The organism is Candidatus Endolissoclinum faulkneri L2 (assembly GCF_000319385.1).
Classification (GTDB): domain Bacteria; phylum Pseudomonadota; class Alphaproteobacteria; order Thalassobaculales; family Thalassobaculaceae; genus Thalassobaculum; species Thalassobaculum faulkneri.
In genome coordinates this window covers 403,700-461,370 of the sequence record NC_019566.1, presented here as the reverse complement: position 1 = coordinate 461,370, position 57,671 = coordinate 403,700, and the positions used below count along the sequence as shown (strand labels likewise).

Here is a 57,671-nt window from a genome sequence, read left to right as displayed (position 1 = left end):
AGTTAAGTATCAATAATTTAATATTATATTCCTCATAAGGCATTTGATATCGATAAAATTTTAATCTGCCAAAACAACCAAGCAAAAAAGATATCATGTTAACAAAACGCATCATGCAATTTGTTAGTATTTTAGAACAAAATCATAACAAAAACATTAATGCAAAATAATTTTCTTAGATTATGCTTAGTACTAAAAGCTAATACTTATAACTAAACAAGAAAATTTGATTTTATATTAAAAGTCAAAAATATGAACAATTCAGACTATTGCTAAACATCTCTCCATAACTCTTTGTTTTCATTATTTTCGCTAACCATATCGCGTATCTTTTGTGGCAAACGCACTGGTCGCCCTCGTTCGTTTACTCCAGCAATAACGAGATCTATCACCACAAGCGGTTTACTTTCTCCATGTCTAACCACTTCTTGCACCGCTTTCAAAACTGCACCACGCGCAAATGTGAAACGAGTAAGTACTTCAAGTGCATCATCTAAAAGTGCTGGAGCACGATAATCAACAGTGCAACGGCGAACCATAAATGCAAAATTCTCTGCTTCCCTCATCACGCGTTGTTCGATGCCATTAGTACGCAAAAACTCCGTGCGTGCCCGTTCTGCGTAATGCAAATAAGTTGCATGATAGACTACTCCACCTGCATCAGTGTCTTCGTAGTATACACGAACAGAAAATCGAAATGATTCAGACATCGTCTCTGCGCCCCCCTCACGCAGATATAGTTGAGCATCTATAATTTTTACGAATTATATATACAATACCATCATTCCAATATAAACTTGATGTAAGCTGATCGCTCTAGGAGAGATAACAATGCCCTCAACAAGAATCGATAGTCTTTTCGATCATATTATTTTCTGCGAGTAGTATAGCCTTCCGTGATCACTAAAAGCAGCACTATAAAAGTTTATGCTGATGTGTTAAAGCGAGCAGAATCAACGTTAACATTTATATATACCAACCCGCTCACCATAACCTCAAACTTAGCCTACTAAAGGCTGTATACGTATCTCATTACTATTCAAAAATCTCAAAGATCTCTTAAGATCCGCTTTGGTTAATTTCGCTTATTCTGCTATTTGCTACTAGCTAAGATGCAATTCGACAATTTACACGAAAGTTCCACATTTTAGCTAATAGCCAAATTAATAGTATTTTAATAGAAAAATTAGTCCTAGAACACTTCACAACAAAATATGAAGGAAATAAACGAAAATCTTTTTTTTGGAAAAAATAATATTGAATATGAATTAATCTAAATTAATGTAACACCGATTGTAGCTAAATATTAAGTAGATTATGTGAAACTATATAAATTTGTGTACTACCTTCCTCTTTGACAATATTTGCCAATAGTCAATTTTCTATAAAATAATATTTTAAGAATATAATTTGCTCGACATTTCCACCAGCTTCTTAGCTTAGAAAGCACCAATTAAAAACTGCTTGAATTGGAGTATTCATATCGTATTTATAATTTAACGTCATGAATTTTTTTATCAAAAATTAGCTAATATTTATCTTTATCATACGATCTTAAATTTTTCCTTAACTCAACAAAAGTTCCAAAAATATAAATCCGTTAATCACTTTCACGATTATTGCTGTATTAGTACCTCTAGCATAGAAAAGTATAAATAGCTCAACTTTTAATTATAATAAAAACTAAATATCTATTATACTAAAACAATTGCATGAATTTATAATGCAAAATAGTCTTAATAAGATTGCTTATTAATATAATAAAATTTCTTCTAAATAATTCAAACTATCTATAGTAATATTAATACATTTTATTGTCGCTAGTCATGATACTGTGGTATTTAAAAAATAACATTACTATCGTCTACTCTACTGCTGCTACCTTAGCATATCTGAAGCTATTATTCAAAATTACGAAATTCACTGCAGAAAGCAGAACATAAAGCAAACGTATCTGTCAGACTTCCATTGCCGTATTGGATAAGACAAGCAGGTCTTTAGCGTTGCATTAATGGAATAAAACAGACATAAATAGCTTTATCTACTGATGTTTTATTGAAATAATTTTAATAATTAGCATTTATAGTATAATGCACGCAGTATAGGTTATAGTCGCTATAATAATCTTCATTATTTTTTTGATAATTCTAATGCTGAAAATAAAGATGCTAGCAGCAACAATAAAAACCTACTTGTATAGTATATTATGTAAACCTTTGTCTAATATATCTGGATATGACAATGTCAACTTACATAGTTTAAGTGCATTGTAAATTAGTACAATGTTTGATTAAACAGTGATTAGCGAAAAGCTTTAATACGATAATTTTAATAATTTCGATTAAACATTTTTTACAAACCTACTAACAAAGAAATGCAAATTACTAACTAAACAATGAAAGTACTTTCTACTATGCGCGAGCTAACTAAATTCTAATACGAAAATCTCACTAAATAGTACAATCTTAGCCAAGATTAACATTGCATCTTCTAAAAATTATCGTAAAACTGCATTTTTCTTTAAATCATCTTTTGTTATAAAAGATAATATTGTATAGTACGTAATAACAAAATAATAGTTTTTTTAAAATCGAATAAAATCTTCAGAAAGAAATTAATTATAGGAACCAAATACACTGAAAGTTTTTTCTTCTCAAAAAGGGAGGATAATACCAGCAAACAGTTTAGCTAATAAAACGAATTTAGAGTAAAACAAATTATAATTAAGTTGCTTGCGAAGGACAACAGCCCGTATTTTAAAATAGTAAAACTTCTTAAATCAACTCCTAGTAGACAAGATCGTGTTTGATACTCCAAGTCTAAAGTTAAGAGATTACATAACTAAATTAGTGTCAAAGTTTGCAGCAAGTTGCTGTACATGATTATTGCTTTTTAAAAGCTTGCACAATTTAATCAGATTAACAGCATGTTCATCATTCACAACCAATGTGTTTAACGGCTTCCAGGCTAAGCCTGCTGACTGTGGTTTACCGAGCATGCCTTTTAAAGCTTCAAGTACGATATTAAATTTCTCAACATCACAAGCAATCTCGTGCGAAACTTTTGAGCTTTCAGCATTTTCCGCACCAGCATTAATAGCTGCTTCTAGCACATCGCTAGCAGTACCGATATTTGCAGGATAGACAATCCGGCCAACTCGATTAAACATAAAAGAAACTGAATTAGTTTCACCTAATTTACCGCCAAATTTACTAAAAGCAGCACGTACTTCCGAAGCAGTACGATTACGATTATCAGTCAATGCATCAATAATTAAAGCAACTCCACCGGGTCCATAACCCTCGTAGCAAACATTCTCCCAATTTACATTTTCGCCACCATAAAAACCATTTTTAATGGCGCGCTCAATATTATCCTTAGGCATATTTTCTTTACGAGCTGACATGATCGCGCTGCGAAGAGCTGGATTTGAATATGGATCGTCACCACCAGCTTTAATTGCAACCTGAATATCGCATGCAAGGCGAGCGAAAATCTTGCCGCGCTTTTTGTCTTGAGCTCCCTTGCGATACATAATGTTTTTAAACTGAGAATGACCAGCCATTTTAGATTCTCCAGTTGCCTCTCTGTCTACAACAATTAGGCGATTATTATCAAATAGTAAGAAGATAGTAGGCAAGATTTTACAATCATGTTACTCATTATTATAATATGTACAACACATCTATCGCTTCTTCTGTAATTGTTAAAATTATTTTTTAACATTAACAGTAAAATACAATAAACGTTATGCTCTCACTGGCATTATCTCCGTAAGCAAACCGCCAACACGCAACGGCTCAATTCTAATCGCCAAGCCAGTACGATCATTAGTAACAACAAAAATACCACAAATAGTAGCTTCACCTTCGGCAGCCTCCAATCGTGGAGTAGGAAGTTTTGTAACAAAACGTTTAATTGGATATTCTTTTTTCATCCCTATCACGCTATCATAATCGCCGCACATACCGACATCGCTCTGGTAGCCTGTTCCGTTGGCCAACACCATTAAATCAGCTGTTGGTACATGTGTGTGAGTACCAACTACTAAAGAAACTCGTCCGTCGAATGCATGTCCAAGAGCCATTTTTTCACTTGTCGCTTCACCATGTACATCAATCAAAATAAAATCTACTTCTCCTCCTAGAGAAATGCTATCAATCGCCTTTTCCACAGCAATAAATGGATCATCAAGGGGATCCATAAAAAGCCTGCACATAACATTAATCACCAAAACCCTGTGCCCATTGCAGCTTTCTATAATAACTGCTCCTTTGCCAGGAGTTCCGGGAGGAAAGTTAATTGGGCGCACTAATCGATCATCGTCTGCAATAAAATTAATAATCTCACGCTGATCCCATACGTGATTGCCTGTGGTAATAACGTCAACTCCAGCATCATAAAGCTCAGTGCAAATTTTGCGAGTAATTCCAAATCCATGCGCAGAATTTTCACCATTGACTACAACGAAATCAATTTCGAGAAATTTTATTAAATTAGGCAAATGATGAATTACCGCTTCGCGCCCGGCTCTTCCAACAATATCACCTAAAAACAATACACGCACTATCTTACTCCAAAATTTTAATAAAACCGTTCTCGGTTAAAAAACCGTTAAGCATAACGTCATGAGCACCTACAGGAACACAGTTAACCTCTTGGCCTGCATATCCTACCCCAATAGCCCGGATAGCATGGCGTTCATGCAGGCTCACCAGTGTGCGATCATAATAGCCTCCGCCATAACCAAGACGATTCCCAGATCGATCAAAGGCCACTAGAGGTACCAACAGCAAAGTAGGATAAACTACCTCCGCATCAGGCCTTGGCTCAAAAGTACCATATAAACCTTTAACCAGTTGATCGCCTGGTGACCAAGCACGGAAGATCAATGCATGTTTATCCTCAAGTATAACAGGCAAAGCGGTACGGCAGCCGTAAGACAATAGTGCACTTAGGCACGGGAGCACATTAATCTCCTTGCGCATTGGCCAATATCCAGATACCACCATTCCTGAGCATAGAGAGAGTGCTCCAAAAAGATTGATAGCTAGCCTATGATCAGCGCCAACTGCTTGATCTGACAACCTCTTCAGTTGACGGAAAATTCGCTTACGCATATTGATTTTATCAATAATCAAATCGTTTTGATTAACGAATGTATGGGTTGTGATCACTACAAGCACCTAAAAATAATTATTGTGTATGTAAATAGCTAAATTTAAATTCAGTCAATATTATTGCAGAATATGGCTTACGCATGATTGTTTATTATTCAAAAGAATATTTTTCTTTGTTTGATTTTATGGCATACACTAATAAAAATTAATATTTCAATTAATCTCAAATTAAGCTACGCATTCTGCGTAATCTGAGGATAAAAAAAATTTGCTGACTTTCTGCTTCGTAATATTTCCACTTTAAAAAAAATTTATTAAGTTAGCGATATTTAACTTTAAAATATCTAATAGTAGCATAGGTTTATAATTATCACTTCTTTATTAATGAATAATGTGAAAATTTTAAAGAAAACAACTTGTGATTTATCGCTTAATTATTTTTTAGATAAAAACACGAGAATATACATAATATCAAAATCGAGCAGTAAAAAACGAACCTTACTAACCTTCTTAAACAGTATTTCGGAATCATTGAGTTTTAGTGAAAGTAAAAAAATCTTGCGCTAAAATTAACCGCCTCCGACAATGCAACAATTTAATATTTGTAATTTGGCAACAAAGATCAGGCAAGTTATATATTCGACAAGCATGAATACCGCTGACATGTAACATTTACTATCCTAAAATAAGTGACATTATGACATTCATAGTTAATCAGATACAATATGATGTTTTAAAAAAAAATTACGCTAAAGGAGAACATTAACGCACTACAAGATGCACTGATTAATATTTAATATCAAATTATTACTGTAATAATTAACAGCATAACCAAAAGCAAGATATTGATTTTAATAATTATTTTTTTTAAGAAAAAATACTAAATTATCCATACCAAGACTAAGCGCAAATAATTTTATTATACAATAACCAATCACTAACGCTAAACATAGACATGTATTTTGAGCAATGGAAAATATATATTTTAAAAATCAACTTAATCACATTTTAAAATAAAAGCAAAAAATATAACCAAGGACACAATTATCAATTTATTAAGCTACTAATCCTCAATAATCTAAATTTGAAAGCTAGCAGCTAATTATAATTTTTATCTCATAAACGTTCTCCATAATACTTGATACTGAGCAAATACGTATAGCAATCAAACATCCATTATCATCATTAACAACCAAAACTACCACTAATTAGTGGTAGTAAAATTCGACAATCGGCTAAACATTTTCTAATCGATAGAAATAAGAGTTTATGATTAATCCTAATACTAAATTATTAGATGTTGAATATTAAAACGTTATAAAAGTCAATCAACTTAGGAACATTGTTACTATACAAAAATAAGTGAATCAATAAAGAAAAAGGTGATAAAGCTAATGCCTATTATTGCGACCTCATCAAGTTAAGCACATGCAAACCAATATGGAAATACTGCAATCTACCTTAAAAAAAACTTTTAGCTGTATGAGTCATAAAACAATAAATTAAAAATCTCTTATGGGCTAAACCAACTACAAACACTTTAAACGAAAGCCAAACGCTTTTAAATGTTAACTAGTAATTTATTATGTCTTAATATGGCACTAGTTAATAAAGATTAACAAAACTAAAGCAACAGTCAGTAAAAATAATTAATTATTATTGTATGCTATAATTTATATAGTAGTAAATTTTGTAGATGACACTTATAATTTAATCGTTGGTTACACTTAATTACAAATATTAATTATTACATAATAAGAGATTAACCGCCTCGTAACAAATTAAATCGATAATTCGGATATCAAAAAATTAATTTAACCTAGAGGTGATCGGTGTCATACGTAAAAGTGTCATTTGATTACGATGACGCCGTAAAACCAAGAAGTGAAAACCATGAAAAGAAAATTCCTGGCCAACTTCTGGAATTTTCCGAGATTCATATAAAACGATCCCAGCAACAGTGGATGCTTCTCCGTACGGCAGGTCCCAGTCAAGCTCTCTATTCAAATCACGAATCGTCATCGATCCTTGTACAAGATATGAACCATCAGGTTGTGGACAAACACCACGAACATCCGTATCTTTTTCATCAAGAATATCGCCAACAATTTCCTCCAAAATATCCTCTAGAGTAACTACACCCATAAAGCTACCATACTTATCTACTACCACAGCAAAATGCTCACGTCTTGCGCGAAATGCTTGAAGCTGATCAAGAAGGGTAGTGCTATTTAGGATAATCCAAGGATTAGCAGCAATTGTCATCACGTCGAAGTCTTCTGCTATCATATCTTTGGTATTACAGCTTGCCCGCCTTAGTAATTCATTTACATGTAGCACACCTACAATACTATTCTGATCTGCGCGATACAAGGGCAATCGAGTAAAAGAACTTTTTAGCACTTGAGCAAACAGTTTATCGATAGGAGATTCTGCATCAATCATACATACCGCACTGCGGTGAGTCATAATTTCTTCAACCTCAACATCAGCTAGATCGAGAACGCTTCGCAACATAGCTCGCTCGTGATCAAACTCTTCGCCTCCATCATTATGCATCTCGATTAATCCGCGTAGTTCCTCCTCTCGCTCGTCATGAGCTAATCTACTAGAAAATGATGAAATCCCGAATAACTTTAGCACACCTTCTACAATTACTCTAGTTGCCCAGGTAAAGGGAGTAAGAACGAAAACTAATGAGCTTACTAAAGGTCCAACAAAAAGCGCCATCTTATCTGGATTATTTATGGCGTAGGTCTTTGGCAACATTTCGGAAAAAATAACTGCAAAAACCGTCATAGCAACAGTAGAGATGACAACGCCGCTTTCTCCGACAAGGGCTACCATAGTACTAGTTGCTAGTGCAGATGCCAAAATATTAGTTATGCTATTTCCAATTAGTATAGCACCAATGAGCCTATCGCTCTTGTCCTTAAGATCAATTACTATTGCAGCTCGGCTGCTGCCTTTGCGAGCGAGCTGACTTAGCCTTGCCTTGCTCGCAGTAGTAAGAGCTGTTTCTGATCCAGAAAAAAATCCGGACAACAATATTAAAAAAGCTATTGCAAAGATAGTGATAGGAATGTCTATCTCTTCATCAATGATTGAACATAAATTCATTGGATAAGTCTTGGAGCGCATTAAAGCATTATTCAAGATACTAGATTACGCTATATTTCCAATATACTGATTAATCGGTCAACCTTTACTACACAACTTAAGCAGTATAAATTGCTAGAGTATTCTTTTGCTTCCTCCTCTAAACAATTACTTTAACTTATAATATCAGCAATAGCATATGAGCAATTTGATCTTAATATATGTGGTTAAGATTATTCTGTTATCCAACGTACGAATAAACTCAATTTGAGCTGCTTAATACGATTACTAATCTGTGGTATTAATAAAAAAACAAGATATCTGAGCAAAATAATTATTTTGTAATCATCTCAATGCTGCTATAAAGGCAAATAATCGTAATTGTCATGGTTTTTAAATGCTTTCAGCTAATGTATGCTGATTGTAAGTAAAAAAAAATACATTATATCTCGGACATCGACAGCTAATTCATTACCTTCTGTTGAAATTTTTAATGAGCTTTTAATGAGTAATCTAAAATCTATTTTACTAACAAACTAGATCATAGGGTATATATCTTTAATCTAAAACAAACAAATCCTACCGAATATAATTATTATATAGTTAACAAACAAGCATTTATTACTCTCGATGTAAAACAATGGATCGCTCCTTATCAAATCGCATTATCAATAACAAGCTTCTTTTAGCTAGCCTCCTGAGGAGTAACATCAATATTAAAATTCTAAATCTAACAGGCTAATAAAATACTTACATTCCTGTGATAAACAACCTATCGATTGTACATTTAAAAAATCTATCAGCTCTTATTGCATAGAGCATACGTTGCTAAAAATTTGCTTAATAATAATGCAAGTTAATAATAACTGCCTGTTTTAAGAAGGCGATATTTGATACATAGCATAAAATTTTCAGCATATCTGCCTTAGGAATTTAGCTAATTTTATTGAAATGCACTACTTAATGAGAGGCATCTTTTTTTGCTATGCTAGACTTAAATTCTAAATCAAGCATAGCAATGGATGATTTCGTTTGAAGAAACATAGATCTGTTTAAGATAATTTCACTATATAGCATAGTATTGCTTATACAACAATTTGGTATTTAGATATGCGTTTTGCTACATTTTTGCTATTTTTGATAATTTTAAGCATTTTCGTTGGCACTATCTTCTTGCTGAAGTGGGAAATACCTCTAACAACAGCCCCAGTTAGGAAGATTATACCAGACAATCAATTCCCACGCTAGCCTATTTACAGCATGAAATAATCTTATAGTGCGATTCAGGCGGCAAAATTTTACTTAATAACCTTATCAAAGGCGCTTGCATAAACGAGCTACAACTTAAAAATCCCTATCACAACAATCTATCATCTCTACCGAATAAAGGCTGCTGAATTAATTAACTGCTGCAGTAAACTGATATCATTCAAAGCATGCAAAAAAAAATAAATACCACAATTACCCCAAAAACAGCCGTATAATCCTGCAATGTAGAATATTTTTCTTTTAATTTTTAGAGTAAAAATTTAATTATATAGTAAGATATTCTTTTCACAAGCTTCTTTATGAAATTTACTACTCTAGGAGATTTAGTACATAATCATTCATTTTAATTGAAATGTTTATAAACAAGGAAAATTTAAGACGAACAACATAATACTTTAAATATCTATCATTCATCTAATTAATTTAATAATTACATTCTTTGTAATAAGCATACAATAATCTTTTTAAAGTGCGTAAATAGTACGCAAAAAACCTATTTTCATTTATTTTTTTTGACAAAAATCAAAATTAAAATTTGTTTTTTCTAAATCTATTATACATCACAGATAATCACAGCATCGATATGGTATTTTTATAATCAGCTAATTCTTTAACAAATAGTGTATTACCAATCTAGTTTACGACACAAAAATTCATAATCAAAAGTTATAACATTATGGATATATATCATCTTAATTAATTTTTTAGAAATGATATAGAAATAATTTCTTAATTAGTTAAAATACAAATAACGCTAAAAACCAACAGCTAATCTCTTTTTTGAAAAGCCCAAGGGGAATAATTTTAATTATTTTTTTCACTTATGACACTGATAAACCATAATTTTTAACATTTGTAATACACCTACTAATATTGATTAAAGTAAAATAAAAAACTTTAATACATTACAATAAATTAATATCGTCAAAAGTTATGCTGTCTACACTTATCAAAAAACAATAAAGTAAATCAAACACTATGTAGTGTAATCAACATAATGAATTTACAAGCTAGATTATTTATAATTTTTTACGAAATTGTATTGTACCAAGCGTACCAAGCACGTGAAAATCTTCGTGGGTTAGGTAAAGAAACCCCAAATACTTTTAATTTATTTATCACTTTTGACGCCCCCATCACATCATCAATTCTACGATTAAGAAAAGCCCATGTATCTGCATGATTATCAGAATTGTCGTCCAACCAATAAATTAGAGTTGAACTAAACACGGCTGACAATAGAATACGCCTAGTGTAATAGGTGTAGTCATTAGACATATCACCGCAAATTAACCAAATGCTATCCACGGTATTAAACAAGCTAGCTGTCATTATATGCATATTGCCAGGTACGCACATAAACGATAAAGTACGACGTACCACATCTTTATAAGGCAGTGCTTTTTCCAATCTAAGGCGTACGCTAAGTACAACTTTTTCGCGAATTCTTAATTTTACTAAATCACAATCTCGTGCATCGGATTCCATGCATGCATCGGTTAGTGATAGCCAACACATTACAGCTTCACGCACACCTAAAGGAAAGGCAATATCTACATCAGTAGGAGCATAACCAATGGAGCATGCACCTTTGACTAGACTTTTACGTGTCCATCCATCGGACAAAATGTTTGGCAGAGCTGCTTCTAGTATTTTTGCGCGTAATAAATTCATTACAGTATCAGAAGAGTATGAAAATTTTTTTCTATTCATAGCATATTGACTTATTTGTCATTATTAATCTGAAGTATACAAAATGAACTCGCATAATATATGCAGAAATAATAATTTTCTTATCTAATAAAAACAGCAGACTTTTTGTTCACGCACAAGTATCATCTATCAAAAATCCGCAATAAGTATATACTCTTACGATAAGAGCGGGGATAGCGCAAGAAATATTAATGCCAATGTAAATTTACAAATACGTTTATATGCCTAGTTTGCTATAAAAAATATCTGATTTCATCAAATTGAAATCAGTCTTAAGATCATTTGGTAATATCAAATTTTTAAAAAAAATTAACCACAATAAAAGCAATAAAGGTGAAGACAATTAGGCTAATCTATGCTCATATAAAAATTACTGCTTGTAACATATTTCGATATTATACTGAGTATTATGCGTATTTACTAGACTAATAGTTTCCACTAATATATATAACTAGGAAAAATCATATAAGTTAAAAAATCAGATTAAGTTATTGCTTTGAAAGCATATCCAACTTAGCTTAAAGCAAAGGGTTTATATACCATAAATCTAACTAAATGAATGGAGACGCAAATTTTAAATACCTAATTCCAGACTGATTAAATGCCTAGAAGTATTTTAAATTTATAACTTTAGTAAAAGTTATAAATGACTTATCTAAAGCTAAAACACTGGTATTAATCGTTTAGATTTTGTAATTATTTAGTACGCAGAATTTAATTCTGTTAATTTCTAGTCAGATAAAAGTATCAATCTATAGAGAAATCGGTGTTATATTTAGAACGATTGATTACCTTATACCTGTTATCTATAAAAAGCGTTAATTGCATTATCTTTACAAATCTATAGGATTTCGTTATTGATAATGAGACTATATATAAAAAGCACTGCCTAACTGAATGAATTTGTAATATAATTACCCACATAATGCTTATGTGCTTATAATTATCAGTTAATTAATCTATTGCATGGTATTATTTTTAGTATTTATTTGTTCATAAGCCAAAGGAAAGGTTTGCAAAACCTGTGCAAGTATCCGTTCGTGATAATAATGTCGATCAAGCCTTGCGTGCACTGAAGAAGAAAATGCAGCGCGAAGGTATATTCCGAGATCTAAAACTGCGTCGCAGTTACGAAAAGCCTTCTGAGAAAAAGGCACGTGAGCGAGCAGAGGCAATCCGTCGTTATCGGAAGCGTAAGCGCATGGAACGTGAAAGCTATTAATTGGCCAATATCTGGTAATTAACTATATTTTCTTAAGCAAGTGTTTTTTGATCCTCAGATAAGTTAATTAAATTTTATTGTATTTGTTGTCAAGTTAAGGTAGCTTGATATTATAAGGATAGGTTAGCTGTTATAGAACAGGTCTAAAATTTTTTATTGTATACGCCTTACTTCCGTTATATTTACAAACTCGATCCCAATTGCGAGAGATGATTTCTCTTTTAAAGCAAACCCATTATTAAAGTTATAATAATTGTCATTATTAATTAACTGAGTTTATAATCGTCAAGAATGACAGTAAAATATATGATCTATCTTTTAATATTCATTTTTACATGAAGTCTATGTTGACTATCATTTGTATTATCTAACACAACAAACAAAGAAAAACTTCCGCGTCACTAGAATGATTAATTTATCTTTTGTGCGTATCAATGCTTATTAAGCATAATAGGTTAATCTTACTTGTAAATTTAAATTATTGCAAAAAAAAAAAACGATCGCAGCATATTTGATTAAATAAAGTTTTTTTTGATTTTGTCTCAAACATTTGCAGATGAATTATTAATCTATGAGGGTTAAGTAAACAATTAAAAACACAAAATTTTGTAAATAATACTTTAAGGCAAGTATAATAAATTTACTCGATTAACCAAGAGATAAAATTTTACTCTAATTTACCCAGTACAATCGATTAATACTCTAGATAATTATAATTTTGAGGGCAATAAATTTACGCATTATTACAATGTAAATTTATTAATTTTTTTTGTGAATATTATGGCATAATTTATAATTAGTGCTATCATATCTCTAGCTAATTTACTAGTAACAAGTTTATACTTATAAACTTGTTACTTTATTTAAAAGTAAGAATGATAACAAAGAGCTTTAGTTGAATTTATTTGCGGCAATATTGATCACACTTACCGTTTTCAAAAAAAAAATGATCTATTTATCGCATACGTAAAACATGATAAAATATTTTAAGTTTAATAATTTCTGATTTCGCAATCATCTCAAAAAGATAAAATCGTATATGGCTAATACACCAAAACAATACCGATAACCAATTTAAATTAATTAAAATATGAAAAATTGCTTCGAAGTGAATATTTATCTCACTAATGCAATTGCATATCTTTTTCGTAAAAAGAAATTCAAGTACTTATGCTTACATAATTTATTAGTAAATAAAAAATATTAAACAGCGAATAACTATAACATAATAAATTTAGCTTTTAATCTATTTGCAGATCAAATAGCACTCCATATGAGCTAAATCTCAAAACTTACAAAAGTTGAAGAAAAAGGGGATTTTATAATATATGACCACTTTTGTGTAAGCAATCCAACGGATGGAGGATGAACAACAATTGCAATACAAAATAAGTCTCGAGTTATCTTCACAATGCCTCTTAGTTAATAGACCAAAAATGTGTTTTAGGTATTAATTTAAAAATCCTTAAAAATCATCCACTACAAATCATTATCTTCTTTTGAAGATTATTATTTTCCTCGATTGTACAATTGCTAATACACTGCCGAAAATGAAAGCTACTGTTAGTAAATTAACACAATCAACATTCTTAATTAATTCGCCTATACAGGCTTAGTCTTAAATAAGTCCACAAATGACTTCTCATAAATACACTCCTAATTAAGACAATGCTAAAATCCCTAAATATCTTTCTAGACCTACTCCATTATCTAACAGACTATCTTAGTACTAAATCAATATCAAGCATCTATCTTTAATTAAAGATCCTGCGGAGAAGCACAATAACTTTGATTACTTAGATTGATTATTTTGTTTTGATTCACTCTTTTATAGAGTATCATCAATTCAACATGAAATAGGGATTATTGCTTTTGTATCCTCAAAAGCACCTAAAAAGCAATCCTTGGATAACTAATTTTTTACTTTAGTCGAGTAACAAGGAGAAAAAATTAACTAAGTTAACTTAACAATAAAAACAAATAATAGTCATTACTTTTGGCACAAATTCTATTTTCATTTTAAACCATTTGTACTTCAAAATTCTTAAACCATGACAAGAATAAGTCTTCTAGAACTGTATATCAACAATCAGCCATTCTAATTGTTAGAATAATTTAAGTAAAAATAACAAACGACTACTTACTTTTATTGGTTAATAGAATACTAAGACTATACTATAAAAAACTTTCACTATATCAAAAAAAAACATTGAATTACCATGATACTATAACTCAGGTAAATTTTTAAGTGTGATGATATCTCTACATGTACGATATGATCAGGGGATCAGAAAAGCGCGATAAAATAATTATCTAAATTTATTGCCACTATATATCCTACCAAAGATCGTCTTCTTAAGATCAAATACGATAATTTATTTTGATAAATATAACTCTAATCAAACTAACTAAGAAATAATTTTAGCTTTTATACAAGTAAAGTTAAATTAATAGGCAAATCTATCTCTCTCATAGCAGAAGAAACTGTTATAAAATCTTATAAATAAGCTATAACATAAAATAACACTATGCCATAGCGATAGATGAATTGCGTTTAATACTCCAAGATTAAAGAAAAGCGATATACGACTTATAAGCAACCAAATCAATGATTAAAATCAGCGTATCAAGTTGGACTAAGCTTAAACGACAATCAATCCAACGCTGTGCATATCTATAATTATGTCAAAACATATAATGATGCTAAAAAACTACTTACTAATAAAAGAATTGAATTACATCCAATTATCTCAGATAAACAATTAAAGCAAATTAAAATCATAAGTAATTGATTATAGCAGACAAAGAAAGTTAGCGCAGTATGAACAACTACTTTATGCCAGAGTGCTAAAATAAGTGGTAAAAAATCAAGCGCAATTATGTCTATACAAAGTTAATAGCTGCCCTAGTTAACAGCTAGTATTTTAGTAGCGAGGTAAAAAAATAAATCTCTATGGCTCTAGATTAGAGTATCCATATGCTAAAGCTTTAGTAAAATCATATAATCTGCATAATAGCAGTTTACTAAGATCAAGATAAACTATAAATTATATCGCCCTAAGAAAGCTAACAATAACCAGATCACGATTACACTAAAATTGCAACAAATAATACCAAATGCAGGATACTACAATGATAGCAAGCCTGAATAGTTTTAAAACTAAGTCAATTCTTAACGTATCAGATAAAAGCTACATTTACTATGATATTACCAAGCTTGGTGTGAAGTACCTACCCTATTCTTTAAAGATTTTATTAGAAAATTTGTTGCGGCATGAAGATGGCATCAGCGTTAGTTATGAAGATGTCTTGTCGCTAATAGAACAATCTAAAACCAAAAAATACTCTCCTCATGAAATTGCTTACCGTCCAGCACGCATACTCATGCAAGATTTCACGGGAGTACCAGCTCTAGTAGACCTTGCCGCAATGCGTGACGTCATGAATGAAATTGGTGATAATCCGAGCAAGATCAACCCAGTCTTGCCAGTAGATTTAGTTATTGATCATTCATTGATAGTAGATGAATTTGGTAATTCAGAAGCATTTAGTAATAATACCAAACTAGAATTGAATCGCAATAAGGAGCGCTATAAGTTTTTAAAATGGAGTCAAAAAGCCTTTTCTAATTTTCGTATTGTACCTCCAGGTACTGGTATATGCCATCAAGTAAATCTAGAATATCTAGCACAAACAGTATGGACTAATGACGAAGGAGATAAGACCGCCATTGCCTATCCTGATACTCTTGTAGGTACCGATAGTCACACTACTATGATTAATGCCCTAGGTGTTCTTGGTTGGGGTGTAGGCGGAATTGAAGCCGAGTCTTCGATGCTTGGCCAACCACTAACGATGTTAGTGCCTGAGGTAATTGGTTTCAAACTAACGGGCGAAATGCCGGAAGGTGCAACCGCTACTGATCTTGTTCTAAAGATTACTCAAATGCTACGTGCCAAGGGTGTTGTTGGCAAGTTTGTCGAATTTTACGGCTCTGGTCTAAATGAATTACCATTAGCTGACCGAGCTACTATAGCCAACATGGCGCCAGAATACGGTGCTTTTTGTGGATTTTTTCCGATCGATGTCGAAACCATAAGTTACCTACGCTTCACTGGAAGAGACGAAACCCGTATCGAGCTAGTTGAAGCTTATGCTAAGGCTCAAGGAATGTGGCGCGAAAACGATACAGATTGTCCCAAATTCAATGATACTATAGAGCTCGATATATCAACAATATTACCTTCCATAGCCGGCCCTAAACGTCCGCAAGACCGAGTATTACTAACCGAAGCAGTCAAAAACTTTCAAACAACACTGAAAGCCACACTCGGCAATAACACCAATACTAAACGAGCAATCAAAGTCAAGAATAAAAATTACCAACTGAATGACGGTGATGTCGTCATTGCTGCAATCACAAGCTGCACTAATACTTCAAACCCTAGCGCCCTTATTGCTGCTGGTCTGGTGGCTCAAAAAGCAATTGAAAAAAATTTGATGGTGAAACCTTGGGTAAAGACTTCTTTAGCTCCCGGCTCTCAAGTCGTTACCGACTATTTAAAAGCTGCAGGTCTGCAAAATTCGCTCGATAAGTTAGGTTTTAATCTAGTTGGATACGGCTGCACTACTTGCATAGGGAATTCTGGACCACTTAACGAGTCGATTAAAACGGCAGTAGAAAATGGCGATCTAACAGTTTGCGCAGTGCTATCAGGCAATCGTAACTTCGAAGGACGTATAAATCATCACGTTAAGGCTAGCTACTTAGCCTCACCGCCATTAGTTGTTGCATATGCTCTGGCCGGTTCACTTTTGGTGAACTTAAAACACGATCCTATTGGCGAAGACAAAAATGGCAAACCTGTTTATCTAAGCGATATTTGGCCATCGAATCGCGAAATCGTTTCAATAATTCAATCCCAAATTTCCCCAGAAATGTACCGATTACGCTATAAAAATGTGTTTCAAGGCGATAAAGATTGGCAAAACATCCCTGTATCCAGTGGCCTAACATATGAGTGGAATGCTGATTCAACATATGTAAAAAAACCACCTTATTTTATTGATTTTCAGAAGAAACCTAAATTAATTAAAAATATTAGTGCTGCACATGCGCTAGCAATACTTGGTGATTCAGTTACGACTGATCATATATCACCAGCTGGCTTGATTAGTAAGGATGAACCAAGCGGTAAATTTCTTTTAGAACACCAAATATCCCCGATAAATTTCAACTCCTACGGTTCTCGTCGAGGTAATCACGAAATCATGGTGCGCGGCACATTTGCTAATATTCGTCTACAAAATGAAATGACTACTAACGTATCAGGCGGAATTACTAAAATGATAACTACCGGAGAGCAAATATCAATTTTTGATGCTTCTGTGGAATATAGGAAGTTGAATATTCCTTTAGTAGTTATAGCAGGTAAAGAGTATGGATCTGGCTCATCTCGTGACTGGGCCGCCAAAGGTACCTATATGTTAGGAATAAAAGCAATTATCGCGGAGAGCTTTGAACGAATTCACCGATCTAATCTCATTGGCATGGGGGTGCTACCGCTACAATTTCCAGAAGGCATCGACCGTAAATCGCTTAGCTTGACTGGAAACGAAACCTTTAACATTAACGGAATATCATCCGCTATTTCTCCTCGAATGCGAGTATTGCTTACTATCATCTACACAAACGGATTAACTAAAAAAGTCGAGTTGCTATGCTGTATTGATACTGCGAATGAGATCAAATATTACGTACATGGTGGCATACTGCACTATGTTCTCCGACAGTTGACATAATACGCATAATCTATTTTATCTTTATTAACTGAAATAATTAAATAGAAAAATGTTTCACTTCAGATGAGTTTTGGGTAATGATAGACTGATGTTACAGATAAGAAATGTATTAGGAAGGAAGAGACTTTACAATTTCCTTGCTAATTATAGCTAAAATTAGATTAGTAATAGTTTTATCATCTAATGTAAAAAATTTATGTAACATCAATACTTAATATTACTTCGCTAAAAAAGTATTAAATTATCACAATGATTTAATCTAAATCTGATAAATATCAATTAAATAGATACTAGGCAGTATTTGTATTTATTTTAGTTATATGCTATATCTTATTTTTTCATTAACCTTCTTTAAGATAGATCGTTTTATAGTTCGTACCTAATATTAAAAATAGGTATCTATAGCTAACATGAATAAATCAAATTCTCAGTCATTTAGTCAGCTAATCAATATCATTTCGATATTTGAACAGTCTAGTAAGCTTTATTATGAAACTAAAAGATTTTATACAACAACTAATTCTTAACTGAGTATATTATAACGAATATTACAAACCAAAACATCCTCATCAAGTTATATAATTATATATACAATCAATAGTCTTCTAGAAAACTAAAGTATAGAATACTATTTTCTATATAGTTTAAAATCAAAAGCTGCGCATGAAGGCATATTTAACCGTTGCTAATTTTAATAAATTAATTATAAGTAGTAATACTGTCACACACTTACTTAATATATATCATAAAAATTACTTCTAGTAATAATGTTTTTCATTTAAAAAAAATCTAGCATATAAATTAGTTTTGCGCCTATATCTTATCAAGGATTTTTTAAAATTTAATATTGTTATAATTACTAGTTTATATGAATAGTCAAACTTTTAGCACATAACTTAGATATATAAAGTATTCATATATTCAATTTTATAGTAAATTGATTTATTAAATACATAAGCACATTATTTTATTAATGTACATAAATAAGTATAGTTTATAAAATAATATCTTGTAGCTTGATTGTTAGAATGCAAACTTTAATAATTAACGATGACTAATACTAAATTGTAAAATGCACTGTAATATTGTTTTTATTAACTAAATAAAACTCCAGGATTTAGGAATGAAATAAAAAAGATTTGTGAGGAAATTTCCTACTTAATTTAATGATTTTACTAAAAAAATAATAAAGGATTTTTAGCAATCTATTTAGTCTATAAAAAGTAAAGTGTATCATTTATTATTTATTTAGATAAATCAGTAGATTTATTATTTTTTAATAAAATTAAAGTATATTACAGAATAAAGTAAATACACTTTACTATACACAGCACAAAGATCAAGCTTTTTATAGTACTATTTACATTTATTAGGTCTAATTTTTAGAATTCTAATTTTAATTAGTGATACATTAACGTAAAAATTAAATGTGCCATGGGTGTTTTTTTTATTACAAATACTTACTGCACAGATGAAGTAAGTAGCTACTTTGAGGAGCTACTTACTTCATAAATGTATAGTAAATTTAGAATGATACACGAATGCCAGTTACTAAGTAAGTAGCATCGATCTCGTCACTATGATATTTTTCATAGTTTGCGTGACCAAGAGTAGCTTTCGCGTCAATTCCTGGACCAAGGGCATACTTACCAGATAAATGGAATGTGTTTTGAGCAATGTCCTTGTCAATTACACCGTTCAAATAAGTCAAACTAACACCTAAAGGACCGGTCTCATAAGATAAGCCCAAATTGTAAGCAGAACCATCTGCAAGGGAATCATTAGCTTCTGCCCAGGAAGCGCCAATACCTATACCGCCCATGCCAAGAGTAATGCCTGCATTGTAACTTTCCGCTTTGTTGCGATGATATCCTTGATCTAAAAAAGTACCATATCCAAGGGAAACTCCCATTGAGACACCGGAAAAATCACCTGTGTAATTAGCACCCAACGCGACCATATCACTCCGATCAAAATGACGATTCACTGGCTGATTGTTGTCATGCAAATCATCTGGAGAATAAGAAGCACCAAGTTGGATACCAGCAAAACGTGGAGTATAGTACGTCAATTTTTCGGAATCGTGTGAGGGATTAGGATCAATGTATGTCGAACCCAAAACACTACGCGAATACTGCGGTTTATCAATCTTGCTGTTAGAAAAAGCAGCCCAATCGGCTTGATCACCAGAATTGATACCTATACCAAAATCGCTCGGAGCGAAATGCATATTATGCATCGCTGAATTTACGGATCCTAAGTTAATCTCACCAAAAGATCCTTTCATAAACAGGTAAGATTCATCTATCTGATCGTTTTTATCGGTATTTGCTTCAAGCTGGACGTTTACACCTAAGTCAATACCGTTGTCAAGAGTTGTAGAACCCTCGAAGTGAATTTCAGAATCTGATTTAACGTCAAAGCCGTCAATATCACGACTCAAACCATCTTCAACTGTAGTGTAACCAAGCCATTGCTCCATGTAACCGCCAACGCTAACATGTAGCCTTTCAGCTGCAATAGCGGAAGGTGCAGCGATTAGACCCGCAGCAACGAAAGCTGTTGAACCTAGTACACTCTTCTTCATTCCCCATATCTCCCTAGTTTGAGGTTATTGTTGTATAATGCTTGGTCTATGCTGGAAAAAGCGCAAAAGAATAATCGCTATCCATGACCGATAGCCTTATTGCTACAAGCGATCATTGACAACAGTCAACTTAGCTGTGGTGATTTAAAGTACAAAACAAGCCTAATATGGAAAATATATAACAAATTATCACGTGATAAGCACTAGTTCAAATGTCAATCATAATCCAAATTGCTGCGATGCTTGTCTCGTCGCCCCCATAGATTAAAAACATTGTGTTGAGGAGTAATGCTTATAAAGCTTTGTGCTAGTAAAAATAACCACAAAATTGGATAAAATGTGATGATCTATTTGCGCTTGAAATCCCAGGCTATCTCAGCGTCAATACTGCTGTGTTTTTTTATATTATCATCCTGTACCTCTAATATACCAGTAATCTATCAGTACCCAACTACAGGTCCAGACGGAGTACCAACTTACAAAAAGCAAGATAAAATAACAACACCAGACTGGATTAACTTTTTATCGTTTGGCAAGAATAATAATTCTAGTCAATATTCAAGCGCTATAACTGTCAATGCTTTTTTATGGCGTGCAACACTGGATACTCTATCTTTTTTGCCATTGGATTCGGCCGATCCGTTTGGAGGAGTGATTATCTCAGATTGGTATAATTTGGCGGATAGCCCTGAAGAGCGTTTTAAAGTAACTGTTTACATTCTTGATCAAAAACTTCGTTCTGACGGCATTCGTGCTAATGTTTTTCGACAGATTCGCGTTCCTGCAGGAAATTGGCATGATGTTATAATCGATAATACTCTTGGTAGAGATTTGGAAAACACCATCCTAACACGCGCTCGTCAAATGCGTATTCGACAATTATCTCAATAGATGAGAAATATTTTATAATGTTTTTTATACCATAAAATCTTACGACAGTAGTTATTAAAGAAAGAAAAATTCCATGACTCGCTATAATTTTAAGGTAATTGAAGAAAAATGGCAATCAAAGTGGTCTCAGTGCCGATATTTTGAAGCCAACATTAATCTTTCTAAACCCAAGTTTTATATATTAGAAATGTTTCCATATCCATCAGGCAACATTCACATGGGTCATGTTCGCAATTATACGTTAGGGGATGTATTGGCGAGATATAAGATTGCACGCGGCTTCAATGTATTACATCCAATAGGCTGGGATGCTTTCGGTTTACCAGCTGAGAATGCTGCGATCGAGCGTGGCATTCATCCATATGATTGGACCAAAAATAATATCACCAATATGCGCAAAAGCCTTAAAAGCATGGGAATGAGTTATGACTGGAATCGTGAAATAGTTACCTGCGATTCTAGCTATTATCGCCACGAACAAAAAATTTTTCTGGATTTTGTCAAAGCTGGACTTGCGTACCACAAAGAAAGTTGGGTCAACTGGGATCCTGTAGAAAAAACAGTGCTAGCCAATGAGCAAGTAATTAACGGTGCTGGTTGGCGCTCTGGTGCCGTAGTTGAGAAACGTAAGCTAAAACAGTGGTTCTTGAAAATTACCGACTATGCAGAAGATTTGCTAGATACCCTAAAGAATATGGAAAATCTCTGGCCAGACAAAATTCGGCTTATGCAACAGAATTGGATAGGTCGTTCAGATGGGGTATTGATTAGTTTCCAGCTTACCGGAGAAGTCAGAGAAAAGCTAGATGTGTTTACTACTAGGCCAGATACGTTGTTTGGCGCCAGTTTCTGTGCCATCTCCGCTAATCATACGCTGGCTTATAAGTTGGCAGAAACCAATAAAACTCTGCAAACCTTCATCGCAAAATGTAATCGTACATGTACTAGTGAAGTAAATATCGATACCTCAGAAATAAACGGATATCGTACGGCAATTAAAGCCAAACATCCTTTTTTGCCTGACAAGAATTTACCAGTTTATATCAGTAATTTAGTACTAGCGGAGTATGGCACTGGTGCTATTTTTGGCTGCCCATCCAGCAATCAGCGTGATCTGGATTTTGCACGCAAGTACAATTTACCAGTAATTCCAGTTGTACTACCGCCGAAAGAAAATGAAGCTACCTTTTCAGTCGGGTGTAAGGCTTATACAGGGCCTGGTACAATGTACAATTCTGATTTCTTAAATGGTATGGATGTCCAAACCGCTAAATCAGCTATTATTGAGCGTCTTGAGAAATGTGGTATAGGAAAACGTAGTATCACATGGCGTTTACGAGACTGGGGAGTTTCTAGGCAACGTTATTGGGGATGTCCCATACCAATGATCCATTGCAAAAGCTGTGGAGCTGTAGCCGTGCCAGAAGATCAGCTACCAATTAAACTGCCTATGGATATCGACTTTAGCAGCCCAGGCAATCCTCTCGATCGTCATCCAACCTGGAAATATACGATTTGCTCATTATGTGGCAACAACGCAATCCGTGAAACTGATACGCTTGATACTTTTTTTGAATCTTCTTGGTATTTTGCGCGTTTAACTGATGTAAACTCAGACATTCCTTTTGAGCACAAATCCGCTAACTATTGGTTGCCTGTCGACCAGTATATTGGAGGTGTAGAGCACGCGATACTGCATTTGCTATATGCTCGTTTTTTTACTAGAGCTTTGCGCGATTGTGGATATCTCTCTATAAAAGAACCATTTTCTCAACTTATTACTCAAGGTATGGTCTGCCATAAAACTTATTGGGGGGGGAATCGTTGGCTTTATCCCGAAGAAATTACCACAAATGCTAGCAACCGCTTGATTACGATCGAAGGTAATGAACCAGTAATAGCTGGTCGAATAGAAAAAATGTCAAAATCCAAACGGAATACAGTAGTGCCAGAGACTATAATTAGCCAATATGGCGCTGATACAGTTCGGCTGTTCATCTTGTCTGACAACCCACCAGAACGAGACTTAGAATGGAATGAAAAAGGTATCGACAGCGCCTGGCGTTATATTAATCGCTTATGGCGAGAAATCACAGAATACAAAATTAACTTAATATCGATTAAAACGATAAAGCCAAGTGTATTATCATCAGAAGCTAAATCTATCTATAGAGAGTGCCATAGGACCATCGTTTCCGTGACCGATAACATTGAAAAATACCGTTTCAACAGTGCAATAGCACAAATTCGCGAATTGTCTAACCGAATATTTACATTATCTGGTAAAGGCGAAGGTGAAGCATGGACATTACGTTTTGGCTTCGAAACACTAATCAAAATGATGGCGCCCATAATCCCACATATTTGCGAAGAATTATGGTTGAAACTGGGTTATAGAGACATGCTTGCTAATGTGCCTTGGCCAGAAGCGGATGTTAGTTTGATAGAGAGCAAAACAGTAACTATTGTTATCCAAATTAATGGTAAGCTGCGCGGGAGAATTGAAACGGAGAAAAACACCTTGGAGGAGGAAATTATCGCACAGACTAGCAAACATCCTAGTATGCTGAAACTGCTTGAGGGCAAAACTATTCGTAAAATTATTGTAGTACCTAACAAAGTAGTCAACTTTGTTATTTGAGCTTGGGGTGCGATCGATAGAACAGTCTAAATCATTCGCTACTATTATTTTATTTTTGTACGGAAGTACTTTTTTAGCCTGTGATTTTCGACCACTATACTCGACAAAAATAATAGGTTATAACCTGTATAATCAAATATTTACTCAAATTGATATCAAAACAACTGACAATCGTCTCAGTCAAATACTTCGCAACGCGATATTTGACCGAATCAATCCAAGTGGTATCGTTAGCAAACCTAAATATCGCCTAGACGTTACAATCAAAGAAGATAAAGCTGAGATAATGCTATTACGAGAATCAACCTTAACTTTGGCTCAATATATTGTTGAGGTAAAATGGGAGTTAATAGAAATTATCACTAATAAAGCTCTCGTTAATGGACAAAACGAGCGCACATCAAACTTCTTCATTAATTCATCTGAATATGCTAACTTACGTGCGGAAAGGGCTGCAAGCTTCCGTGCAATAACGGAACTAGCAGATGATATTCGGTTGCACATAGCATTATATTTTGATAGGACAGGCGGGGAGCGATTGGATAATCAATGAAATTAGTAGACTATGAGGTGGAAGAGTTTATTAATGCTCCACCGTATTGTACTAAAGCAGTTCTTGTATACGGAAAAGAATTGCCTAGAGTCTTGGAATTTGCCAAACGTATTGCTAAAAATGTAGTAAAAACATTAAATGATCCATTCAATCTCAGTGAAATGGATGCCAGCGAAATTGCCAATGATCCAGCAAGACTATCGGATGAAATGCATGCGCTCTCCATGACAGGAGAGCGTCGCCTAGTCTGGGTCCACAATGCAACCGATAAAATTGGTGAAGTTGTTATCAATGCACTTCAGGGCGATACCGGTGATACATTACTCGTTATTGAATCTAATGATCTAAAAGCATCAAGTAAATTGCGAAGACTTTTTTCAAATAAAAGAAAAGATATGATTGCTCTTGCCTGCTACGCAGATACTACCAGTGAGCGAGCGAGTACAATACAAAAATTACTTGCGTCAAAATCTGTTAAAATCGATCCAGACGCTGAAAGATTTCTCATCGCTCCACACCAGGGAAGTGATACCATAGTGAGTAAAATAGAGATTGAAAAGTTTATGCTTTTATTAAAAGAGGGGGAAAATGTTGATCTTGATTTAGTTATTTCAGCTATAGGAAATAGCGCAGAATTTGATACTAATCAGTTTATGTCTGCTGTGGCAGATGGTAGATTGGATTTAGTTGTAACTCTGATCGATCGAGCATTTCAGCAAGGTATCACATCAGTACAGATATTGCGCATGGGAATAATTTACTTCCAACAGCTTCATTTAGCGCGTACTCGAATGAACAACCATGTTACTCCATCCCAAGCAATTAAGTCATTGCGCTCTAGTATATTCTTCCTTATTGCCGATACCGCGACCCAACAATTAAAGCGTTGGAACATTTATAGTCTTATCTTAGCCTTAAAGAGATTAAGCGTAGCAGAAATTCTCTGCAAAACAACCAAATATCCAGATAAAGTAGAATGCCGCCAGGCCATGATTGATATCACAAGATTAGCTACCATGTTAGCTAGCGATTGTAAAAATTTGGCAGCTAAAATATAAGTCTGATGTCATGCGTAATTATGGTTATAGCAAATCTTATTTATTAGTTTCAAATACTTTAGTCAAACAAAATCTAAGTTAACTTATTATACTATTTACTAAACTTATATAAATCAAATCTCCTAATATAAAAACAGCTAAACACAGTCTCTATACCAAAAGGGGTATTAGCATGTTAGTATTTTTTTCCAATTAACAATTAGAAATGAACTTGCAGTTAGATTTTGATAATTTAACTTACGAAAAAAATATTTTCGTTTAAAACTAATAATGATAAAACGTTTGCTTGTCATACTAGTAAATAATTTACTATAGGCTCACGTTTAACCTACAATCGGAAGTTACTTAAGTTATAACATCAAGCAAAAACTTACCAAAAAAGGTAGTTCGGCGGAATTGTCGTTTTGGTATTGAATCATAATACATTTACATAATTTTTGTTCATGGCCTTGGTAACTTTTGATTATAAACAAAAAAACAGTACTTTATTTACTTAAAGTCAATAATTGAGTTATTAATATCATATGTTTTTTTAAATAATTTATTCTACATTTAGATATCTTTAACTGATTATCGCACTACAACCACAGCGTACTAGCACATATAACAATGTTTGTTTTCCATAAACAATACCAAAATAAAACACTTTAAACTGTTATTTTTTTTATGTTTAATTCACAAAACCAAAAGAATAAAATGGTAACTATTTTATGTAGGATTTTTAAATTGTATTTTTACAATTATTTTTTATTTTTATACACCGTAATTTCCATTGTCTGAATTAATCAATTGACAAACCGTTTGTGTTTTAAAAATATTAAAGCGATTAATTACGCTCTGTCGTTAATTTAAATTAATACTTTGGTTAAAATACATTCTTTGCCTTTATAATGGATCTTCCTTTCGGCCATCTTGATTAATAACTCATTTATTTATCTATAAAAATTATCAAACATAACAGAATTTTTAGCTTTAGTGAAGACAATATAAGTAATAATTATCAAATATCCCATAAATTAATCCTTGCCATAATCAATTGACTATCGGCAAATACGACTGATTGAGACTCTTTACAGTATCCTTAACTCTAAGCCTAAACCTCTAAGAGATACAAGCAGAGTACATTCCGTCTATACTCTTCTAATAGATATTAAAACTCTTCTAATAGATATTAAAACTCTTCTAATAGATATTAAAAAACTGATAAAGTTAATAGCATCTACATATAGAAAGCTTATGATATTTTATCGCTGTTGTTCTGGCACAGAATTGGCATAAATGAAGTTGTAAGTATGTTAGTTAATTGTTTGGTAATGCAAAAGTTTATTAATAAATTTATTATAATTGTATAACTTAAGTTATTTTAAAGCTAAGATAAATCTAGGCTACTCGGTTTAAATTCCTTTTTTTTTAAAAAAAGATACTCACTATTTAAAAATAACATGATAATTTATGAATATAAGGTTTTTTTATTTCGCCTATCACGAACAGCCGAATGATTTATGTTGCAGATGTTTTAAACTGTTTTCGCGACGAACCTTAGCTACAAGTTGAATAAGCTTTTTCTTGGAAATGAGACCATGAATCAAATAATTCCCTATTACCAAGGCTGGAGTACCTCGAATTGATAAGATCCTAGCTAGTTCAAATGATTTACGGATTTGATTGAGTGTTATAGTATTTCCCATATCAACCTTTAGCCTATCAATATCAAGACCTATTTCTTGAGCCACCTGGAAAATTATCTTTTGAGTAATTTGACCAGGCGTATCAAATAATTTAGTTTGAAATTTCATATACTTATTTTGATAATGAGAAGCAAGCGAAGCTAAGGCAGCAGTTTCAGATGTTGTGCTCAAAATCGGTAATTCCTTAAAGACAATTCTTATGTTGCTATCTTTCTCGATTAGTTCTTTCAAAAGCAAAGTCATTAATTTGCAATAGCTGCATTGGTAGTCAAAAAATTCTACTACGGTAACGTCTCCAGTTAAATTACCTAATACTGGATCTACTGGATCACACTCTAGGGCATATTGATTATTTCTCAAAATCTGTTTAATATCGTATGTATCAGTTTCTTCAACTCTTTGCATAACAAAATAATTTTTTATTACATCATTCTCTTGCTGTACAATCCCATTGTCTTGCATATAATTGTGAATTAGCACTTTAATATTGGATTTACTTTCCAAAGAAAGTGGAAGATCTGTAGCGGTTACCAATCTACAACAAAAAATTAATGAAAATAACACAAAGGAGAAGAAGTACCAAATCATCTAGATCCCCAACAAATAATTGGCAATTGATTATATTTATCCATAAAGTAACGACTACAGCTACTCTAGGCTAGAGACGTAGGAGTGGTTTCTTCTTTTTGTAAAAGCCTTGCTTTTCGCAAGCAGTTCAATATCAATCGCTCTCAACATCATAGGTGTTGCGGGCTTTAATGTTTTTTGTGCACGCTTTGATTGATTAGCTGCCATCTCCCAATTACCTTCGCACACGGATTCCTCTGCGAGAGCAAGTACAGCTTCACCGATATTGCCAAGCCTTCCTTCAGCAATCGCTAAATAATGCCAAAAAAAAGGAGAATCACCTTCAGAAGGTTTGGCGTTTTGCAAATGAAGCATGGCTTGCTTATTAGAATTATAATCGTTTATTGACAAAAAGATTTGCGATAAGAAAACTTCAATCAAACTGATGTTAGGAGCTAGTTTATGAGCCTTAAGCATAGAAGCAAGCGCAGCTTTGGTATTTCCTGATTCAAAAAAAACCTTACCCTCTAGTTCATATAGATAAGGATCTTCAGGATATTCTTTAATTAGCTCCATTGTTAGCTCAAGAGAACGCTTATAATCTAGCTTATTACGATAAGCAATTGCACGAGCTAACTTCGCAGGCAAACTACTATCAGTTTCCGGATATTTACAAAAAGTTTGAGAAGGTAAGCTAATAAATGCATGAAGCTTCGCCAATAATCGGTTAAAATTGATAATTTGCTTTGGTGTTGCCTGGACATTCGAATATGACGATATACTAACATGTGCCTTGATTGAGTTTAGCCGATCCCTTGTAAATGGATGTGTAGATAAATAAGATGATTGTCGAGTTAGATTAGGCATTTCTTGAGATATCATGTGTTCAAAGAAAGATTGCAATCCCTTAACAGATTGTTTACTAGCATCAAGAAAACGCATGCCTGCTTGATCAGCTATTGATTCCTGTTCTTGGCTATATTGCATAAAGCTTCTAATAACAGCTGACTGTCCTCCCATAGCAATTGCTGCACCTGTATCAGTCCGACCACTCAAAAATCCTACAGTAATTCCAGCAATCGCTGAGAGCATAGAGGCTTTAGCAAAAGAATCGATGGTATTTGATGTTTGAGCTAAATGACCACTAGCAATGTGCCCAATTTCATGAGCAATAACTCCAATTAGCTGCAATGGCGATTGCATAGCCATTATAAGGCCACTATTTAAGAATAATTTATTGCCGTCTGTAACAAAAGCGTTTATTCCTCCCTCATTTATAATATAAACCGATATGCTATTACGGTTGATTTTAGCTGCATCTAGCAGTGGATTAACAAAATCTCGAATAATAGTTTCTATTTCTGCATCTCGTATGAATTGGCTATTTTGTGCATAAGCAACGGATATCTGAAAAAGTACTATTAATACTACATTTACTCTTATAAAAAGTCGCCAAAGTATTCTGACTATTAGTTGTTTCACGAGAACGCCTAATCGGAACAAACAACAAAAACATATTGATTTCGTTAACAGATCTTAGAGAAGCACAAGTCAATATTAAGGCTAAGCAATGAGCTATTATTGGAGGCACTTTATATAATATACTACAAGTTATTACTTAGTAGCTATGACTTAAAAAATAAGTATACATTAAACACTAATATATAGCGATGTCTCAGAAACTTAAATATTGTACAAATCAGCTTGCAAGTTAGTCAAATAACACAAAATTGATACACTAGCAATGTTCAGCTTAGCTGAGAATGCAGCAGATAACATTGTTATTAATACTCAACGTGTATCAAATACACTGTTTGTAATGAAGAGCAAATTATTTTATTACGCACCTTATTGTAGAATAATCATTAGGCTAGTAAAATTTTTGTATACCATAAGATAAAACCATGTGTATATCAGTATATATGAGATACAATATCGCTAAGATTTACTTACAGATTCTATATAAGATAGGCTATCCTTAAAAATTAATTATCTTAATAAATAAGGTATTGCTTTGTGCTACTAATGACTGTCTTATTACTTAAGTAATAATATAAAAAATAATCAAGAAAATAAAATTACATCGCCTGATATATATATAAAAGAAAATAATATATTTTAAAAATTGTAGCTTAAAATATAGAATTCTATTTTTTATCATACCTATCTTTACTTATGAGTATGCTTTATAATCTCCTATGATTTAAGATGAACGAGGAATACACTTTATTTTTATAGAATTATAAATTCGATAATATTATTTTATAATCATAAATTTAATTTAGACAAACAACTATTTTGCATTAATCACTTACTTTATAGTAAAATATGCTTAACTTGACTAATTGTCTGTACACGATTTTTTCATAATATTTTTAATTTGAAAGTTAGTTTATGTTTAATCCAGCCAGTCGTGCAGAAATCGATCCATTCATTGTTATGCAAATGATGTCAGATGCAACAAAACGCGAAGCGGCTGGTGACAATGTGCTTCACCTAGAAATCGGACAGCCATCTACTCCAGCGCCTAAAGGCGTACTGAAAGCAGCACGTGTCGCTCTATGTAACGATAAGATTGGCTACACTGTACCACTTGGTATGACAAAAATGCGTGAAAAAATTTCTAAACATTACCGCAAATGGTACGGCATTGAGGTATCTATCGAACGCATTGCAGTAACCACCGGATCGTCTGGTGGATTTAGCATTGCTGTTTTGTCAGCTTTAGAACATGGATCTCGAGTAGCCATTGCCTCGCCAGGCTATCCAGCTTATCGCAACATATTAAAATCATTGGGAACAGAAGTCGTATGCTTACCTGCTGATGCAAAAGATCGATTTCAACCTACAGTAGCAAAGCTAGAAAAAGCTGGAAAGCTAGATGGCTTGATTATAGCCAGTCCATCAAATCCGACTGGTACTATGCTTAACGAGAAGGCTATGAAAAAAATAACTCATTGGTGTCAAACAAATGGAGTCCGACTAATCTCCGATGAGGTTTATCACGGAATTAATTTTAGACATCGTCCTATTTCTGCTCTGGAAAGCAATCCAGATGCCATAGTAATCAATAGCTTTTCAAAATACTTTTCAATGACCGGTTGGCGTATTGGTTGGATGGTAATACCACCAGAACTTCTGACTTCAGTAGAAAGACTCATTGCTAGCTTCTTCATCTCAGCTCCTACAATATCACAATTTGGAGCAATCGCTGCCTTTGATTGCATCGAAGAAGCACAGAAAAATCTGAACCGCTACACTCTCAATCGAGATATTTTGCTAAATCAGTTACCATCAGCTTGGTTAGATAATCTAGCACCGGCTGATGGAGCATTCTATATTTATGCCAATGTCGCTAAACATACTAACGACAGCAGAAAATTCTGCAAGCGACTTTTAACTGAAATTGGAATAGCCTGTACGCCTGGAATAGATTTCGATCCTTCTCGTGGTCATGCAACGATACGTCTGTCTTTCGCTGGCTCCAGCAAAGATATGATGGAGGCATGTAAGAGACTAAAGGCCTGGTTGTAGAGATATAATTATCGTTTATACAATCAAAGTTACCCCTTATGTACAAAAAACTATTCAGTTTAAACTCAGATTTTAGTGCGTAATAGCATAATTATTGGTCTCTTTACACACTAATCATTGATCTAATCCGTACAATAAATGATCCAAAATAATCTATTTATCGATAGCAAGCAATAAAATATCTAGTTTTTTGCTCTACGAAGCATCCAAAAAATTACTTTAATCGATAGATCATTTATCTTTATCGACGCCACCATCCTTTACGAGGATTTTCAACTGCACTATTCAAATTTTTAATCTGAATGATTCCTGTTGAATTGAGTTCCTGTGATACCATTTTATTCTCCTTACCAGAGTTTATTATGTTGGTTGTTTTGTCACCCAATTCTTTACAAGAATGACTAGCAATTGTTTTTGACTTTTCCTCAAACTTATGATTTTCAAACGCTAGGATCTCTTCACGACTCCTGCGTCGACGGCGACGTGGACGCTTAGGATTAAGATTATTCAATAGCTTGTTTTCTTTACTATTTTCTTTAAAAACTAATGCATGGTCAATCATCCCTTTGCTGCCCAACTGCTCCCCCTCCAAGTCAGTATTGTTCATGGTATGCTCGTCGTTTATTACTTCATCAGACATCGTTTTATAAACATAATTAGTTTTGGTAGCTTTGGTTGAGACCATAAGAACTTGCTTTCCCTCTTTATCAGAGATTTTTGTATTAAAAAAAGAAACATCGCAGGTCTTTGTTTTTTCATTTTTCAAGATTGCTTCAGAACCAGTATCACGACGTTTTCGTGATCGACGACGACCGCTTCGCCCGCGAAAACGAGGCTTATTGTAGTCAGAATCATTCTCATAATCTACTTCAGTGTATCCCTCCGCACTAGTTTCATTTTTAAGAAGATTATCTTTCTTCTGTATGAAATTATTCATACTATCTCGAAATTCAGAAACATAGCCATCTCCTGAATCACAGCAAGATTGAGCAATGTTGTTAAGCTCATTACATTCATCGTTAAGATTAAAATCCTCAATTTCACTCTTATCCGGCAGAACGAAATAGTTATCCTTCTTATCGATTTCAGCGGAATTAGCAGAAATCGCGATCTGGAAAGCAGCCCTTTCCTCGGCAGTTTTAGACCGTAGACGTTCAAGTCGATAATCTGGTGGTACCAATGTGGCATCTTGTTCCAAAAACACGCGATTACCGTAACGTAATTCGATATCAGCAAGACGGTTACGCTTCTGATTAAGAATATATAATGCAACCTTTCCTGGGACATGTATAACAATCTCTGCAGCTCGATTACGTAGTCCTTCTTCTTCAATGACTCGCAAGATATGCAACGCAGTGCTATCAATAGAACGAATATATCCCAATCCCTTACAGTTCAGACAAATCTGAGTGCTGGCTTCTACTAAGGAAGGACGAAGGCGCTGACGAGAGAGCCCCATAAGGCCAAAATGACTTATCCGCCCAATTTGAATACGCGCACGATCAGCTTTAATAGCTTCCTTCATACGACGTTCAACTGCACGTTGATTACGAGATTCCTCAACATCTATGAAATCAATTACAACCAGTCCAGCAAGATCTCGCAAACGTAATTGGCGAGCTACTTCGTCTGCAGCTTCCAAATTCGTCTTAAGTGCCGTTTCTTCTATGCTGCGTTCCGAGGTAGAGCGACCAGAATTTACATCAATAGCGACTAATGCCTCAGTCTGGTTCATTACAATATAACCACCTGACTTTAGATCCACTATCGGGTTATGAATCGCATCAAGCTGGCTTTCTAATTGGAAACGATGGAGCAGTGGTACATGAGGATCATTATAGCGTTTAACTCTCTTAGCATGACTGGGAATCATAGTTTTCATAAAATCCTTAGCAGTCTTATAGCCGTCATCACCATCAACTAACACCTCATCCAAATCGCGCGTGTATAGATCTCTGATTGAACGTTTAATGAGATTAGCTTCCTCATAGATAAGACACGGCGCTGTGCTATCTAACGTAGTCTTACGGATTTCATCCCACAAACGTAACAGGTACTCGTAATCACGTTTTATTTCAGCCTTGGTGCGCTGTGCACCTGCTGTGCGGACGATAACTGTCATGCCTTCCGGTACATTTAAGGCATCGACGATCTGCTTTAATCGTTTACGATCTGCTACATGAGTAATTTTTCGGCTGACACCTCCACCACGATCTGTATTTGGCATCAGCACGCAATATCGACCTGCTAAAGATAAATATGTAGTGAGAGCCGCTCCCTTATTACCACGCGACTCTTTTATAACTTGTACTAGCATAATTTGACGCCTAGCAACTACTTCGTGAATCTTATATCGTCGACTAGGCAACTGACGCCTACTGCGCAAATTATCCATGGTATTATCACTGCTGACAATTTCACTATGAACATTCAAATCAGAAATATTAGCAGTTACTTCTTTATTTTCCTCAGCATTATTTGAACAATTGGAAGCAAAACCAGCAGCGTCCTCATCAACCATATTTTCATGCTTTTCTTTTATCGTATTGTCGGTTTGCTCTTCAGAAATTAATACCTCACGATCGTCGATCGGAATTCTATAATAATCTGGATGAACTTCCGTAAAGGCCATAAATCCGTGGCGATTACCACCATATTCTACAAATGCCGCTTGTAACGATGGCTCTACTCTTGTTATTCGTGCAAGGTAAATGTTTCCTTTAAGATGCTTTTTGGAAGCTGTTTCAAGGTCAAAATCATCGATCTTATTTCCGTCGACTAGCACAACCCGGGTTTCTTCCGGATGAGCAGCATCGATTAGCATACGCTTGGTCATACGTTGGTAACTCCGTATCGCGTCGCAATAACTGCAAAAATGATTATAGATCCGAGCTGTCGATTACGTAATAAAATTTCAGCTCGAGCGTAAAAAAAACAGCGTAGTATAGCACGCCTTCATCATATCCACGATATACTGTATAAAATCACTAAAATAAATGCACGTCATAGTCCGGCAGAATATATGCTGTCTGTATTATCCAAAAAATTAATCTGATTTAGATGAAGGATTTAGAGATCATCATCAACGAAATTTTCCCAGTTTAGAAATCTAACCTTGATTAACCATAACTATCAAAACATTAGAATCACTTACTGATAAAAATCAACAAAAGTACCACTAATATTCCTAATCATGTATGCAATACTCACCCTTTCTTGCTTACAACTAAAGTTTAATTTATTAACAACTCAACATAATTATTCTATGTACCTATCAACAATATAAAAATAAGCTCAATTTCGTAAAACATCTCAAAACAAATACCTACTTATTTGTTTTATAAAATACCTTATGCATAAGCTAATATTATTAATTGTACTTAACTTATTTTCACCCCTAAGTTATAATAGACAATTACCATAATAAATTGCTGGATTTTAAATGATGCAACGCGCTGGTTTTTATTTAATGGCGCTATGCTATGAATTCATTATAGTTTCATGGAAGACAATAGTATTATATCTATATTTACTGCTAATTACTTTTTTTACTTTTATCTTATCTATCGCTCACAACACCCCTATTACTAACAACTGGTATGTAGATACCCACACAGATAAGATTTTTATCTGCATAACTCCCAACCAAAAAATAAATTACGAGATAGCATTGACATGGAAGTCATATCAAATAGTTTTGAGTATCCCAAAAAAATTTTTTTTATTGTATGCAATTAAAGAACAAAAGATATCTTTCTTACTTTGTACCCAATTCCTTTCCAGGAAAGCGCACAATATTACTAGTCTTCTAGTAAAATTAAAAACCATTTTTATCCGGTATTTATTTAAAAAATTGCAATATATTTTATATCTTAATTTAATCCGGATTACAAAAAATACTATTCTCAAAAAATCAAACCTAAAGCCATCTACTCTTAGTATTTCACCAGACTATAAATTAACCAAGGATCTTTCATACAGACCTAAATCAAAAAACCAACTAAAAATAATAATACTAGATCCTGGTCATGGCGGACGTGATCCTGGTGCTATCGGATACAAAGGCATATATGAAAAAGACATCTTGCTCAATACAGCGAAAGAGCTAAAAAAGCTGCTAGAAAAAACTGGCAATTATAAAGCTGTACTGACTCGCAACAAAGATTATTTTATAGCTTTAGGTAAGCGTATAGCAATTAGCCAGCAAGAAAACGCTGACCTTTTTATTTCGCTGCACGCGAATTCTGTCAATAATCAATCCTTACGAGGTCTTTCAGTTTATACTTTGTCAGATATAAAATCGAGTAACAATTTTAAAAAAACAACAATCAAGCCGAATAAAATTTATGCTACCTTGCAGAATGGTGGGTGCAAAAATAAACTAAAAGTTAGCTATATTTTATTAAACTTGAAATATGATCGAGTAATAAACTGCTCTGCACGACTAGCTGGATATATAATTAAGGAAATGAAAAGAAAAACTAAATTGTTAACTCGACCACATCGTTTTGCTAATTTTACGGTATTAAAAGTGCTTAATATACCTTCTGTATTAATAGAATTAGGCTTTTTATCAAACCAAGAAGATAATCAATTACTCAGCAACCCGGCATATCTTCACAAAATTGCTGCTGCTCTTGCGCTTGCCATCGATAATTACCTATCAGCCTAGAATCAACATTCCGGTAATTAGAAAATGATACAATAATTTTTTACTTAACTTCTCGTTTTAAGAATCATTAACCTTTCATAAAGATCCATAACAAATAATACACGTTAAGCTCATTTGCTAATATTTAATCTTCTTCAAAAAGACTTATAGATCCTTTACTTTAAGTCTTTTTGAAACATCTTCAATTAGAAAACATAAACTATAACGCAATGAAAAGTAATTTTCTGAGAAAAGTTTTTAGTTAAGATAATAAAACGGTACGAGTTTTCCAAAAAAAAGGAAATCGTATTTTCGGGCATAATAGTAAAAATTATTAAATTATTTAATGATTAAATCCTAGATAATGGGATGATTTTCGATCTTAATTACCAGATTAATTAAAAAAAACAAACTGATTGCAATATCAATTTACAAAGTAAATTATAACATCAAAAATTAATAGCTTAATCCTTGTGCGAATATCTTACTTAAATATATGAAAGATAATATCGACAACTACCAATCTATAAACATCTAAATGAAAATAAATAATTACAAATTAAAGTAACAATATCATCTAAAATAAGGTAATTAAAATAGTATTACTCAAATTTCATTTTAAAAATAAAAATTTTTATATCTGCTGATTAATATATCGAATGCAAAATCAGTAAAATACTCTTAACTGACAATCTTGTACGAGCACTTTCTATATGTTTGAAAGAAAACTGATAAGTTTTTTTCAAGAATAAAAAATGTAAAACATTTTAAGAAAAATAAAAAAACATACTATACGCATGTTTTAAATATAGAAAACTCTTTAAACTATAAATCCAAACAATACTAAAATCTTACAAATCTAAATTTGACAAATTTACCGTTGATTATGCCTGTTGTTGTTTAAATATCCTTAAGGTATTATCTGTTATATTTATGATTGTCCAGATACCCCCTAAGAGAAAATCTATCTCAAATATCTCTTCCTTCCTAATTACTAACTTGATAAATTTTACTCTGAAATACCCATCAAAGAATTTGCGAATAATCGGGCATCAAATGAGCGTAAATCATCTTCTCCTTCGCCAACACCGACTGCGTGCATGGGTAAACCAATACTTTGTGCTAACGATACAACCACGCCACCGCGTGAAGAACCATCAAGTTTTGTAATTATAAGACCCGTTACATTGACCATTTCTCTAAATGCCTTTACTTGAGCATGAGCGTTTTGACCAACTGTTCCGTCCAATACTAGTACTGTTGCATGTGGAGCAGTATCGTCTTGTTTTTTAATCACTCTAATTAATTTAGCCAATTCTTCCATAAGTTGGTTTTTATTTTGTAATCTACCAGCGGTATCAATCATAAGCACATCACTAGCAGCAGCTTTAGCTTTTGCCAAAGCATCAAATGCTAAAGCTGCTGCATCAGAGCCGTACGGCTTGGCGAGCACAGGTACTTGAGCACGCTCACCCCAAATCTTAAGCTGATCGACAGCAGCAGCGCGAAAAGTATCACATGCTGCCAACATTACCGACATGCCTTCACTAGTCCATTGACATGCTAATTTACCAAGGGTAGTAGTTTTTCCTGAACCATTTACTCCAACCGCTAAAATAACAAATGGCTTATGCCCAAATGGTCTTAGAGGCTGAGCAACTGGATCTAGGATCTCAACAATATCGTCAGCGAAAGCGATACGAATCTCTGCGCTAGTTACATCATTTTTAAATTTCTTACAAGCTAAACTGGCAGTGAGCTTTACAGCTGTCTCAACCCCAAGATCAGCTGTTATTAACAGCTCCTCAAGCTCTTTTAGACTAGCCTCGTCAAGCTTACGCTTAGTAAACAGCTCACCAATACCATCTATAAGAAGCTTAGAAGATTTAGATAATCCAGTGCGCAACCGAGTAAACCAGCCTTTAGAAGATGAATTGGAACTTTTGTATTGGATCATAAAGAAGTCTCACTAATTTTAGCTTTTATAGTTAAGTTTTATTTATCGGTTTCGATAGTTCTCTCTCCTATTAGGGTAGTAACATCGCGACCAGTAACTATGATCTTAACAATTTCACCTGCAACTGCTCCACCAGCTACTCTAATTTTCGCAAAACTTTCGCCATGACCCACACTGTCACGCTCAACCAGTACCCGATCAATGCTCCCTACACGAGTATCAAGCCAACGTACCAGATTATCAGCACCGATAATTCTAAGTTCTGCAGCACGCGACTTGCGGGTATCATCATGAATCTTTGGCATGTAAGTGGCTGGTGTGCCAGGCCGAGGGGAGTATGGAAATATATGAACATATTGCAGCCCAAGATCCAGTAACATGTTAACCGTATTCGTGTGCATTTGTTCCGTCTCTGTTGGGAATCCCGCAATTATATCAGCGCCAAAAGCTATCTCGGGACGTAAAGCACGAGCATAATTAACCAGACGAATTACGTCTTCACTTAAGTGACGACGTTTCATTCGTTTAAGCATCATATCGTCTCCAGATTGCAAGCTCAAATGTAAGTGAGGCATAAACCTTTGCTCATTTTCCAATAAGCGCCATATATCATCGTCTAGTTCGACAGGATCAACAGATGACAATCGCAAACGCGGGAGCTCTGGAACCATCGCAAGTAATCTTCGCACCATCCTTCCCAACGAAGGATTACCTGGCAAATCTCCTCCATAAGAGGTTATATCGATCCCACTTAACACAATCTCAAGATAACCAGCCGCTACTAAGGAGCGGACTTGTTTAACAACCACTTCCATTGGTACTGAACGGCTATTGCCACGACCAAATGGTATAACACAAAAAGTACAACGATGGTCACAGCCTTGCTGAACTTGAACAATAGCACGCTCGCGTCCTTGAGATGTAGTAACCAAGTGAGTAGCCGTATTACGCACCATCATGATATCATTAACTAATACCTTTGGCTTATCAATAATATCCTGAGCATTCCATGTTTCCGGCCGTAGCTTTTCCTCATTACCAACCACTCTAGTAACTCCGGGGATTGCAGCATAATTGTCTTGGTTGATCTGAGCAGCACAACCGGTAACAACTATATTAGTTCCAGGATTTTCCCGAACTATACGGCGAATTGCTTGGCGTGAACGCCGCTCAGCTTCCGCAGTTACTGCGCAAGTGTTAATTACAATAGTGTTACTAGCGCCAGATTCTTGTAAATGTTTTATGATTATTTCAGACTCATGAGCATTCAGACGACAACCAAAAGTCTTTACCTTGTAAGAAGAAGATTTATATGTACTAGATGAACAAATCATAAAAATATACACTTATTTTCATTTGATTAAACGCAATAACCAAATAACTTTAGGAAAATCTTTGGTTTTCTAAAAATAATGTGATTATTTACTATAATCACTACTACATTAAAATAGTAAAATAGAAGTTGCGACTATGTGCATAAATGCCTTAATTCGAAATAACATAAAGCAACAGCTATTTTTATAGCTATTGGTAGAATAAATAGTTCTACTTTAAACAAAGTAATAGGCTTTAATAAAAAATTTACATGTCTAAAAAATCTAAGCTGTTTTTTTAAGATTTAAACTGATATTAACGCATCTTTTTATTTTTATAGGACTAAAATCTATAAACGTAAAAGCTAATAAATTTACTGATTGTTCAACTTAGTTACGATCATAGAAACCTTAATTAGTACATACTATTAGTTTATTTTTGTTTTCTTTAAATATTACAATATTGTGCTATTTATTAGTATTAATGTTAGTTCGCTAAAACAGACTAACGGCATAAAAATACACAAATGCACGATAATATTTAAATAAACTCTTCTATGAGAATAAAAAATCGCTGACATGTCGATAATTGCTTTTAGCTACTGAGGGAAATTAAACTACTCCTCAGTAGCTATTTTACAATTTTTGTGCTGCATTGCCAAAGTCTCTGTATATTCCAAATATATACATTTTCTCCGTGGAAAAACATTTCAATAATTAAATAGCTCATTCCTAATACATTAAGATTAATAACAAGAATACTTTCGTCAAATTGATAGTTTTCACAGCAAGTAATATTTTGTAGAATATCCAATGTTTAATTAATAAGAAATTACGATTCTAGTAGAAGAATAGAAAAGTAAATTTTGAATTTACACTTGCATAGTCTTCAATAAAATAATAAAATACTTAGTCTGCTCATCTGTAAGTAAACCCCTTCTACCCAAAGAGGGGTTGTTCAAAGTAATTTTGGATAACAGTATTTTGGTAAAAAGAACAACGCTGAATAATATAAAAACATAACAATTAGCGTGAATAAAATTCAACTACTAAATTTGGCTCCATCTGAACTGGATATGGTACTTCCTCTAGTTTTGGGATGCTAATGAGAGTGCCGGTCATTTTACTATGATCAACATCTAAATATGCTGGTACATCTCGTTCGCTTGACTGTATACCATTTAAAATCACAAGTAGCTCACGAGAGCTTTTTTTTATCTCCACCTTGTCGCCTTCACGTACTAAGTAAGATGGAATATTTACACGTCTACCGTTAACATTGACATGCCCGTGATTGACTAGTTGGCGAGCAGCAAAAACAGTTGAAACAAATTTCATACGATAAATTACAGCATCCAAGCGGCTCTCTAAAATACCTATTAAGTTTTCATCAGTACCTCCTTTACGACGAACAGCTTCAGCATGATATCTACGAAACTGTTTCTCACCTATATTGCCATAATAGCCTTTAAGTTTCTGTTTAGCCATAAGCTGCACACCGTAATCAGTTGGCTTACGACGACCCTGACCATGCTGACCGGGTCCGTATCCACGATCGTTAAATGGAGACTTAGGCCTTCCCCAAAGATTTAAGCCTAATCGCCGATCAATTTTATGTTTTGTAGAAGCACGTTTGGCCATTGAATTCTCAATATTTAACTTAGAAGCTGTGAACAAAAATCTTTCAACTAAAACCACCGAAATCCACTTAAAAAGTATCTAGCAAAGGCAATAATTTAAATTTTTTGGTTATACCACTGCCAAGCGAGTATGCTAAATGATCTCATGCGTGTTTGCTTTTATGGTTTGATTGGGTACGTAATTATAGTGCACAAAACTAGTGAACCAAGTACGATAAAATGTAAAATACAAAGCTAGGTATGCTTAATCTTCCAATATAAACACCTATGCGTAGTCTATAATGATCTTATACCTAACCAGGGTTATTTAGTACTTTAGTAAGCATAAGACAATACTGAATATTTTTAGAAGAAATTTAAAAATTGGACTAGCAGTCTCTTAAAATTTGTGTTCTTTTCTATACAGTATAAACTTTATATTATAATATAATAATTCAGTCCTCTTAGGTAAAGTCAGAGATTTAATCATTTTTAATGAAGTTCGAATAATCAATCACACCAAGGTAGTAAATTACGGAGATGTTTCTCCTAGTATTAATTTGATCTAATAGTCAGTCTAAAATTACTTGTTCTTTTTTTTGATAGGTTACATCTGATCAATTTGTTATGCTTACAAGCTTATTTAGTAAAAATAATCTAGCTTTATATTTTAAGCAACGAATAAGCTTCCTTTGACTATCAAGCATAATTTTTTTTTAAGCTAATGTTTACTTGAGTAGTTTTCACTGATACTTAAAGTACCAAGAAAACTTTTATTGATGATATATTTTAGTATAATCAGGAAAAATCTCTCAAACGTAGCTTTGATAAAATATTAGTTAATTACCAAAATTAAGCTTCAGAACATAAAATACGCGATATAATAATATTACTTTATGAGGTACTTTATCATCTGCCTGATGGCGTTAAACCATATTTGTTAGCATTAAAGACATAAAATCTTCTTATTATACAAATAATAAAAATTTTTTATTTTATTTACTTTCACTTGTAACGAAATTTATATTGTATTTCCCTTAAAATTTAAGAAGTTTTTTGCATTATTTTAATGTCTTAAGGATGATATTTCAGAGGAATTATTTTGCGCTGGCTATTCAGATTATTTGCTTTTACTCTAGTTGTAATAATTGGTGGTATTGTGGCTTTACTGTATTTGCTTTATTATCTCAGTAGCGGCCTGCCAGACTATAAATTTCTCGTCGATTACGAACCAGCGGTTCTTACTCGCGTTCACGCAAACGATGGTAGTTTATTAGTTGAATTTGCTCGCAATAAAAGAATATTCGTTCCTATAGAAGTAGTTCCTAAACGCGTAATTAATGCTTTTCTAGCTGCTGAAGATAAAAATTTTTACAAACACTTTGGCGTTGACTTTTTTAGCCTTATCTCCGCTAGCTTCATCAATCTAAAAAATTATGGTACATGTCGTCGTCTGATAGGAGCATCAACCATCACACAACAAGTAGCTAAAAATTTCCTACTTACTAATGAAGCCTCAATCAAACGCAAAATCAAAGAAGCAATCTTATCTTTTCGTATTGAACACGCACTGAGCAAAAACCGCATCCTTGAGCTATACTTGAATGATATATATCTCGGTTTGGGTTCTTATGGCGTGGCCGCAGCTGCTTTAAATTATTTTAATAAGCCATTAGCGGATCTTACCTTTGCCGAAACTGCTTACTTAGCAGCTCTACCAAAAGCACCAAATAACTACCACCCAACTCGCAAGCATGATGCTGCTATAGCTCGTCGTAATTGGGTAATTAAACAGATGGAAAAAAATAATTTTATTGATCATTCTCAAGCTCAAGAAGTAATGAAAAAGCCATTAATTGTATCCAGCCCATTCACTAGAGATGAAACTAACGCTGATTATTTTGCTGATGAAGTTCATCGTATATTACTAGATAAATACGGAGAAAAGTGTTTGTATGAGGGAGGAATGTCAGTTTTTACAACACTCGATCCTAAGTTACAGCGTATAGCCGATAAAGCATTGCATGATGGATTAATCAAGTATGATCAGCGGCACGGCTGGCGTAGTCCTATAGCGCAAATTAACATTGCTCCAGGATGGAAAGACAGACTTGCTAAAATTAAACAACCTGCTGGAATAGGTTTTTGGCGCCTAGGTGTTGTAATGAAAGTAAATGCTAGTACTGCCACCATCGGTTTTGCTGATGGATCTTTTGCCACGATGCCATATTTAGAGATGAAATGGGCACGTAAAAGGTTAAAGGATCAACGTTTCGGAATAGTTCCTAAATTTGTTCACGAAGTACTTTCTATTGGAGACGTAGTGGCAGTAGAGACTGTTAAGAAAAATAGTCAAGGCAAAACTTATACTAAGCCAACAGTAGCTTTGCGCCAAATTCCAGATGTGGAGGGTGCAATTTTAGCAATGGATCCGCATACTGGCAAAGTGCTCGCTATGAGCGGAGGATACAGTTCGAAAATAAGCAAATTTAATAGAGCCACACAAGCTTGGCGACAACCTGGATCCTCTTTTAAGCCATTTGTTTACTTGGCAGCGTTAGATAACGGTTACACACCTGCAACCAGGTCATTAGACGCACCCTTAGTGCTTGACCAAGGATCAAAACTTCCAAAATGGAAACCATCTAACTACTCAAACAAATCTTATGAATACGCCAGATTCCATGGACTAACACCAATTAGACTTGGTATCGAGAAGTCCCGAAATTTAATGACAATTCGTCTTGCTCAAAGCATAGGAATGGATAAAGTTGTCAACTACGCCAAGCTTTTTGATGTAGTAGAGCATATGGAACCACACTTATCGTTTGCCCTTGGTGCCGCTGAAACTACATTATTACGCATAACAACCGCTTATTCGATGTTCGTTAATGGCGGCAAGAGAATTAAATCATCGCTATTTAATCTAATAGTTAATCGTCACGGTAAGGTGATCTATCGATACGATAAACGTCTATGCGAGGGATGTAACGCAAAAACTTGGAACGGCGGTCCACCTCCAGAGATACATGATAATCGCGAACAGATTATAGATCCAGCCTCTGCCTATCAAATAGTTTCTATGCTAAGAGGAGTGATTCAGCGCGGTACCGGCATTTCCATTTCTAGTTTAGGCAAAACCCTTGCTGGCAAAACTGGTACTACTAACAATAACTTAGATACTTGGTTTATAGGTTTTTCCCCCGATCTTGCTGTTGGAGTTTTTGTAGGATTTGACCATCCGCGTACTCTTGGTATTAACGATACAGGCGCTAGTGTAGCCGCGCCAATTTTCAAGTTATTTATGGAAAGTGCTTTGAATGACGTGACAACGCCTGAATTTCGTATCCCGCCAACAGTACGTATGGTTTGGATTGATGCAAACAGTGGTCGACGCGTTAATTCGAGTGCTCCTGATGCTATTCTGGAAGCTTTCAAACCAGGCACTGAGCCAACAGGCGATAATCTCATAATCGACAATGACCAAAGTATAATTTTCCCCGCAAACCCAAAAAACACAGAGCCTACAGCAGCCCCTATTGTCGGAAACGGATCAGGTATTTATTAAAGAATTTTGAATATTATTTTTTGATCACTATTTAGATGTTGATAAATTCTTTCTGAATATGGAGAACACGTTGCACATAGATACTACCGAAATCCTTGAGGAAATCAAGCAGTCAATTAAGCTGCTGAGGAGGCATGTTTGACTGTGCGGTTATATCAACGCGCATATGCAGGCTTGATTCTTTAACCCAGAAAGAAAACTTTTGGAAAAACCCAGAACAAGCGCAAAAACTAATGCAGGAGCGCAATCATCTGAAGAAACAAATGAAAGATATGAAAGCGCTTGAAGAGGCATTTGAAGATGCAACTATATTGTTATCATTAGGCAAATCCGAAGACGATACAAATACTCTTGCAGAAGCAAGAGGTGAATTAGAGTTAATTCTCGTCAAAGCCCAAAAAATGTGTATTTCTACCATGCTTTCTGGAGAAAATGATCAATGTGACTGCTATTTAGAAGTTCATGCTGGCGCTGGTGGAACTGAAGCTCAATCCTGGGCCGATACTTTGTTACGTATGTATACCCGCTGGGCTGAGCGCAAAAGCTATAAAATCGAGTGGTTGGAAGAGAGTCCAGGCGAAGAAACAGGACTGAAGTCAGCTACAATCAAGATACTAGGCCACAATGCTCATGGTTGGCTGAAAACCGAGAGCGGGGTGCATCGTTTAGTCCGCATATCACCTTACGACAGTCAAGCACGGCGTCACACCAGTTTTTCCAGCGTATGGGTCTATCCTGTAGTGGATGATTCAATTAATATCTTCATCGAAGACAAAGACTTAAAGATAGATACATATCGTGCCTCCGGTGCTGGAGGACAGCACGTTAATCGTACAGATTCTGCGATTCGCATAACCCATATCCCGTCAGGCATAGTCGTACAATGTCAAAACGACCGGTCACAGCATCGTAATCGCGCTAGTGCAATGAATGTGCTACGCGCTCGTTTATACGAGGCTGAGCTACAACGCAGAGGGGACGAAGCGCACGCAACTGAGGCTTCTAAGTCAGAAATTGGCTGGGGTCATCAAATCAGATCCTATGTTTTACAACCATATCAAATGGTCAAAGACTTGCGTACCGGAGAAGAGAGCAGTAATCCTTCTGCAGTACTAGACGGTGATATCGACGCTTTCCTAGAAGCATCGATAGGCAGAACAAAGTAAAACAAATTACCAATCGAGAATGTTATTATCATTGTTTATTCATAAAAAATATATTCGAGGTAATTTAAATAACAGCTCTAAGGGATAAGCATCTAAAACCATCAACTATTAAATTAACTTATTTTTATTAAATTAACTTATTTTAACTTATTTAATTTTAACTTATTTAAAAAAAACAACATAAATAAAAAAACTTGCATATTTTATTGACTGTTAGTCATATTTTTAACTAAAAAACATTTCACTATATATAGTTTGCTCATCAAAACAAAGAAACAGTTTGTATATATTAACTAATGCAAGAATATTCAAGGTTAATCTCAATCATAAACAGCATAATATTAAATCGTCGCACTAGCACGCTTGACAGTTTTCTGCCTTTTTCTTACATCCTCACTTAGTTCGCCGGGAGATACTTAAAAATTTAAAGTTAAGTTAACCCCGGCTATATTGCTAAAATTGCACGTCTCAACTTTTATTCAGAGTGTAAACGGAGGAAGTGTCATGAAATTTCGGCCGCTCCACGACCGAGTGGTGGTTCGTCGTCTCGACACAGATCAGAGGACTGCTGGCGGCATTATTATACCTGATACGGCTAAAGAAAAGCCCACTGAAGGTGAGGTTTTAGCCGTCGGTTCTGGCGCGCGCGACGAATCGGGAAAGATTGTCGCACTTGACGTCAAGCCAGGTGATTTGGTCTTGTTTGGCAAATGGTCTGGCACAGAAGTGAAGATTGACGGGGATGACCTGCTAATCATGAAAGAAAGCGACATAATGGGTGTGCTCGATAGCACCTTGAAATCGTCGAAGACGAAGGCCGCCTAACTAAGCTGCACGCACAGCTAGGGGCCTTCGTAAAGAAGCCGCTTGTAATAAGGGCTAACCACAAATTATTAAGGAGTACAAACATGGCTGCCAAGGACGTTAAGTTCGGCGTCGATGCTCGTAATAAAATGTTAAAAGGCGTTGATATTCTTGCCGACGCTGTAAAAGTTACGCTAGGCCCAAAAGGCCGCAATGTAGTGCTGGAGAAGTCATTCGGCGCTCCACGAATTTCTAAGGACGGTGTAACTGTAGCTAAAGAAATCGAGCTAACTGATAAGTTCGAGAATATGGGTGCGCAGATGGTACGTGAGGTAGCTTCTAAAGCTAATGATGTGGCTGGAGATGGTACTACTACTGCGACTGTATTAGCACAGTCCATCGTTCGCGAAGGCGCGAAAGCCGTTGCTGCAGGTATGAATCCGATGGATCTAAAGCGCGGTATTGACAGTGCTGTTGAGGCTGTAGTAGCTGATATTGAACGACGCTCCAAGAAGATCACTACATCTAGTGAGGTCGCGCAAGTTGGTACTATTTCTGCCAATGGAGAGCGTGAAATTGGCGAGATGATCGCTAAGGCCATGGAAAAGGTTGGTAACGAGGGCGTAATTACGGTTGAAGAAGCCAAATCACTGAATACTGAACTTGACGTTGTTGAGGGTATGCAGTTCGATCGTGGCTATCTGTCACCCTACTTCGTAACTAATCCTGACAAGATGGTTTGCGAGTTGGAAAACCCCTACATACTATTACACGAAAAAAAGTTGTCCAATTTACAGCCGATGTTACCTGTACTTGAAAAGGTAGTGCAGGCTGGTAAATCATTATTAATCATCGCAGAAGATGTAGAAGGAGAGGCTTTAGCAACGCTTGTAGTAAACAAATTACGCGGTGGCTTAAAGGTTGCTGCTGTTAAAGCTCCTGGCTTTGGTGATCGTCGTAAGGCTATGCTTGAAGATATAGGTATTCTAACTGGCGGTACTGTAGTATCTGAGGATCTTGGTATTAATCTTGATGGCGTTACTATTGATATGTTGGGAACTGCTAAGCGTATTGCCATTACAAAAGATGAAACTACCGTTGTAGATGGAGCGGGTAAGAAAAAGGATATTGAAGGTCGTTGCTCGCAGATCCGTACCCAGGTTGAGGATACTACCTCTGATTACGATCGTGAGAAGCTACAAGAGCGTTTAGCAAAGCTTGCTGGAGGTGTAGCTGTAATACGAGTTGGTGGCGCTACCGAAATTGAGGTTAAAGAGCGTAAAGATCGCGTTGATGACGCAATGCACTCAACTCGAGCAGCTGTTGAAGAAGGCATTTTACCAGGTGGAGGATCACCGCTGGTTTATGCCGTGAATGCTTTAGACAGTCTAAAACCAGCTAACGATGATCAACGCATGGGTGTAAATATTATTCGACGAGCCCTTGAAGCTCCAGCTCGACAAATTGCCTCTAATGCTGGTCATGATGGTTCAGTTATTGTAGGTAAACTTTTGGAGTCTAAGGATAGTAGCTGGGGATTGGATGCACAAAGCGGTGGTTTTACTGACTTAGTGGATGCTGGAATTATTGATCCCACTAAAGTTGTTCGTAGCTCTTTGCAAAACGCTGCTTCAGTTGCCGGTTTACTTATAACTACCGAAGCCATGGTAGCTGACAAACCTGAACCTAAATCGCCAATGCCTGCTGCTCCTGCAGCATCTGATATGGGTGGTATGGGCTTCTAACCGTAACTAAATTCGCAGGCCGAGGATAAAAGAAGCATAATTATCCTCGGCCTTTATTTATCGAATTTTATAATAAAAAATTACAACTATCGTATAGTCAGATCTTATCTAGGATAAGATAAACCAAATTTGTATTTTTAATAATCTTTTAAAACAGTACCTTTTTTTAAAGACCATTAGCAGCCAATTGACAATAGCTGTTTATAATGTATGGGTAAGTTGCTATTCTGTATTATTGACTATTTTTTTGCTCTAATACACATAGTTTTAACAAAGAACGTAAAAATAAACTTTAATAGCTTGTCATGAACACATGAGATATCCTTAAATAGATTTATTCATGAGAAATAATTTGCTAAAGTTAGGCTAAAATAGGATAAAGTTCTGTTTATTTTTTTTAGCTATAAATAATTTACGCATACCTAGGAATATTAATCCCCTGAGATGTGTATTAATCTATCTAAAAATGAAAAAATCGACCAGGATTTAACTATTATTTCCTAAATAAAGGATTTTTTAAAAAAACTCTTTATGTATTGAAATATTGACTAAAAAACAAGGTTTAAAAAACCTTTATTTTAATTTATTTAAATAAAGCGTTAATTACAATTAAAAGCACTTTAGTTATGGCGTTTTTAATCAAACATATCCAACCTTAAGAATAACATATCTATTAAAAAGTTATTCTAACTTTAATAGATATGTCTTAAATAAGGTATAAATAAACTTACAAATAATCAAATTTATTACATAAGGCACTTTCTGTAGTAAGGAAAATTTTAAATCTTGATTTAAAATGCCCAAGATAGTTTTTATCAAAAAATTAATTAGAGAAAACAAAGATTATGAAGCTTTGTTTTCTCATCTCCCTTTGATAAAAGCAAAGAAAATTGTAAAAACAATTTTGTTAATAAAAATACTCATTAAATTAATTGTTTTTAATTGTCCAAGCAATAAGATAATGTTGTGAGTGATAAAATAACATATACCTTAATACTTTCTGCTACAGCTAGATTCATATCGTTTTAGTATAAATTTGTATTAATATATTAAATCACTTAAAATATTTAAAGTCAACTTATTTTTATGTTACTTACTAAAGGTAATAAATTAACAAAAAATTTAGCATATTAACAAATATCAATGCTTTATGAAAGCATCTAAACTCAATGCTAATATTTTTATTAGCAAGTAAAATATAAACTTAACAAAAGTATTATTTGATAAAATTGAAGAATACGCTGAAGTACCTGCTGCACAGCAAATTAACTACGTAACCCGAATACAAAATTATTTGTTTAATAAATTAGCACATTGATAACTAATTATAAATTTTGTTGTCCTGGCGATGTTATACTTGAATCAACAATGGCGTTATTTTCCCAAGTAGTAATTTTGTGCAAAATATAGCTAGATGCTTCAGTCATAAGCTTATCAGCAATATCGTCTACATGACGCTGTCGCCAATTTTCGATTGAAGTACCAGCAAGCCAAGCATTGCATGCGGCCATTGCTGGGCCGCAATGAATCTGAAAGTTACTTTTTTTACTAGAATCACCCTCAAGAGTTAAACGATTACTGTGTATGAAATACCAGCGAAAAACCATGGCCATCTTCTTCTTAGGATTAACCTCAGCTTCTTCCAACTCATTTGGTGCAACTCTTGCGTAATAGCTTGCAGTCTCCTTCCAAACCTCTTCTAGGCTACGTCCCATGCACTTCTCTTCGATTTCTTTCCGCTCACGCTGAGGAATTTGGTCAAGAGAATCCAAACTTCGGTATAACTCGTAAAGCCGATTACCTCGAGCAGCAAACATGCTGCCCCGACGCAGCACCTGTATCTTAGTTCCGATCTCAAACATATCACCAGCCGGAGCCATGTCACAGTCCTGAGGACCAACTTTCTGTAGCATATCTTTAGCTAAATCACTAGTGCCAGCCTCTACTGTAGCTTGATTAATCGAACCAGTCATGACAAAGTCTGCCCCAAGCATGAAAGCGGCTGCAATCGCTTCAGGTGATCCCAAACCACCAGCTAAACCTATACGAACGTTGGAAGCAGGCTTAAATCGTTGAACAATATCATCACGTTGACGCCTAATAGCCGGTAATAAAGCCAAAGCTACTCGCTTATCTGTATGACCTCCAGAATCTGCCTCTACTACGATATCATCACATAAGGGTACTAATTCTGCTAGTTTAGCTTGTTCATCATTAATATCACCTCTTGACAACAAATTCGCTACAATCTCTGGTTCAACCGGTGCAAGAAAAGACCTTGCTACCTCACCACGTGACAATTTAGCCATCACTTGGTGTTGACGTCGTATCGCACCGTCTGGTGCAACCGATAGACCAAGCAAGCGCCAACGAGCAAGAGCTGGAGTTGGTATAATAAAAGCAGAAGCCTCGACTCGACGAACATTATGATTCAATAAGATATCAACCACTACCTCTTCCGCTTCAGGAAGAACAAAATTATGCAGAAAGTTTACCCCCCAAGGCAATTCAGTACCTAATTTAGCTGCTAATCCAGATACTGTTTCCTCAATTGCCGATGCAGACATTCCGCCAGCGCCAAAGAATGACAACAATTTAGCACTAGCCATACGTTCAACTATAGCTTTAGAACCAATTGCCTTTACCATGCCACCTACAACATAAGCTAATCGCACACCATGATCAGCGAGAAAATTTGAATCTCCAAGTGCATTAGGGCAAATGGTTATAGACATGTGGCCTCCGGTATGATGGGCATTTAAAAAATATTTAAATAACGTCTGATGCCGAGTATCTAATATTTCAATATATAGTTTCATCAACTTTGTTGATGAAACTAATGATAACAACATGAGTTTAAATAAAATAAACTTTCTTGTAATGAATTGATCCTATATTTATATTAATCATAATAACCTTAGCAAGCTGTGCAAAATTGAGTTCAATAGACTTTAAAAAAATTAACCGAATAGGATGTCAATAAGATTAATAAATGAACTTTAAAGACGACAATAATTGGTAAATAAATCTAAAATTATAATCACAAGGATTGATGCTACCCTCAATGCGAGAAGCCCGGTTTAAAAGTTACTATACTAATAATTTAGTTAAATTATTAGTATAGTAACTTTTAAATGCTGTTCACAATTTATAACTTGTGCAAAATTGACATACAATCTAATAAAACCAAGCTAATGGGATAATGTAAATGATTACTAATTTGATAATCATAATTTAAACCCATCGATTGCATCAAAATTACAGCAAAATTTAAGTTTGCAATATAAGTAAGATATTTTGCTTTATAGGACCTGTGTCCAATTTTTCCTTACTAATGATTTTAAACCTATAGATCTATTTTAGTTACTGCGTAACTCACATCCTCGCTCTTAAAATATATAAAATAATATGTAAATTTAACAGGTTAATATTATTATTTTATAAATAAAATACATTGCCGACTAGCAATACAGTGATTATTGCTTAATGAAACAACACCCTGCACGTAAAATTTGATAATTACTGAGAATTAATTATATTTCAATATACTAATTTAGTATGATTATCTCTTCCATAATTATACTAGTTAAGCAAACTAAATAAAGAATTTTACTTTATGTCATTTTTTAACTACAATTTCGCGACACTGTAGCAATACCTTTTATTAACGTACCATAATTATCGCAATTTCTTATTATAAAAATATAATTTATACGATGACAAAACTATTGATATCATGAAATTATTTTCTATTGCTTCAGTTGTATTTTACAAAAAATTACGAAGAATATTTAATCAATTATCATTAAAACAGTTTATAATTCTATTTTAATATACATTTTTGCGTCTTTGTATATCATGGCAATCCTAACAAACCTCAACAATACGTCAAACAACATCAGTAATTTAACGTACACCTAAAATAGCCTAACAATCCTCTTACTTGGTAATTTCTTACTAAATGCATTTATATAGCAACACTATAAACGATAGTTCATTAGTTATTCAATAATCTAGTAATCGAATATAATAAATATCTTACCAGAGGATAATTTACTTACAAGTACATTATATATCTTTAGCTTAGTAATTTTCATTAATTTAGTCATTACTTCAATAAATAGTATTGATCAACTAAACGAATATAAATAAATAACCTGTATTTTCTTATATTTATTCATTATATTTTGTTGTATTATTCAATTAATAAATTAATATTCAACTATTAATTTATTAATAATGTATTATTTATCAAATTTTACTACTAAAATTGTATTTTAAGAAGATGTATAATATAACTATCCGATAAATAATCCGCTATTTTTGATAGTTTAATCTTCAGTTAATTAAGCAAAAAACACGAATCCAATAACCAAAAACACTGGTACAAGGATTAATCCAGACCATAGCATGTAACCAAAAAAACTTGGCATCAAAATGCCCCGCTCTTCAGCGATCGATTTAATCATAAAATTAGGTGCGTTACCAATATAAGTGTTAGCCCCCATAAATACAGCGCCGGATGAAATTGCTAGCAAGGTATTAGATAATGGGCCAACAAGGTAATCTACATTACCTCCAGCAGTATTAAAAAATACTAAATAGGTAGGTGCATTATCCAAAAAGGAAGATAATAATCCTGTTAGCCAAAAATAGGCTAAATTTATTGGGTTTCCTGTCGAACTAGAAACAGCCAAAATAATGTTTTTTAAAGCTCCTTCTGTACCAGCTTTTAGGATAGCAATTACTGGTATAATAGTTAGAAAAATACCAGCGAATAACTTAGCTACCTCTACAATAGGAAACCAACTAAAACCATTAGCCTCACGATTCTCCAAACTAGTTAATTTCCAAGAGATAAGTGCAAAAATCAGCAGTAGCACATCGCGGAATATGTTTTGTAAATCGTAATACACATGATAAATTTCAATGCTAATACCTGTCTTCCAAAGACCTGAGATTAAAACTGTACCAATTATGCTGCATAACAAAAGTATGTTAACTTTACCTTCTAATCCAAGTGACTGTTTGTCTTTTGTTGGCTCATGTAATACATCATTAGCTTCTTTAAGCCACCAATAACGATCGATAAAGTAGAATACAAATAACAAAATAAGCGAAATTAGTGCCATAGGAGCTATAATGTGCTCAATTGGCCAAAAAAATGATATTCCCTTCAAAAAACCTAGAAATAGTGGTGGATCACCGAGTGGTGTCAATGAGCCTCCTATATTACCCACTAAAAAGATAAAAAAGACAATAATATGCACCTTGTGGTGACGCTGCTCATTAGCTTTTAGTATTGGTCGAATCAATAGCATTGAAGCACCTGTAGTGCTCATCCAGCTGGCAATAACCGTTCCTAGAAATAAAATAGCCGTGTTTATTGCTGGCGTTCCGCGTAAAGTTCCGGTTAGCCGTACCCCTCCAGCCACAATAAATAGTGATAATAACAAGACAATAAATGGAATGTATTCCAAAAGACCGACATTAAGTATTTCATAAACTACTAAATCAATACCAAATATTAGAGATAATGGAATAAGCAAGGTTATCGCCCAAAAGGTTGATACCTTACCAAGGTGATGATGCCAAAATTCTCTCGCAATCAAAGGAATAATGGCGATAGAAAGCAAGATACCAATAAACGGTATAACCCACAGTAAGCTCATGGTAGCTCCGTCTAGGTAAGGAATGCTCTTGCATGCAGCTATAGCTGACTGAGTATTGACGAAAGTAATGCCTACTAAAACAAGCAGATGTATCATTTGGCGATACATATCGTTCCATCCAACTATCATCTGCAGAACACCTCTTTATCTCCAACAGCAAGATTGCTGCAATTACCCGATAATATTCAACTTTGGCTATTGCCAGATATATAATAAATACATAATTATGTGGCTAATATTCACCTATTAAAGGAAGGAAATCTCCTATCCTATATTTTAATACTTTTTCTATTCGCGGTTTGATAATGAAAAAACTCCGCAAAGCATGATTATGTGAATATTGTTAAATGTTGTGATCAAGATCGCATGTCAGTTTGGTTAAAGGATAGTTATAAATGTGACTAGCTAACAGATCAACTCCAGTACCAACCAAATCCTTTGACATGCAAGTAACTCCCTAATATCCTAATAAACAATAACAGATCTATAAGGAATAGGAATAGTGTAGTAATAAATTTATCGTTAGGTTTTAAGATGTGAAGTAGATTATTCAGTGCTATTTAAAGTTCTGAATATAAGCGTTTTAATTAGCGACAAGATTATAACAAAAAACAAAAAAAGATAAAATTATCGTTTGTGTTGCTTAATATATAAAATGCAATCTATGCAAAGGATAGTTCTGTCGCTTTGAATTCACTAAACTGCTTAATTAACCGCCAGTACCAAGTAATACGCTTACTGATTACCAGACTGCATTATGCTATCGTTTATTATAAAAATCAATCATTTAATGAGATTATTAAAAGTAATATAGTACAACTGTATGCATTTCCGGAAGTGATAGCATAATTATTAATGCTGACTAGCAATAATAATTGGATTAACTCAAATAATCGTAAATTAAAGCAATATCTTCAAGTATATCACCGAGCAATAAATAATTAGGAGAATTAACTATTGGCAAATAATATTACTAAAAGTAATATGTAGATTTTGACCTTCTTAATAACAAAAAGCCTACCTTAAGATATATTGCATCATAGTTTTTAGGTTAAATGCTTTATAGTATGTTATCTAATAAAATAAATAAACCGTAACACAGCAAAATCCTAGTAATATTAAAAAACTAGAGCATATAGGAATACTACAAACTCTTAATCTTAAAGTGAAAGCAAAAATAGATAAGCGTAATCTGCAATAAGCTCTGGCGTATTTTAAAAGCTATTGCTCCAGCATTCAACATTCTAATAAAGAATTTGCCTATATTTATAATCATAATATTAATAAAAAAAATTCTCTGAGAAGTAATTTACATATAATTTGTTAATTATCTCATTTAAAAAAAAGATTCTGTTACATTAAGGTAAATTATCTAATTGCTATAATTAGCAACGATAGATTACTTAAATTTGTCGTTGCTAATGGCTAAATAAAATTTCCAATTTATTCTATTGTTTAATACTTATCAGATGAGCTAGAAAAACCATTGAATAGATTTCCCAGCTACGTTCATGATCATGACAGTTGTATCGCATATGCTTTATCGTCTGCAGAAATTGTTTGCAAACGACGTGGAGTTCGCCTGACAAATTTACGCCGCAGAGTATTGCAATTAATATGGGATAGTCATGCGCCGATTAGAGCTTATGATTTGCTTGAAAAGCTAAGCAGTACTAGTGCTGCCGATTGCAATAAAAGATCGAGATTTGCTCCGCAAACAGTTTATCGCGCACTAGAATTCTTAATCCAACAAGGCCTAGTACATCGGATTGAAAGTTTAAATGCTTTTGTAGGTTGTGTTGAACCAAAGCAAAACCACATGGGTTATTTTCTAATCTGCCAAAGTTGCGGTACAGCTCAAGAATTTGCTAATGGAGTTGTAAACCAAGTGTTGCGATATTATGCAAACGACGTTTATTTTCAGATAAAATGTATAACCATAGAAGTATCAGGGCTATGCGCAAATTGCCTGAATTCTACTACAAAATGACGATAAAAGCTAACATATAGCAAAATTTGTGATAATTCTGTATTTAGATGAATTAGAAAGGTCCTGTCTAGGTAGCATTATTTTTCTTATTATCCAGCAGCAGCAGCGAAAATAATTTTAACAAGATCCAATAGCTTAGGTTTGAGCAAATGGCCAAACAACTTTACATAGTAAAGTATGAATAATTAAATACTTATCGACACCATTTTATAATTTATAGATCATAATTTAAGGAGTATTTTATTAAACGAGATTATTTATGTACGTCAAATGATCGATTGTAGTTAATTTTTTTTGTTTGATTTCATAGCAAGCGCGGAAGATAAATTATCTTGTAGTTTTAATCTGCAGAATACTCATCGAACTAACTTGACTTATTTACGAATGCAAGAAAGCAAAAATTTTGCTTTTATTCTTAAATAAATTTCTCAGCAATAATCACTTAATAGCATTAAAAATTTTAACTGCTGAATAATGTAAAGCATTACACAGTACCAGATTATTATTTGCAATCTGCTTTTATTAAGAATGCTATAAATATTTCTATAATCTTAAAGAGAATTTTTTACACTAACGCTAATATAAATATAATATAAAATAATTATAACTTCATTAGAAAAAACTTTTGCATGATATTTTATCCCCAATCCAAAAGAATAAAATTATTCTTTCCCTAAATACTAATTCTTTAGACCATAACTGTGATAAAGTGCATCTGAAGAATGAATAAAAAATTAGTCTTATAAAGAATATTAAAAATGCTTTGCCTTAATCAGAACATCTATTATATTAATTACTGCAATTAATTTTAGTATAACCAGATTAATAATATTAGAATAAAGTAATATTATTTGATAGAAACGATTTAGGATTGGATAAATAATTAGTTTTAATAAATATTTTAATGTAAAATGCGCATAATCAGCTATCTATATTTAAGATAAATCTCCTGTTTTTTTTGATATAAGTAGCTGACAATCCAGTTTTTACAACACTAACGCTACTACTAGTTACGGACAAAAATATCGTTGGAAAAGCTAAACAATTTATTTTAATAAACTTGATCAGTGATTACTCCAATTTTTTTGGGGGGAGATAAACATTATCAAACCTAAGATTATCAATAATATCAGTAGTTTAATTCAATATTATTACAATTAATCAAATGAAATAATATTATGCTTATATATTAGTAAATAATAATTATACACTACAAAATATTTTTAACCGCTTCAAAATTGAATATTTCAATAATATGATTATGCAGTAATCATATCCGAAAACAGAAAAAATAATATCTTTTTATAAAGTCGATTAACGACTAATCTTCTATAAATGAAAAATCTACCATATATAGTTACTGCAGCTCTACAACTAACATTCAGTATGAATAACCCGATGTCGTTGGCAATTAATTTAAAAAAAAATTAATATATAAATCG

The 57,671-nt window shown here is 34.0% G+C and carries 28 protein-coding genes; 13 read left to right on the top strand and 15 right to left on the bottom strand.

Going from position 1 to position 57,671, the window contains the following annotated elements; all coding sequences use genetic code 11:
- Positions 1–272: 272 nt before the first annotated feature.
- From A1OE_RS01420 to A1OE_RS01395, 6 genes are all read right to left on the bottom strand, one after another.
- A complete protein-coding gene (locus tag A1OE_RS01420; protein ID WP_015088198.1) occupies positions 273–710 on the bottom strand; it encodes a YbgC/FadM family acyl-CoA thioesterase in 438 nt (145 codons plus the stop codon).
- 2,123 nt (positions 711–2,833) lie between these two features.
- A complete protein-coding gene (locus tag A1OE_RS01415; protein WP_015088192.1) occupies positions 2,834–3,565 on the bottom strand; it encodes a YebC/PmpR family DNA-binding transcriptional regulator in 732 nt (243 codons plus the stop codon).
- A 183-nt stretch (positions 3,566–3,748) separates the two neighbouring features.
- Complete coding sequence (locus tag A1OE_RS01410; RefSeq protein WP_044283214.1) at positions 3,749–4,567, bottom strand: TIGR00282 family metallophosphoesterase; 819 nt, start codon at positions 4,565–4,567, stop codon at positions 3,749–3,751.
- 4 nt (positions 4,568–4,571) lie between these two features.
- Entirely contained in the window at positions 4,572–5,177 is a 606-nt protein-coding gene (locus A1OE_RS01405; RefSeq protein ID WP_148276834.1) for a 5-formyltetrahydrofolate cyclo-ligase, read from the bottom strand.
- 1,752 nt (positions 5,178–6,929) lie between these two features.
- Positions 6,930–8,276, bottom strand: a complete 1,347-nt coding sequence (locus A1OE_RS01400; RefSeq protein ID WP_237737663.1) for an HlyC/CorC family transporter — start codon at positions 8,274–8,276, stop codon at positions 6,930–6,932.
- A 2,241-nt stretch (positions 8,277–10,517) separates the two neighbouring features.
- On the bottom strand, positions 10,518–11,201 hold the full coding sequence (locus tag A1OE_RS01395; RefSeq protein WP_015088181.1) for a COQ9 family protein: 684 nt from the start codon (positions 11,199–11,201) through the stop codon (positions 10,518–10,520).
- Positions 11,202–12,225: 1,024 nt separating this feature from the next.
- On the opposite strand from A1OE_RS01395, the gene rpsU reads away from it, so the two are divergent.
- Positions 12,226–12,423, top strand: coding sequence for a 30S ribosomal protein S21 (gene rpsU, locus A1OE_RS01390; RefSeq protein ID WP_015088178.1), 198 nt, complete (start codon positions 12,226–12,228; stop codon positions 12,421–12,423).
- A 3,132-nt stretch (positions 12,424–15,555) separates the two neighbouring features.
- Positions 15,556–18,225, top strand: a complete 2,670-nt coding sequence (gene acnA / locus A1OE_RS01385) for an aconitate hydratase AcnA (RefSeq protein WP_015088173.1) — start codon at positions 15,556–15,558, stop codon at positions 18,223–18,225.
- A 1,525-nt stretch (positions 18,226–19,750) separates the two neighbouring features.
- On the opposite strand, the gene A1OE_RS01380 is transcribed toward acnA, so the two are convergent.
- Entirely contained in the window at positions 19,751–20,812 is a 1,062-nt protein-coding gene (locus A1OE_RS01380) for a porin (RefSeq protein ID WP_015088170.1), read from the bottom strand.
- Positions 20,813–21,154: 342 nt separating this feature from the next.
- On the opposite strand from A1OE_RS01380, the gene A1OE_RS01375 reads away from it, so the two are divergent.
- The 4 genes from A1OE_RS01375 to holA all read left to right on the top strand — a co-directional run bounded on the left by A1OE_RS01375 (position 21,155) and on the right by holA (position 25,955).
- Positions 21,155–21,703, top strand: a complete 549-nt coding sequence (locus A1OE_RS01375) for a DUF3576 domain-containing protein (RefSeq protein ID WP_015088169.1) — start codon at positions 21,155–21,157, stop codon at positions 21,701–21,703.
- Between the two features lie 73 nt (positions 21,704–21,776).
- A complete protein-coding gene (gene leuS, locus A1OE_RS01370; protein ID WP_015088168.1) occupies positions 21,777–24,344 on the top strand; it encodes a leucine--tRNA ligase in 2,568 nt (855 codons plus the stop codon).
- On the top strand, positions 24,334–24,897 hold the full coding sequence (locus A1OE_RS01365) for a hypothetical protein (RefSeq protein ID WP_044283212.1): 564 nt from the start codon (positions 24,334–24,336) through the stop codon (positions 24,895–24,897). The genes leuS and A1OE_RS01365 overlap by 11 nt, the downstream gene beginning before the upstream one ends.
- Positions 24,894–25,955 (top strand): DNA polymerase III subunit delta, encoded by a 1,062-nt coding sequence (holA, locus tag A1OE_RS01360; RefSeq protein WP_015088166.1) that lies wholly within the window; start codon positions 24,894–24,896, stop codon positions 25,953–25,955. Before A1OE_RS01365 ends, holA begins: the two co-directional genes overlap by 4 nt.
- Before the next feature lie 1,481 nt (positions 25,956–27,436).
- Here the strand turns inward: holA and A1OE_RS01355 are convergent.
- Together A1OE_RS01355 and A1OE_RS01350 are read right to left on the bottom strand one after the other, a co-directional pair.
- Entirely contained in the window at positions 27,437–28,231 is a 795-nt protein-coding gene (locus A1OE_RS01355) for a DsbA family protein (protein WP_015088162.1), read from the bottom strand.
- 60 nt (positions 28,232–28,291) lie between these two features.
- The gene (locus tag A1OE_RS01350; protein WP_052312385.1) at positions 28,292–29,692 is read right to left on the bottom strand and encodes a M48 family metalloprotease; all 1,401 of its coding nucleotides are present in this window, start codon (positions 29,690–29,692) and stop codon (positions 28,292–28,294) included.
- Between the two features lie 912 nt (positions 29,693–30,604).
- On the opposite strand from A1OE_RS01350, the gene A1OE_RS01345 reads away from it, so the two are divergent.
- Positions 30,605–31,744, top strand: a complete 1,140-nt coding sequence (locus A1OE_RS01345) for a pyridoxal phosphate-dependent aminotransferase (protein ID WP_015088158.1) — start codon at positions 30,605–30,607, stop codon at positions 31,742–31,744.
- 241 nt (positions 31,745–31,985) lie between these two features.
- On the opposite strand, the gene A1OE_RS01340 is transcribed toward A1OE_RS01345, so the two are convergent.
- Positions 31,986–34,580 (bottom strand): Rne/Rng family ribonuclease, encoded by a 2,595-nt coding sequence (locus tag A1OE_RS01340; protein WP_015088157.1) that lies wholly within the window; start codon positions 34,578–34,580, stop codon positions 31,986–31,988.
- Between the two features lie 1,017 nt (positions 34,581–35,597).
- Here A1OE_RS01340 and A1OE_RS04135 point away from each other — a divergent pair.
- Positions 35,598–36,416, top strand: a complete 819-nt coding sequence (locus A1OE_RS04135; RefSeq protein WP_158512536.1) for an N-acetylmuramoyl-L-alanine amidase family protein — start codon at positions 35,598–35,600, stop codon at positions 36,414–36,416.
- A gap of 988 nt (positions 36,417–37,404) precedes the next feature.
- Here the strand turns inward: A1OE_RS04135 and ftsY are convergent.
- The 3 genes from ftsY to rpsD all read right to left on the bottom strand — a co-directional run bounded on the left by ftsY (position 37,405) and on the right by rpsD (position 41,306).
- Positions 37,405–38,352 carry a signal recognition particle-docking protein FtsY gene (gene ftsY, locus A1OE_RS01330; RefSeq protein ID WP_015088155.1) on the bottom strand — a complete coding sequence of 316 codons (948 nt, stop codon included), beginning with the start codon at positions 38,350–38,352 and terminating at the stop codon, positions 37,405–37,407.
- A 38-nt stretch (positions 38,353–38,390) separates the two neighbouring features.
- Positions 38,391–39,686, bottom strand: a complete 1,296-nt coding sequence (mtaB, locus tag A1OE_RS01325) for a tRNA (N(6)-L-threonylcarbamoyladenosine(37)-C(2))-methylthiotransferase MtaB (RefSeq protein WP_015088154.1) — start codon at positions 39,684–39,686, stop codon at positions 38,391–38,393.
- Between the two features lie 1,005 nt (positions 39,687–40,691).
- Positions 40,692–41,306 carry a 30S ribosomal protein S4 gene (rpsD, locus tag A1OE_RS01320; protein ID WP_015088150.1) on the bottom strand — a complete coding sequence of 205 codons (615 nt, stop codon included), beginning with the start codon at positions 41,304–41,306 and terminating at the stop codon, positions 40,692–40,694.
- 1,080 nt (positions 41,307–42,386) lie between these two features.
- Here rpsD and A1OE_RS01315 point away from each other — a divergent pair.
- From A1OE_RS01315 to groL, 4 genes are all read left to right on the top strand, one after another.
- Positions 42,387–44,852: a penicillin-binding protein 1A gene (locus tag A1OE_RS01315; RefSeq protein ID WP_015088148.1), complete on the top strand. Its 2,466-nt coding sequence runs from the start codon at positions 42,387–42,389 to the stop codon at positions 44,850–44,852.
- Between the two features lie 70 nt (positions 44,853–44,922).
- Positions 44,923–46,018, top strand: a protein-coding gene (gene prfB, locus A1OE_RS01310) for a peptide chain release factor 2 (protein WP_162470494.1) whose coding sequence is annotated in 2 segments (ribosomal slippage) — positions 44,923–44,988 and positions 44,990–46,018 — 1,095 coding nt in all. Because the reading frame shifts where the segments join, the coding sequence is not laid out codon by codon here.
- A 504-nt stretch (positions 46,019–46,522) separates the two neighbouring features.
- A complete protein-coding gene (locus A1OE_RS01305) occupies positions 46,523–46,843 on the top strand; it encodes a co-chaperone GroES (protein WP_044283210.1) in 321 nt (106 codons plus the stop codon).
- 83 nt (positions 46,844–46,926) lie between these two features.
- Positions 46,927–48,567 carry a chaperonin GroEL gene (groL, locus tag A1OE_RS01300; protein WP_015088145.1) on the top strand — a complete coding sequence of 547 codons (1,641 nt, stop codon included), beginning with the start codon at positions 46,927–46,929 and terminating at the stop codon, positions 48,565–48,567.
- Positions 48,568–49,892: 1,325 nt separating this feature from the next.
- On the opposite strand, the gene A1OE_RS01295 is transcribed toward groL, so the two are convergent.
- Both A1OE_RS01295 and A1OE_RS01290 read right to left on the bottom strand, forming a co-directional pair.
- Entirely contained in the window at positions 49,893–51,302 is a 1,410-nt protein-coding gene (locus tag A1OE_RS01295) for a PfaD family polyunsaturated fatty acid/polyketide biosynthesis protein (protein ID WP_044283209.1), read from the bottom strand.
- A gap of 1,611 nt (positions 51,303–52,913) precedes the next feature.
- The gene (locus A1OE_RS01290; RefSeq protein WP_015088141.1) at positions 52,914–54,368 is read right to left on the bottom strand and encodes a sodium:proton antiporter; all 1,455 of its coding nucleotides are present in this window, start codon (positions 54,366–54,368) and stop codon (positions 52,914–52,916) included.
- Positions 54,369–55,725: 1,357 nt separating this feature from the next.
- Between A1OE_RS01290 and A1OE_RS01285 the strand changes: the two genes are divergently transcribed.
- Positions 55,726–56,229 carry a Fur family transcriptional regulator gene (locus A1OE_RS01285; protein WP_015088137.1) on the top strand — a complete coding sequence of 168 codons (504 nt, stop codon included), beginning with the start codon at positions 55,726–55,728 and terminating at the stop codon, positions 56,227–56,229.
- Positions 56,230–57,671: the final 1,442 nt, after the last annotated feature.

Bases quoted from the DNA above. Each gene is read 5' to 3' on its own strand.
- A1OE_RS01420 (WP_015088198.1), bottom strand. From the start codon at position 710: ATGTCTGAATCATTTCGATTTTCTGTTCGTGTATACTACGAAGACACT.
- A1OE_RS01415 (WP_015088192.1), bottom strand. From the start codon at position 3,565: ATGGCTGGTCATTCTCAGTTTAAAAACATTATGTATCGCAAGGGAGCT.
- A1OE_RS01395 (WP_015088181.1), bottom strand. From the start codon at position 11,201: ATGAATAGAAAAAAATTTTCATACTCTTCTGATACTGTAATGAATTTA.
- acnA (WP_015088173.1), top strand. From the start codon at position 15,556: ATGATAGCAAGCCTGAATAGTTTTAAAACTAAGTCAATTCTTAACGTA.
- A1OE_RS01380 (WP_015088170.1), bottom strand. From the start codon at position 20,812: ATGAAGAAGAGTGTACTAGGTTCAACAGCTTTCGTTGCTGCGGGTCTA.
- A1OE_RS01375 (WP_015088169.1), top strand. From the start codon at position 21,155: ATGATCTATTTGCGCTTGAAATCCCAGGCTATCTCAGCGTCAATACTG.
- leuS (WP_015088168.1), top strand. From the start codon at position 21,777: ATGACTCGCTATAATTTTAAGGTAATTGAAGAAAAATGGCAATCAAAG.
- holA (WP_015088166.1), top strand. From the start codon at position 24,894: ATGAAATTAGTAGACTATGAGGTGGAAGAGTTTATTAATGCTCCACCG.
- A1OE_RS01355 (WP_015088162.1), bottom strand. From the start codon at position 28,231: ATGATTTGGTACTTCTTCTCCTTTGTGTTATTTTCATTAATTTTTTGT.
- A1OE_RS01345 (WP_015088158.1), top strand. From the start codon at position 30,605: ATGTTTAATCCAGCCAGTCGTGCAGAAATCGATCCATTCATTGTTATG.
- A1OE_RS01340 (WP_015088157.1), bottom strand. From the start codon at position 34,580: ATGACCAAGCGTATGCTAATCGATGCTGCTCATCCGGAAGAAACCCGG.
- ftsY (WP_015088155.1), bottom strand. From the start codon at position 38,352: ATGATCCAATACAAAAGTTCCAATTCATCTTCTAAAGGCTGGTTTACT.
- mtaB (WP_015088154.1), bottom strand. From the start codon at position 39,686: ATGATTTGTTCATCTAGTACATATAAATCTTCTTCTTACAAGGTAAAG.
- rpsD (WP_015088150.1), bottom strand. From the start codon at position 41,306: ATGGCCAAACGTGCTTCTACAAAACATAAAATTGATCGGCGATTAGGC.
- A1OE_RS01305 (WP_044283210.1), top strand. From the start codon at position 46,523: ATGAAATTTCGGCCGCTCCACGACCGAGTGGTGGTTCGTCGTCTCGAC.
- groL (WP_015088145.1), top strand. From the start codon at position 46,927: ATGGCTGCCAAGGACGTTAAGTTCGGCGTCGATGCTCGTAATAAAATG.
- A1OE_RS01295 (WP_044283209.1), bottom strand. From the start codon at position 51,302: ATGTCTATAACCATTTGCCCTAATGCACTTGGAGATTCAAATTTTCTC.
- A1OE_RS01290 (WP_015088141.1), bottom strand. From the start codon at position 54,368: ATGATAGTTGGATGGAACGATATGTATCGCCAAATGATACATCTGCTT.